Annotated in this window: 54 protein-coding genes and 1 other RNA gene (2 of these 55 cut by a window edge); 16 read left to right on the top strand and 39 right to left on the bottom strand. The window is 36.6% G+C overall.

The genetic code is table 11. The features are described 5' to 3' along the window. From AC3B5B_RS07840 to AC3B5B_RS07830, 3 genes are all read left to right on the top strand, one after another. Nucleotides 1-444, top strand: partial view of an SDR family oxidoreductase gene (locus AC3B5B_RS07840; protein ID WP_489758009.1) — the 3' portion only. 309 nt of this gene lie to the left of the window's left edge; the window shows 444 of its 753 coding nt (coding positions 310-753); its start codon lies beyond the left edge, outside the window; its stop codon occupies nucleotides 442-444. A 99-nt stretch (nucleotides 445-543) separates the two neighbouring features. After that, nucleotides 544-1,656: an acyltransferase family protein gene (locus tag AC3B5B_RS07835; protein WP_489769805.1), complete on the top strand. Its 1,113-nt coding sequence runs from the start codon at nucleotides 544-546 to the stop codon at nucleotides 1,654-1,656. Between the two features lie 488 nt (nucleotides 1,657-2,144). Next, a complete protein-coding gene (locus tag AC3B5B_RS07830) occupies nucleotides 2,145-4,763 on the top strand; it encodes a hypothetical protein (RefSeq protein ID WP_489769804.1) in 2,619 nt (872 codons plus the stop codon). 180 nt (nucleotides 4,764-4,943) lie between these two features. Here AC3B5B_RS07830 and AC3B5B_RS07825 read toward each other — a convergent pair whose 3' ends face one another. The 5 genes from AC3B5B_RS07825 to AC3B5B_RS07805 all read right to left on the bottom strand — a co-directional run bounded on the left by AC3B5B_RS07825 (nucleotide 4,944) and on the right by AC3B5B_RS07805 (nucleotide 11,507). Then, nucleotides 4,944-6,320 (bottom strand): sugar porter family MFS transporter, encoded by a 1,377-nt coding sequence (locus tag AC3B5B_RS07825; RefSeq protein WP_489769803.1) that lies wholly within the window; start codon nucleotides 6,318-6,320, stop codon nucleotides 4,944-4,946. A gap of 44 nt (nucleotides 6,321-6,364) precedes the next feature. Then, the gene (araA, locus tag AC3B5B_RS07820; RefSeq protein WP_489758005.1) at nucleotides 6,365-7,786 is read right to left on the bottom strand and encodes an L-arabinose isomerase; all 1,422 of its coding nucleotides are present in this window, start codon (nucleotides 7,784-7,786) and stop codon (nucleotides 6,365-6,367) included. Nucleotides 7,787-7,802: 16 nt separating this feature from the next. Then, complete coding sequence (locus tag AC3B5B_RS07815) at nucleotides 7,803-8,534, bottom strand: L-ribulose-5-phosphate 4-epimerase (protein WP_489758004.1); 732 nt, start codon at nucleotides 8,532-8,534, stop codon at nucleotides 7,803-7,805. A 3-nt stretch (nucleotides 8,535-8,537) separates the two neighbouring features. Continuing rightward, nucleotides 8,538-10,142 (bottom strand): xylulokinase, encoded by a 1,605-nt coding sequence (locus AC3B5B_RS07810; RefSeq protein ID WP_489769802.1) that lies wholly within the window; start codon nucleotides 10,140-10,142, stop codon nucleotides 8,538-8,540. 276 nt (nucleotides 10,143-10,418) lie between these two features. Next, the gene (locus AC3B5B_RS07805) at nucleotides 10,419-11,507 is read right to left on the bottom strand and encodes a GntR family transcriptional regulator (protein ID WP_489769801.1); all 1,089 of its coding nucleotides are present in this window, start codon (nucleotides 11,505-11,507) and stop codon (nucleotides 10,419-10,421) included. 126 nt (nucleotides 11,508-11,633) lie between these two features. On the opposite strand from AC3B5B_RS07805, the gene AC3B5B_RS07800 reads away from it, so the two are divergent. Then, nucleotides 11,634-12,683 carry an aldose epimerase family protein gene (locus AC3B5B_RS07800; protein ID WP_489769800.1) on the top strand — a complete coding sequence of 350 codons (1,050 nt, stop codon included), beginning with the start codon at nucleotides 11,634-11,636 and terminating at the stop codon, nucleotides 12,681-12,683. Between the two features lie 170 nt (nucleotides 12,684-12,853). On the opposite strand, the gene AC3B5B_RS07795 is transcribed toward AC3B5B_RS07800, so the two are convergent. Further along, nucleotides 12,854-14,383 (bottom strand): gluconokinase, encoded by a 1,530-nt coding sequence (locus tag AC3B5B_RS07795; RefSeq protein ID WP_489769799.1) that lies wholly within the window; start codon nucleotides 14,381-14,383, stop codon nucleotides 12,854-12,856. Nucleotides 14,384-14,530: 147 nt separating this feature from the next. On the opposite strand from AC3B5B_RS07795, the gene AC3B5B_RS07790 reads away from it, so the two are divergent. Continuing rightward, nucleotides 14,531-15,013, top strand: coding sequence for a hypothetical protein (locus AC3B5B_RS07790; RefSeq protein ID WP_489757999.1), 483 nt, complete (start codon nucleotides 14,531-14,533; stop codon nucleotides 15,011-15,013). 107 nt (nucleotides 15,014-15,120) lie between these two features. Here AC3B5B_RS07790 and AC3B5B_RS07785 read toward each other — a convergent pair whose 3' ends face one another. The 3 genes from AC3B5B_RS07785 to AC3B5B_RS07775 all read right to left on the bottom strand — a co-directional run bounded on the left by AC3B5B_RS07785 (nucleotide 15,121) and on the right by AC3B5B_RS07775 (nucleotide 17,354). Then, entirely contained in the window at nucleotides 15,121-15,510 is a 390-nt protein-coding gene (locus tag AC3B5B_RS07785; protein ID WP_489769798.1) for a MerR family transcriptional regulator, read from the bottom strand. Nucleotides 15,511-15,589: 79 nt separating this feature from the next. After that, the gene (locus AC3B5B_RS07780) at nucleotides 15,590-16,552 is read right to left on the bottom strand and encodes an aldo/keto reductase (protein WP_489757997.1); all 963 of its coding nucleotides are present in this window, start codon (nucleotides 16,550-16,552) and stop codon (nucleotides 15,590-15,592) included. Nucleotides 16,553-16,583: 31 nt separating this feature from the next. Then, nucleotides 16,584-17,354, bottom strand: a complete 771-nt coding sequence (locus AC3B5B_RS07775) for an SDR family oxidoreductase (protein ID WP_489769797.1) — start codon at nucleotides 17,352-17,354, stop codon at nucleotides 16,584-16,586. A 169-nt stretch (nucleotides 17,355-17,523) separates the two neighbouring features. Between AC3B5B_RS07775 and AC3B5B_RS07770 the strand changes: the two genes are divergently transcribed. After that, nucleotides 17,524-18,018: a cupin domain-containing protein gene (locus AC3B5B_RS07770; protein ID WP_489769796.1), complete on the top strand. Its 495-nt coding sequence runs from the start codon at nucleotides 17,524-17,526 to the stop codon at nucleotides 18,016-18,018. 124 nt (nucleotides 18,019-18,142) lie between these two features. Here AC3B5B_RS07770 and AC3B5B_RS07765 read toward each other — a convergent pair whose 3' ends face one another. Both AC3B5B_RS07765 and AC3B5B_RS07760 read right to left on the bottom strand, forming a co-directional pair. After that, nucleotides 18,143-19,234, bottom strand: coding sequence for a CAP domain-containing protein (locus AC3B5B_RS07765; protein WP_489769795.1), 1,092 nt, complete (start codon nucleotides 19,232-19,234; stop codon nucleotides 18,143-18,145). A gap of 37 nt (nucleotides 19,235-19,271) precedes the next feature. Next, nucleotides 19,272-19,670 (bottom strand): MerR family transcriptional regulator, encoded by a 399-nt coding sequence (locus AC3B5B_RS07760; RefSeq protein ID WP_489757993.1) that lies wholly within the window; start codon nucleotides 19,668-19,670, stop codon nucleotides 19,272-19,274. An 85-nt stretch (nucleotides 19,671-19,755) separates the two neighbouring features. Here AC3B5B_RS07760 and AC3B5B_RS07755 point away from each other — a divergent pair, with 85 nt between their 5' ends. Next, a complete protein-coding gene (locus AC3B5B_RS07755) occupies nucleotides 19,756-20,607 on the top strand; it encodes an aldo/keto reductase (RefSeq protein WP_489769794.1) in 852 nt (283 codons plus the stop codon). Nucleotides 20,608-20,702: 95 nt separating this feature from the next. Here the strand turns inward: AC3B5B_RS07755 and coaBC are convergent, their stop codons facing one another. Together coaBC and AC3B5B_RS07745 are read right to left on the bottom strand one after the other, a co-directional pair. Beyond that, nucleotides 20,703-21,914, bottom strand: a complete 1,212-nt coding sequence (coaBC, locus tag AC3B5B_RS07750) for a bifunctional phosphopantothenoylcysteine decarboxylase/phosphopantothenate--cysteine ligase CoaBC (RefSeq protein ID WP_489769793.1) — start codon at nucleotides 21,912-21,914, stop codon at nucleotides 20,703-20,705. A gap of 21 nt (nucleotides 21,915-21,935) precedes the next feature. Continuing rightward, nucleotides 21,936-22,643 (bottom strand): hypothetical protein, encoded by a 708-nt coding sequence (locus tag AC3B5B_RS07745; RefSeq protein WP_489769792.1) that lies wholly within the window; start codon nucleotides 22,641-22,643, stop codon nucleotides 21,936-21,938. 294 nt (nucleotides 22,644-22,937) lie between these two features. Here AC3B5B_RS07745 and guaB point away from each other — a divergent pair, with 294 nt between their 5' ends. Continuing rightward, nucleotides 22,938-24,077 (top strand): IMP dehydrogenase, encoded by a 1,140-nt coding sequence (guaB, locus tag AC3B5B_RS07740; RefSeq protein ID WP_489769791.1) that lies wholly within the window; start codon nucleotides 22,938-22,940, stop codon nucleotides 24,075-24,077. Between the two features lie 228 nt (nucleotides 24,078-24,305). Here guaB and rpiB read toward each other — a convergent pair whose 3' ends face one another. The 6 genes from rpiB to AC3B5B_RS07710 all read right to left on the bottom strand — a co-directional run bounded on the left by rpiB (nucleotide 24,306) and on the right by AC3B5B_RS07710 (nucleotide 31,222). After that, complete coding sequence (gene rpiB, locus AC3B5B_RS07735) at nucleotides 24,306-24,791, bottom strand: ribose 5-phosphate isomerase B (protein WP_489769790.1); 486 nt, start codon at nucleotides 24,789-24,791, stop codon at nucleotides 24,306-24,308. Nucleotides 24,792-24,845: 54 nt separating this feature from the next. Next, complete coding sequence (gndA, locus tag AC3B5B_RS07730) at nucleotides 24,846-26,240, bottom strand: NADP-dependent phosphogluconate dehydrogenase (RefSeq protein WP_489769789.1); 1,395 nt, start codon at nucleotides 26,238-26,240, stop codon at nucleotides 24,846-24,848. Nucleotides 26,241-26,408: 168 nt separating this feature from the next. Beyond that, nucleotides 26,409-27,737, bottom strand: coding sequence for a GntP family permease (locus tag AC3B5B_RS07725; RefSeq protein ID WP_489769788.1), 1,329 nt, complete (start codon nucleotides 27,735-27,737; stop codon nucleotides 26,409-26,411). Next, nucleotides 27,734-29,050 (bottom strand): four-carbon acid sugar kinase family protein, encoded by a 1,317-nt coding sequence (locus tag AC3B5B_RS07720; RefSeq protein ID WP_489769787.1) that lies wholly within the window; start codon nucleotides 29,048-29,050, stop codon nucleotides 27,734-27,736. Before AC3B5B_RS07720 ends, AC3B5B_RS07725 begins: the two co-directional genes overlap by 4 nt. A gap of 371 nt (nucleotides 29,051-29,421) precedes the next feature. Then, nucleotides 29,422-30,435: a 4-hydroxythreonine-4-phosphate dehydrogenase PdxA gene (gene pdxA, locus AC3B5B_RS07715; RefSeq protein ID WP_489769786.1), complete on the bottom strand. Its 1,014-nt coding sequence runs from the start codon at nucleotides 30,433-30,435 to the stop codon at nucleotides 29,422-29,424. A gap of 28 nt (nucleotides 30,436-30,463) precedes the next feature. Continuing rightward, a complete protein-coding gene (locus AC3B5B_RS07710) occupies nucleotides 30,464-31,222 on the bottom strand; it encodes a DeoR/GlpR family DNA-binding transcription regulator (protein WP_489757983.1) in 759 nt (252 codons plus the stop codon). A gap of 484 nt (nucleotides 31,223-31,706) precedes the next feature. Between AC3B5B_RS07710 and AC3B5B_RS07705 the strand changes: the two genes are divergently transcribed. Beyond that, on the top strand, nucleotides 31,707-33,104 hold the full coding sequence (locus tag AC3B5B_RS07705; protein WP_489769785.1) for an MFS transporter: 1,398 nt from the start codon (nucleotides 31,707-31,709) through the stop codon (nucleotides 33,102-33,104). 447 nt (nucleotides 33,105-33,551) lie between these two features. Here AC3B5B_RS07705 and AC3B5B_RS07700 read toward each other — a convergent pair whose 3' ends face one another. Next, the gene (locus tag AC3B5B_RS07700; protein ID WP_489769784.1) at nucleotides 33,552-33,668 is read right to left on the bottom strand and encodes a type II toxin-antitoxin system PemK/MazF family toxin; all 117 of its coding nucleotides are present in this window, start codon (nucleotides 33,666-33,668) and stop codon (nucleotides 33,552-33,554) included. Continuing rightward, a complete protein-coding gene (locus AC3B5B_RS07695) occupies nucleotides 33,665-33,841 on the bottom strand; it encodes a type II toxin-antitoxin system PemI/MazE family antitoxin (protein WP_489769783.1) in 177 nt (58 codons plus the stop codon). The genes AC3B5B_RS07700 and AC3B5B_RS07695 overlap by 4 nt, the downstream gene beginning before the upstream one ends. 329 nt (nucleotides 33,842-34,170) lie before the next feature. Between AC3B5B_RS07695 and AC3B5B_RS07690 the strand changes: the two genes are divergently transcribed. Both AC3B5B_RS07690 and AC3B5B_RS07685 read left to right on the top strand, forming a co-directional pair. After that, nucleotides 34,171-35,346, top strand: a complete 1,176-nt coding sequence (locus AC3B5B_RS07690) for a CAP domain-containing protein (protein WP_489769782.1) — start codon at nucleotides 34,171-34,173, stop codon at nucleotides 35,344-35,346. Nucleotides 35,347-35,423: 77 nt separating this feature from the next. Continuing rightward, complete coding sequence (locus AC3B5B_RS07685) at nucleotides 35,424-36,608, top strand: CAP domain-containing protein (RefSeq protein WP_489769781.1); 1,185 nt, start codon at nucleotides 35,424-35,426, stop codon at nucleotides 36,606-36,608. 129 nt (nucleotides 36,609-36,737) lie between these two features. On the opposite strand, the gene AC3B5B_RS07680 is transcribed toward AC3B5B_RS07685, so the two are convergent. The 6 genes from AC3B5B_RS07680 to AC3B5B_RS07655 form a co-directional block, all read right to left on the bottom strand. Continuing rightward, a complete protein-coding gene (locus AC3B5B_RS07680; RefSeq protein WP_489757978.1) occupies nucleotides 36,738-37,004 on the bottom strand; it encodes a helix-turn-helix domain-containing protein in 267 nt (88 codons plus the stop codon). Continuing rightward, on the bottom strand, nucleotides 36,994-37,359 hold the full coding sequence (locus AC3B5B_RS07675) for a type II toxin-antitoxin system RelE/ParE family toxin (protein ID WP_489757977.1): 366 nt from the start codon (nucleotides 37,357-37,359) through the stop codon (nucleotides 36,994-36,996). Before AC3B5B_RS07675 ends, AC3B5B_RS07680 begins: the two co-directional genes overlap by 11 nt. A 252-nt stretch (nucleotides 37,360-37,611) precedes the next feature. After that, nucleotides 37,612-37,770 (bottom strand): hypothetical protein, encoded by a 159-nt coding sequence (locus AC3B5B_RS07670; RefSeq protein WP_489757976.1) that lies wholly within the window; start codon nucleotides 37,768-37,770, stop codon nucleotides 37,612-37,614. A gap of 263 nt (nucleotides 37,771-38,033) precedes the next feature. Then, on the bottom strand, nucleotides 38,034-38,198 hold the full coding sequence (locus AC3B5B_RS07665) for a hypothetical protein (RefSeq protein WP_489769780.1): 165 nt from the start codon (nucleotides 38,196-38,198) through the stop codon (nucleotides 38,034-38,036). 315 nt (nucleotides 38,199-38,513) lie between these two features. After that, the gene (locus AC3B5B_RS07660; RefSeq protein WP_489769779.1) at nucleotides 38,514-38,885 is read right to left on the bottom strand and encodes a hypothetical protein; all 372 of its coding nucleotides are present in this window, start codon (nucleotides 38,883-38,885) and stop codon (nucleotides 38,514-38,516) included. Between the two features lie 183 nt (nucleotides 38,886-39,068). Then, nucleotides 39,069-39,938, bottom strand: a complete 870-nt coding sequence (locus tag AC3B5B_RS07655; protein WP_489769778.1) for a DegV family protein — start codon at nucleotides 39,936-39,938, stop codon at nucleotides 39,069-39,071. 127 nt (nucleotides 39,939-40,065) lie between these two features. Here AC3B5B_RS07655 and AC3B5B_RS07650 point away from each other — a divergent pair, with 127 nt between their 5' ends. After that, nucleotides 40,066-41,787, top strand: a complete 1,722-nt coding sequence (locus AC3B5B_RS07650) for an Rqc2 family fibronectin-binding protein (RefSeq protein WP_489769777.1) — start codon at nucleotides 40,066-40,068, stop codon at nucleotides 41,785-41,787. A 211-nt stretch (nucleotides 41,788-41,998) separates the two neighbouring features. Further along, nucleotides 41,999-43,243 (top strand): MFS transporter, encoded by a 1,245-nt coding sequence (locus AC3B5B_RS07645; protein ID WP_489769776.1) that lies wholly within the window; start codon nucleotides 41,999-42,001, stop codon nucleotides 43,241-43,243. Between the two features lie 370 nt (nucleotides 43,244-43,613). Here the strand turns inward: AC3B5B_RS07645 and AC3B5B_RS07640 are convergent, their stop codons facing one another. The 8 genes from AC3B5B_RS07640 to AC3B5B_RS07605 all read right to left on the bottom strand — a co-directional run bounded on the left by AC3B5B_RS07640 (nucleotide 43,614) and on the right by AC3B5B_RS07605 (nucleotide 52,234). Continuing rightward, nucleotides 43,614-44,135 (bottom strand): GNAT family N-acetyltransferase, encoded by a 522-nt coding sequence (locus AC3B5B_RS07640; protein WP_489769775.1) that lies wholly within the window; start codon nucleotides 44,133-44,135, stop codon nucleotides 43,614-43,616. A gap of 460 nt (nucleotides 44,136-44,595) precedes the next feature. Next, nucleotides 44,596-46,968, bottom strand: coding sequence for an ATP-binding protein (locus AC3B5B_RS07635; protein WP_489757970.1), 2,373 nt, complete (start codon nucleotides 46,966-46,968; stop codon nucleotides 44,596-44,598). Continuing rightward, nucleotides 46,965-48,056 (bottom strand): carbamoyl phosphate synthase small subunit, encoded by a 1,092-nt coding sequence (locus tag AC3B5B_RS07630; RefSeq protein WP_489757969.1) that lies wholly within the window; start codon nucleotides 48,054-48,056, stop codon nucleotides 46,965-46,967. The genes AC3B5B_RS07635 and AC3B5B_RS07630 overlap by 4 nt, the downstream gene beginning before the upstream one ends. Continuing rightward, the gene (gene pyrR, locus AC3B5B_RS07625; RefSeq protein ID WP_489757968.1) at nucleotides 48,037-48,570 is read right to left on the bottom strand and encodes a bifunctional pyr operon transcriptional regulator/uracil phosphoribosyltransferase PyrR; all 534 of its coding nucleotides are present in this window, start codon (nucleotides 48,568-48,570) and stop codon (nucleotides 48,037-48,039) included. Before pyrR ends, AC3B5B_RS07630 begins: the two co-directional genes overlap by 20 nt. 36 nt (nucleotides 48,571-48,606) lie before the next feature. Then, nucleotides 48,607-49,527: an RluA family pseudouridine synthase gene (locus AC3B5B_RS07620; protein ID WP_489769774.1), complete on the bottom strand. Its 921-nt coding sequence runs from the start codon at nucleotides 49,525-49,527 to the stop codon at nucleotides 48,607-48,609. A gap of 1 nt (nucleotide 49,528) precedes the next feature. Continuing rightward, complete coding sequence (gene lspA, locus AC3B5B_RS07615; RefSeq protein ID WP_489757966.1) at nucleotides 49,529-49,993, bottom strand: signal peptidase II; 465 nt, start codon at nucleotides 49,991-49,993, stop codon at nucleotides 49,529-49,531. 166 nt (nucleotides 49,994-50,159) lie between these two features. Beyond that, nucleotides 50,160-51,833 carry a formate--tetrahydrofolate ligase gene (locus AC3B5B_RS07610; protein ID WP_489769773.1) on the bottom strand — a complete coding sequence of 558 codons (1,674 nt, stop codon included), beginning with the start codon at nucleotides 51,831-51,833 and terminating at the stop codon, nucleotides 50,160-50,162. Further along, the gene (locus tag AC3B5B_RS07605) at nucleotides 51,833-52,234 is read right to left on the bottom strand and encodes an EbsA family protein (RefSeq protein WP_489757964.1); all 402 of its coding nucleotides are present in this window, start codon (nucleotides 52,232-52,234) and stop codon (nucleotides 51,833-51,835) included. The genes AC3B5B_RS07610 and AC3B5B_RS07605 overlap by 1 nt, the downstream gene beginning before the upstream one ends. A 131-nt stretch (nucleotides 52,235-52,365) precedes the next feature. Here AC3B5B_RS07605 and AC3B5B_RS07600 point away from each other — a divergent pair, with 131 nt between their 5' ends. After that, nucleotides 52,366-53,289: a magnesium transporter CorA family protein gene (locus AC3B5B_RS07600; RefSeq protein ID WP_489757963.1), complete on the top strand. Its 924-nt coding sequence runs from the start codon at nucleotides 52,366-52,368 to the stop codon at nucleotides 53,287-53,289. Here the strand turns inward: AC3B5B_RS07600 and AC3B5B_RS07595 are convergent. The 4 genes from AC3B5B_RS07595 to AC3B5B_RS07580 form a co-directional block, all read right to left on the bottom strand. Beyond that, the gene (locus AC3B5B_RS07595) at nucleotides 53,277-54,413 is read right to left on the bottom strand and encodes a THUMP domain-containing class I SAM-dependent RNA methyltransferase (protein ID WP_489758055.1); all 1,137 of its coding nucleotides are present in this window, start codon (nucleotides 54,411-54,413) and stop codon (nucleotides 53,277-53,279) included. The two genes, AC3B5B_RS07600 and AC3B5B_RS07595, sit on opposite strands and share 13 nt — an antisense overlap. A gap of 283 nt (nucleotides 54,414-54,696) precedes the next feature. Beyond that, nucleotides 54,697-55,058, bottom strand: an RNA gene (gene rnpB / locus AC3B5B_RS07590) — RNase P RNA component class B. A gap of 49 nt (nucleotides 55,059-55,107) precedes the next feature. After that, on the bottom strand, nucleotides 55,108-55,551 hold the full coding sequence (gene gpsB / locus AC3B5B_RS07585; RefSeq protein WP_489757962.1) for a cell division regulator GpsB: 444 nt from the start codon (nucleotides 55,549-55,551) through the stop codon (nucleotides 55,108-55,110). An 84-nt stretch (nucleotides 55,552-55,635) separates the two neighbouring features. After that, nucleotides 55,636-56,190: an SLOG family protein gene (locus AC3B5B_RS07580; protein ID WP_489757961.1), complete on the bottom strand. Its 555-nt coding sequence runs from the start codon at nucleotides 56,188-56,190 to the stop codon at nucleotides 55,636-55,638. A 69-nt stretch (nucleotides 56,191-56,259) separates the two neighbouring features. Here AC3B5B_RS07580 and recU point away from each other — a divergent pair, with 69 nt between their 5' ends. Both recU and AC3B5B_RS07570 read left to right on the top strand, forming a co-directional pair. After that, the gene (recU, locus tag AC3B5B_RS07575) at nucleotides 56,260-56,862 is read left to right on the top strand and encodes a Holliday junction resolvase RecU (protein ID WP_489757960.1); all 603 of its coding nucleotides are present in this window, start codon (nucleotides 56,260-56,262) and stop codon (nucleotides 56,860-56,862) included. Nucleotides 56,863-56,866: 4 nt separating this feature from the next. Beyond that, a protein-coding gene (locus AC3B5B_RS07570; RefSeq protein ID WP_489769772.1) for a transglycosylase domain-containing protein crosses the window boundary here: on the top strand, nucleotides 56,867-57,671 show its 5' end (the start). It continues 1,514 nt past the right edge of the window; 805 of the gene's 2,319 nt are visible here — the first part of the coding sequence; the start codon lies at nucleotides 56,867-56,869; its stop codon lies beyond the right edge, outside the window.

The following is a 57,671-nucleotide window of genomic DNA, read 5'->3' as shown; positions in this document are numbered from 1 at the left end:
ACCTGGCAAAAGATGATCAATACCAATATTATGGGTGTTTTAAACGGAATTGGTAGCGTTTTACCAATTATGAAACAACAACACTCCGGCTTAATAATTAGTACCGATTCTGTGGCTGGACACGTGATTTATCCCGGATCGGCAGTTTACAATAGTACTAAATATGCTGTGCGTGCCATTATGGAAGGCTTACGCCAAGAAGAATACGCTAACGGAATTCGTTCGACGATCATTTCTCCAGGAGCAGTGTCCACAGAATTAATCAATACCGTAGGTAATGAGCAAATCAAAGCTAGTCTAACCCCCACATTTAATTCTGCTGCCAGCGATGGTTTATCCCTAAGTCCCCAAGATATTGCTCAAGCGGTTAAATATGTGATTGACCAACCCGAACACGTTACCATTAATGAAATGCTAATTCGTCCAACTAAGCAAAGTGTTTAATTAAAGACTATTACTTCCTAAAGAAAAAACTCTATAATAATTGTATTATAGGGTTTTTTGTTGTTTTAATTTAACAATTTAAATATAGAAGGAATAATGATGACTCAAACCACTTCCACCGATACTGATATGGGTGACTATCTGAAGACTTTTGCCTGTACAGCAGTCATGTTACAGTCAATTTTGGCACAAGTTTTACAAACTTACTGTACCAAACCGCAACAAGTTGGCATTGGTATCACCTACGATTTAATTAAATTTACTGCTCCAGCATTTATTTTTGGTATTATTTTTTCAACCGTTAAAAATACACCGTCTCAGATTGGGCACCAATATCCGACGTATTTAAAACAACAATGGCGTGCGTTATTCATCCCCAGTATTTGTTGGACTATGATTTATTTAGTAGTATTTCCCAATGAACAGCAGGTTGAAAAATATCATAATTTCGCAACTGTTTTGTGGCAAATGATCAATGGCAATGCCGCACCGCATTTATGGTACAACACAATGATGCTGCAATTTATCATTTTAATGCCCGTCTTTTGGTGGTTACAAAACTTTACTCAACAAAATAAACAGCGCTCACTTTGGGTATTGATTATTAGCAGTTTATTGTATGGTGGCTGGCTAGTTTTTTATCAGCTAACTGTTTTTCGTGGCTCACACCAACATGATTGGTACTTATTAGATCGCCTTTGCTTAAGTTTTTTTATCTATGCAGTGTTGGGCGTCTTAACTTGGAATTGGCAAAAACAGCTTGCTAAATTTTTACATAGATCATGGCCCTTATTAGTGCTACTGTTTCTTCTCATTTGGAGCTGGACTAATCGAGAATTATTAAGTTATGGCTATCCAATAGTTTTAACCAATGCGCCATATTATAAACTATCAATGACTCTCTATTGTATTGTTATCATCAGCCTCATTGCCACTTTGGCGCTTCATAATCTCCGGCACCAAGCCAAAGTTTTACCTGTAATCCACTTTTTAGCACAGTACGCTTACCGCGCTTACCTAGCAAATGTTGTTTGGTTGCAAATTATTTGGCATTTATTTGGTTCGTGGCTACGTTATCACATTAATCTAGCACTAGCCATTATGATTATTTATCTATTAACTTGGTGCTTATCATTCTTGTCAGCAATCCTTTTGCACTTGCTGTGGTACAAAACAAAAACTATTCGCTTTTTCTATAAGATCAAAATTTAATATTATATTGCACTAGTTAGTAAAAATTATTTAATTCAATAAAATCTTCGCACAAATTGCAGAATAAACTTACTTGTAGTACTTGGCGCTGAATATTATTAATTGAGTTTCGAATCGTCATACTACTAGTTGATTGAAATAAATTATGACTTAATTTATGTCCATAATTGTTCCTGTACTAAGTAATTTTCTAAATTGCGTAACTAATCACCATACCATTAGATAATAATTGATTAATATACTTGTTTGATATGACAAAACCAAAAGTCTGACCTCAGCATGGCTCAATTTCTAGATAGTTCATTGAGAAATATATACTACTTTAGTAAGTTGAAAAATCAATAGTTAATGTTTAGCAGTCTTATTTACAAAGTTAAAAATAAGCTTATACTAATAATTGCAGTAATTAAATTATCGAATAATTAGTCCAATTGTGTGTTAGCGTTTTTTCAACTGATAGAATATTAATTAATTTATGAGGTTGTACAATGAGACATCGCCGAAAAAGAGCTTTGAATTTACTTTTGATAATTACTTTATCAGTATTAGGTGTTTTGGGGACAATTAATTCTAGTCAAGCAGATGATAGTATTTCAAGCTTTTTATCTCCAGTAATTCCTACTCCTTCTCAAGAATTTCTAGCCAAGCCAAAAGATTTTTTAAAATTCCGTCCAAAAAAAGCGCTTACTATTTCTAATTGGTCTAATAAATCTGACTTATTACGTGGTGCCAATCCAATTGCTGGTACCGAAGTCGCTAGTGCTAATTCTAACCTTGACTTTACATTAAACACTAGTGGCGGTTTTGACTCAAATAACAATCCATATGTTTCTTTGAATTGGAAAGATATGTCTAATGCAACTAATGGTGGCTATAGTGGTGGTTATCAAGTCACACGAACTACTGATGATCCGAGTAATTCTTTCGTGAATTGGGAGCCAGTTGGTACTAACTATGGTAAAAAAATTAAAATTCTCAATGTCTACCCAACTGATGGTAATCATTTAAAAGATTGGATGAACATTATTCCAAACAGACAAATTGCAACGGTTTCAAATGATCTAATTGCTGTTACACCAGTAGCAGAAACAGATTTTAATGCCAATCCCAATCATTATTTATTTAAAGATGCTAACGATCAATATAACTATGACGGCTTATTCTTTGGTTCAGCGGATGGCGGTAAAAATGTCGATTTAAGTGTCGCTAGTGCTAATGCTACTAATGCTTTTGGAAATACAGGGCGTTCATTGATTTTTGGTCATGATACTTTAACTGGTAACTTATCTCATTATAATAGCTTTGCTGATAAATTAGGACTAAAAATTATGCCAATGAGCTATGATGCAGGAGCGAATGATGACCGCATTGGCTCAAAAACGGTCGAATTAATGTCAGATATGCGAACAGGATCTCTAGCTTCTTATCCTAATAAACTGTTGCAATATAACAGTACTAACAAATTTACAATCCAACCTTCTCATACCGGAGGGCAATTCTATCTTTATAGTGATGGTGCACAAAGATGGATGGATTTTGCAATGGATCCAGGACAAAATTCGTTCCACTTTTTAGGAAGTAATGCCCAGCCTGCTACTTCTGTTCACTATTTAGATAGTAATGGTAACCGCACGTCCAATCCTAACGGTGCTATCGGTGATGATAACTGGTATTTAATTACTAAAAACAATTATGCAATGACCCAAACTGGCCACACAACCGGAGCATGTTCCGTTGAAGAAGCTATGATTCTAGCTAATATGATGTATTATACTAGCACATTAAACACCACCACGCATGGCGAAGATCGAACCGTCAAAGACACTGCCGCTCCAGATGCACCAATAATTGATAATATCGCACCCACAGTTAGCGATAAAGTAACGGCTAACTGCAAAAGTACAGATAATGCTACCAATTACTATTACCGGGTCCAAGCTAAACGTGGTAGTAACAGTACTAATTCACAATGTATCAAACAACCTATTAAAAGTGACATTAAGGGTTATATTTATCAAATTGATAACAATGCTAATACGACTATTAATCCAAATAAGGATACTCAAGGTAATATCGATAGCTCTAATAACACCAATTTCATCGGTGTATCTGATCCAACATCTAAAGCTTCCATTAATAATATTAATCGTTTTTCTCATCAATATTTACACGTGGTTGCGATTGATAACGCTAATAACGTATCCGCAACTAGTTCTAAGAAAATTTCGAGTTTAATTAACAAAAGTAACAGTTATTATATTTATCAGATCTGGGATGATGCTAATCATAACGGCTTAAAGGAAGCTACTGAAAAAATTATTCCACACCAAACGGTTTCATTCTTTTATCGTAAACAAGATGGCACATATGAACCAATTTTAACAAAGATTAATTCTTGCGGAAACGAAAGCTATGGTAGTGGTTGGTTGCAACTGAACTCTACAGTACAAGCAGGAATTGATATTGATACCGCAGCTTTCAAAGGACTAACGCCCACAGTAACTGGCGGTGACAGTTGTCTTCAAACCAGTCCCCCCAAAACCATTAATGGCCAGCGCTATGTTCTTTCTGATCCTCTGAAGATTACCGATACCATTCCTAGAATCGAGATGGGGTTAACCAAACAACTAAAATTTTTAAGTTTAACTAATCTGCCAAAGATGGATTTTGGTGACAATAATAATGTTATTGGATATCAAAATACTAAGACTTTAACTAATAACAATTCTACTGATGTAGATAATGAGTTACAGATTGATGACCAACGAGGCAGTCAACCAATTCTTAATTATTCTGCCATTCCTTATGAAGTTACAGTTAAGTTATCACCATTTAAAAACGGTAACAAAACTGGTTTACAACAAGCCCAATTGTTTTTTCAAGAACGCAACAATCCACAATCGATCACTGTTAATCCAGATAATGCTGAGGTATCACTTTATAATTCAGGAACTGCCATTGTAAACGGAATTAATACTCGTTACTATAATGATATTAATGGTCATTCACAAATTAAATTGACAGTACCACCTAAGAATCTCAATAACGACATTACCGCTGGTACTTATAGTGCCACATTAACCTATTCTATTAAAAATGCTCCATAAAGTTTTTGAATTGACAAAGAATCCTGCTAAATTTAGCCTTCAATTTAGTGGGATTTTTTTATACTAATTATTTGGCCACATAAAAAATCTCACTTCAATCACAAATTGAAATGAGATTAAAAATAATGATTAACCTTACACCAACTAAACGCTAATTCCAGTTTAATCTATTGATTCATATTACTTATGAGCATGAATTCTACCTTGCTCTTCGATTTCTTCTAAACTGTGACCAGCAGTTTCAGGAACGCGCAAAGTAACAAACAAAACACCTAATAGGCAAATAACACCAAAGATTGCAAACACCGCTGCCTGAGGCATAGAGGCAGTCATTATTGGAAAGAGTAATCCTACTAGGAAGGAACCAATCCAGTTAAACGATGAAGCCAAGCCTGAAGCACGTCCACGAATTGCAAGTGGAAAAATTTCACCGACAATAACCCAAGTTAAGGGTGCCCAAGTAAAGGAATAAAAAGCAACATAAATACATAAAAACACGACAATTAGCATGGAATTTGCATGTGGTAATAAAACATTAATCAAAGCTGGCAAGATAAACGACAAGCCCATAATTGTTCCACCTAAAATTAATAAGGAACGCCGCTTAAAATGATCAGCGATGGCTAAAAAGACTAGCGAACCAATGACTAGAATAATTCCTTGAACAATTGGCCATAAAAGTTGTGAGCTAGCAGCTTGGCCCGTTGCTTTTTGAATAATTAAAGGAATGTAGTAAAAAATAGCATTAGCTCCTTGAAATTGTTGAAAAGCAGCTACCCCTACACCTGCATATACTAAATAACGATATTTAGAATCTAATAAGGTTTTCCAAGTAGTACTTTGTTGAGTTTGCTCTTCTTCTTGAACTGTTGATTGAATTTGATCCAGCTCAGATTGAACGTCTACTGCTGGCCGAATAATTTTTAAGACTTGTTCGGCTGAATCTTTTTGACCATTTTTCACCAAAAAACGGGGCGATTCTGGCAAACGTAATACTCCCAAATACAAGATAATTGCTGGAACTGCTGCCAAACCTAACATTAATCGCCAAGCAAAATTATCCGGTAGATTTCTCAACAAATAATCCATAATATAAGAGATCAACATTCCTGAAACAATCATTGTTTGATTAATTCCAGACAAACGTCCTCGCAACCGCGCAGGCGCCATCTCAGCCATATAAGCCGGAACTAGTGCCGAAGCAGCTCCAACAGCTAAACCTAATAAGACACGCACAATAATCAAATAATATTGTCCATTATTAGGAGACAAGCCGGATAAAATTGACCCCAGCGCAAAAACCAAAGAAGAAATCAAAATCATTTTGCGGCGTCCCAACCGGTCCGACAATTGCCCCGCTAAAGCACCGCCAAAAATCGCACCAAACATCACTGCTGAGGTAATACACCCAACAATAACTGCATTATTTAAATTCCAGTCATGCTGCAAAAATGGTAAAGCCCCTGTCATGACACCAATATCATAACCAAATAAAATTCCGCCAAAAGAGCCAAAGAAATAAATAAAACCACTCGAAATTTTGGATGATGACTGCATCAAATCACCTTGTTTTCTATTGTTTTTAGATCAACAAAATTTCTCTAAATCAAAACTGCCTTAATACCATAAAGGGTAGCCAAATCTTCAACTTGTTGTGCCGTGGCGGAAAAACTAAAGACCGTATGGTGTCCACCACCATTTTGAATCCATTGTGTAGCACCATTCTTTAATCCCGCTTTGGGTGTCCACATTTGCTTAGCAACTGGTAAATGTGGTGTTTCTTTTTCTGGTTTTTGACCAGTAACTGGATAACCAATCAACTTAAAGCCATCGCGAAAATCAGCTAAAGTAATATCAATTGCATCACCCTGCGAACCGGTGAAGACCAAACGAGCAGGATCATCTTTGCCACCAATATCCAATGGATGAACTTCCACCCGCACTTGATCGGAAGCGATTGAAGGATCAACTTCGAGCATATGCGAACCCAGAATTGCTTCATGACCCGGACGCAAATCCAAAGTGTAATCTTCCATAAAGGCCGTCTTTTGGTTATGTGTCATAATCTTAAAGACTCGAAGTAAGGCAGCTGTCTTCCAATCACCTTCACCAGCAAAACCATAACCATCTCGCATTAACAATTGGGCGGATAATCCTGGTAACTCTTCTAATCCCCATAAATCTTCAAAGTTTGAAGTAAAGGCACTGTAACCACCTTGTTCTAAGAACTTCTTTAGAGCCAAATATTGCTTTAATTGATAACGAACAGCATGCTCATAAGTCTTCTGATCATTAGCGCCGACTACTAATTGATAATCCTTTTGCAATTGTTGATATTGTTGTTCAACATCATCATCGCTGACTTCCTTCATCGCAGCTACTAAATCACCAACGCCATAATAATCAACCGTCCAACCTAATTGAATTTGCGCCTGAATTTTATCGCCTTCAGTTACCGCAACATTACGCATATTGTCACCAAAACGCGCTACCTTTAAGTTGAAGGATTCATCATATGCTACAGCCACATCTTGCCAATCAGCAATTTCTTGTTGAACTTTCTCATCCGCCCAATGTCCGTAAATAACTTTATTATGCTTTTGTAAACGTGCATTAATATAACCATATTCCCGATCGCCGTGGGCACTTTGATTCAAATTCATATAGTCAAAGTCAATGTCATCATACGGAATATAATTTAAATATTGAGTAGCAAAGTGCAATAGTGGTTTTTGTAATAACTTTGTACCCCGAATCCAATTCTTAGCTGGTGAGAAAGTATGCATCCAAGTAATCACACCAGCAACTCGGTCTTCATAATTAGCTTTTTTCATAAACTGTGTAATTTCATCAGCTGTGGTTAAAACTTCTTTGAAGACAATCGGATAAGGAAGTTTACCGTTTTCATTTAAAGCCTGCACAATTTTTTTAGCATCCACAGCCACACTCTTCAAAGTTTCTTCACCATATAAATGCTGACTGCCGGCTGCAAACCAAAATTCATATTTAGGTAATTCTAACATCTTCATCAACTCCTAATTAATTTTCCCGTACAGCATGATCATGAGAATGTTGACTATTTTGACCATAATAGGCATCTTGACCATGTTTACGATAATAATGTTTATCTAACAAATACTGTGGCACATGACTGTCATTGCGGGTCAATTGCAATGTATGATAATCTTCTTCGGCAACCACCTCCAAAACTTTGGCATTATAAACAGCTTGCTTAGCGTCAGCTCCCCAACTAAAAGGACCATGCTGACTGACTAACGCCGCAGGAATTGCTTGATAATCCAGCTTACGCTGTTTAAAGGTTTCAACAATTGCTTTTCCAGTATTACCTTCGTAATCTTCTGTGATTTCTTGTTTAGTCAGGGCTTTAGCTGCAGGTACATCACCATAAAAAGTATCGGCATGCGTGGTATTCAACGCAGGAATATCCATTTTTGCGGCTGCAAATGCCACTGCCCAAGGTGAATGCGTATGAACAATGCCGCCAATTTTGGGAAAAGCATTATACAAAACTGTATGTGTCGGTGTATCACTAGAAGGATTCATCTTACCTTCCACTACTTCGCCTTTTAAATTAACAACTACCAAATCCTGCGGTGTTAAATCTTCATAGGCAACACCAGAAGGCTTAATGACAAATAAGCCTTGTTGGCGATCAATTCCTGAAACATTTCCCCAAGTAAAAGTTACTAAATCTAACTTGGGTAATTGCATATTGGCTTCATAAACTTCTTGCTTTAATTGTTCTAACATGTTCTACTCCTTTAAATTTTTGCCTGCTAAGCGTTCGACATCCAAGCCGGCTTGATAATTATTTAAAAACTTTTGATAACCTTGAACTCCCAGCGATTCAGGACTTAGAGTCATGCTTTCTGGTTTATCAAATACTTGTTGATCCAAAAAATCCGCTAACGTTAATTGCTTGGGATTATCTGCTACATAACTAGCCAAGATTGCCATTCCCCATGGTCCACCATCTTGTGCCGTTTGCATCGTGGTAATTGGCAGATTTAGAGCATTAGCCAACACTTGCTGCGCAATAATTGGGGTCTTAAACAAACCACCTTGAGCAATCATCACATCTAACGAAATATGTTCTTCTTGTGTTAAAATATCCATTCCCATCTTTAATGGGGCAAAGGCTGCGTATAACTGTGCCAAAATAAAATTAGCCAAGTTCAATTTAGCTGCCGGCGTCCGGACAAATAATGGGCGGCCCGCAATGGTTTGTGTAATATTTTCACCCGACAAATAACTATAATTAATTAAACCGCCAGCATCAGCTTGCGCATGGGTGGTCATTAATAATAAACGTTCATATAATTGATCATTCGTTAAACTGACGCCTAATTGTTGCGCAAATTCGCCAAATAACGAAAGCCACGCATTAATATCAGACGAACAGTTATTAATGTGCACCATTGCTACAGCTGCACCACTAGGAGTAGTAACGACATCAATGTCACGATGAACTTGCTTTAACGGCTGGTCTAACACCACCATGGAAAAAGCCGAAGTTCCTACCGAAATATTACCTGTATGTTGGCGTACACTATTGGTTGCTACCATGCCTGTTCCTGCATCACCTTCAGGAGGTGCCATCAAACTACCAGCTTGTAGCTTACCACTAGGATCTAAAAACTTGGCACCTTGCTTACTTAAAGTGCCCGCTTGTTGGCCCGCAGTCAAAACTTGTGGCAAAATATCATCCAAATGCCACTGATATTGTTGCTTTAAAGGTAATTGTTCAAACAAAGTTAAATAATGTTTGTCATATTGAAGGTTTGTACTATCAATAGGAAACATGCCTGATGCATCGCCAACTCCTAAAACTTTTTGACCAGACAATTGCCAATGAACATAGCCAGCAAGTGTTGTCACAAACGCGATTTGTGCCACATGCGGTTCTTGATTTAACATTGCTTGATACAAATGAGCAATACTATAACGCTGTGGAATATTAAAATTGAACAATTCGGTTAATTCATCAGCCGCTTGTTGGGTAGAATTGTTCCGCCAAGTGCGAAATGGTACCAGTAATTGACCAGATTGATCAAAAGCCAAGTAACCATGCATCATGGCACTAACACCAATGGCTTTAATCTTAGTCAACGGAATATGATATTGGCTTTGAACCTGCGCTACTAATTGAGCATAACTAGTCTGAATACCAGTTTTAACTTCTGCCAAAGAATAGGTCCAAAGATTATCAATTAATTGATTCTCCCAATCAAAACTACCCGAAGCAATCGTTTGAAACTGTTGATCAATTAGCACCGCTTTAATCCGTGTTGAGCCCAACTCAATTCCTAAGCTCACTTCACCTGTTTTTATAGCTTGCACAGTCTCCACTAACTTCATTCCTATTTGGCCCCCTACTCCAACTAATTAGCACATTTTAAAATAGCGTTTTCATATCAACGGCTTTATTTTAAAACTATTATCCCGATAAATCAATAGCATTTAAATTTATCCGTACCATTTTTTGATTTTAATATTTTTTTAGCAAAGTTAAATATAGTAAATGCTTAAAAATCAAAGCTTGATTTATCCGGAATAATATACTAACGTTTAGATAGCGCTTACCATGATGCTTTCAATAGCCAAAAACAAAATAAACAGTAAAGCCCGAAGACCTTACTGTTTATCAGATGCTATTGTTGTAACAGATTGCCGCTTGATTAAGCGTGGATGGTATTGAACAGATTGGACAGTTTTCTTTTGTAGTAATTGTAATAGCATTTTACCAGCATCTTCACCCATTTGTTCTTTTTCATGCTTGACAGTTGTTAGAGCCGGATTTAAGTATTCTGACATTTGATAATCATCAAAACCCACAACTGAGTAATCTTGTGGAACTCGTAAATGTTTGGTACGCAGATAATCAATTAGCTGAATTGCTAATTCATCATTGTAACAAGCAATAGCGGTCGGTGCATGTGCTAATGCTAAATTACTATCAATGCGTTGCAAAATTTTAGTAATCTCATCTTGTGATTGATACATAATGAGATTACTTTGATAAGCAAACTGGGGGTGCTTTTGGTAAGCACGAATAAAACCTTGCATCCGTTCGACACCTTGTTGATCATCAACTTTAAATACCCCTAAAATACTACGATGTCCTAACGACAACAAATACTCTACCAATTGCTCTTCTGCGGCACTATCCGCCATAGTTAAACTGGGAAATGTCATTTCTGGATAAGTAGCATTAATAAATAATGTCGGAATATGTTGAGCTTGGATTTTTTCATATAAATCCAAATTGGCATTCGGCAAAGCACTTTGCGTTGGCTCAATAATTAGTCCTGCAACCTGTGCATCCAACAATTTGATTAAACTTTGCCGTTCTTTGGTATAAGTATTGTGAGTATTGCCAATTAGTAGAGAATAGCCGGCTTGTGATAGAATCCGATCAATTCCAGAAATAATTCTGGGAAAAATATAATCTGCAATATGGGTGGTAATCACGCCAATCAATTTACTATCAGCACTAGTTCGCCAATTCTTTTGCCAATCTTGAACAAAGGTGCCACCACCTTGAACTTTATAAACTAAATGCTGTTGTTGTAACTCGGTCATTGCTCGGCGGATAGTGTAACGTGAAACTCGAAAAGTTTGCATCAATTGCGTTTCTGTTGGCAATTTTTCATCAACCGCATATTGACCGGTTAAAATAGCAGCTTTTAATTGATCATGCACCTGCTGGTACTTATTAGTCATTATTACCACCTCTTTTTTAATCTTCATTTTTGACAATCATAGCAAATTTTGGATTGCACTAATTAATCCGTTTTATTTTAAAATAACTAGTTGTAAATCTCAATTAAATTTTTCAGGAGGTTTCCCATGTCACAAAAGCAAACAAGTTTTCAAACGACACAAACTTTATTTGATTACTATCAAGATCAACCCGTTACTAAATTTTCATTAACTAATCAAAACGGCGTCCGTTTATCAGTTTTAGACTTTGGTGCTTTAGTTTATGAAATTACTTTACCAAACGGGCAAAATCTCATTTTAAATTATCCACACACTAAAGATTACTTAGCCAATCCCTTTTATCTGGGAATGGCCATTGGACGAACAGCAGGGCGCATCAAAGATGGTCTTTTACATTTAGCAGGCCAAACGGTGCAATTACCTACTAATGAAAAGACAACCACCTTACATGGCGGTCCCCACGGTTTCAATTCTCAGTTTTGGCACGGACAAATTCAAACTAATGCTTCCGAACCCCAAATTGTTTTGCAGCATCACCAATTAAGCCAAACTGATGGTTTCCCGGGTAATTTACAAGTTCAAATCACTTATAGCTTAACCAACACCAACCGAATTAACATTAACTTTCAAGCCCACAGTGACCAACTGAGTGTGTTCAATCCGACCATGCATCTTTATTTTAACCTAGGAAACACTAATTCTATTTTAGACCATACACTTCAAATCAATAGTCAGCATGTCCTGCAATTAGATTCCCAGAAAATTCCTACTGGTCGTCTCCAACCGACCGCTAAGACTCCCTTTGACTTTCAAACACCACACTTACTCAAAACAGCCATTGCGCAATTACAAACGACTGCTGAAAAAGGCTTCGACGATCTTTTTATTGTGCAGCCAGACGCTGAACAAAAAATCGCCGAATTAACAGCCCCCAATAATCAATGTCAGATTCAATTATTTTCCCAAAGAAACGGTTTAGTTGTCTTTAGTGCCAACAGCTTTACCAAAGAGCACATGAATTTAACTCGCACCCATGGTGTCGGCATTCCCTATTTAGGATTAGCACTGGAACCCGAAACCCTACCTAGCAGCCAAAACGAGCACGTCGAAGATGCAATATTAATTCAACCCAATGAAACAAAAAATTACCAAATCGGTTATCAATTAATCTTTTAATTTTTAATTGAGTATAAACTACTAAACTACCAGTTACATTAAATTGTAACGGTAGTTTTTTTAGTCAAAAGGACGTGACCAAAAAATTTTTTTCAATTTAAGCGAACATGTTCTACTTGTAATGCGCCAAAAGTTGCTTAGAAATTAAATACTCACCATTTTTTCAAGACTTAATCTGAAGTAAGAGCGTGTCTAATTTGAAATTGTGCAAGATCAGCACATTCTGATTGTAATTGAGCACTTACTCGTTGATAAATTGGAAAGAGCTCTTGATAAACAGCAACATGATCCTTAATTGGCCTATAAGTTTTCATGGGACCAACAAACTGGGTTACCGCTGAAAAATCAGGCACCCATCCTAATGACTTCATTGCCATAACAGCGGCTCCTAAGCATGAAGATTCAAAAGCCAACGGTACAGCAACTGGTTGATCAAAGACGTCCGCCACAATTTGACAACCTAAGTTAGACTGAACAAAGCCCCCTGTGAGAATGATTTGTTGCGAAGTAACACCGACTTCACTCACTGCCTGATAAACACTATACAAATTATAAACAATGCCTTCTAAAACTGCTCGAATCATATCAGATCGCGTATGCAAAGCATTTAATCCGACAAAAGAACCTCGTGCTTGCGCGTTCCAAAGCGGAGCTCGTTCACCATTTAAAAAAGGCAGAAATAATAAACCGTTCGCTCCCACTGGTACTGTAGCAGCAATCTGCATCAATAAAGCATAGGAATCCAACTTTTCGTCAGCCTTCATATCCAATAAGTTATCCCGGGCCCACTGCCAGATATTGCCACCGTTATTTACCGGACCGCCAACTACATAATGGCTCGCATCCAATAAATAACAAAATAATCGTTGCTGAGAATCAATGACGGGGTGGTTGGTTAATATGCGAACCGCTCCTGAAGTCCCAATAGTCATGGCGACACTGTGTTCATCTAAGGCGCCCACTCCCAAATTAGATAACGCCCCATCAAAAGCCCCTTGCACAAAGATTACATCAGCTGGACAGCCAATAATTTGCGCATATTGTTGCTTTAAACCGGCAAACTGCGTTTCTGCAGCAACGATTGGTGGCAACTGATTTTGCCTAATCCCCGCTAAGTGTAATGCTGTTTGGTCCCATTGTTGTTGTTGAATGTTAAATAAACCAGTACAACTCGCAACAGAAAGATCCATTTGCCAAACACCACACAAACGATACAAAACATATTCTTTAATGCCGCAATAATAGCGGGCCTGCTGAAAAATGTGCGGTTGTTCTTCTTTCAACCACAAAATTTTACATAATAAAGACATCGGATGCAGCGGCGTTCCCGTTCGTTCATAAATTTTAGTACCCTGTAAAGACGTTTTGAGTTGTTGGGCATATTTACTAGCGCGCGTGTCATTCCATGTCATAATTCGCGTTAATGGTTGATGATATTGATCTAAAGCTATGAGACTCTGATTAGCACTCGAGAAAGCGATCGCTTGAATGTCTTGCTTATTGTTCACTGCTGCAAAAATGGTCTGTAAAACTGTCACTACTGCCTGAAAGATAATTTCAGGATCTTCTTCAGCTAAACCATTAGCTTCACGATATAAAGGATAGCCCTGATGAGCTTGACTAACTATTAGTCCTGTCCTGTCATATAAAACACCTTTAGTACTTGTAGTTCCAATATCTAACCCCACGATATAATCCATGATGATTGCTCCTTTATTTAACAATACTCCTATTTTAGTTTGACACTCCGTCTTTCAAATGCAATGACAGCAACGATTGCATTTCCTATATGCAAAGTTTAAGATACTAACCAGTAATCGTAGTAAATTATCGTTGGGGAGATTAATATGCATTTATTAACAACTTGTTTAGCTTTTGTAGGTGATTGGTTTCTGTTTATTTACCCGGTTTATCAAGCCGGCTTGGAATTACAAGATTATCGTAAATTTTTGGCAAATTACCGTGAAATTTCCATTAATGTTAAGAAAATATCGCCTTTATGGTGGTTAATTCCACCTTACAAAATTTGGTTAGAAAAAAAACGGGGCACTACTATTTTACGTCAAGCAGTTCATGATGAAAATGAATTTCATGAAGCTATGAATTTTTTAAATAAAGCTACTGCTTGGTGGTATGTAGCGTTGGCTGGTTTATTAAATAGTATCCAATCCAGTTATGAATTATGGGAATTATTTGAAATTAAATTAAATTGGATCTTTTTCTGGTTATTAATTTTACTGCTCTTCTTAGGTGGGATTATGCAAGTTTTATACCGGCTGAGTGATTGGCGCTTTCAACACATGCTTAATGTTTTTCATGCTAAAAAATAAAAAGACTAGCACCGAAGCTGGGACAAATGTGAGCATTAATTTATTGTCCGGACTTCATGGTTCTAGTCTTTTTAAATCCATCAATTTAAGTTTTTCGACACTAACTATTACTTTTTAGGAGTTCGTAGTTTATCATTTTCATACTTTAATAAACGTTGCTCATAGCCATCAATCTTTTGATCGAGTCGTTGATAAGTGGCCTGCATCCGTTGAATCTTTTGGCCCAATTCATCGCGTTGCTTGATTAAAATTTGTTTACGTTGAGGAATGGTTTGCTTCCCCTGAAAAAACAAATCAACATATTCAATGAGCGCTTTCAAGGATATTCCCGCAGCGCGAAACTGTTTAGCCAAATAAATCCAATTAACATCTTCGGTTTGATAATCACGGTAGTGATTATTCTTTCTAGTAACTGGCGGAATAGCCCCCACTTTTTCCCAATAACGAATTGTATCAATATTGACGCCAGTTTTTTGACTGACTTGTTTTATGTTCATTTGACTAACCACCAATCATTAATATATCTAGCATAACACAAGCAACTAATGATCTAGGGCTCCCTTTACTCATTATCCTCTAAAAATGCGCTTCATTAATATTCATTTGATCTAATTCATGATTAATTTGTTGCATTTCACTAGTTGATAATTCCACTTCACTTGCACCTAAGTTTTCTGCCAAACGTTTCATTTTGGTGGTACCAGGAATGGGAACAATATAATCTTTTTGCGCAATTTCCCAAGCTAAAACTATTTGCGCAGAAGTCGCATGTTTTTGTGCCGCTAATTGTTGTAACAAGTCTAAAACGACTTGATTTTGTTTCATGACTTCTGGTTTAAAGCGACTCATCGTATTTCGAAAATCACCTGCGGCATATTTTTCACCTGGTTGATACTTGCCACTTAAAAAACCGTTGCCTAACGGACTGTAAGCCACAAAGCCAATACCTAATTGTTCACACAAAGCAAACAATTCTGTTTCTGGCTTACGATAAACCATTGAATACTGATTTTCCATGGCAGTTAAAGGTGAAACTTGATGTGCTCGCTTAATATAATCTATCGGTGCATTGGACACACCCCAATGTAAAATCTTACCTTCTTTAATTAAGTCATTCATAACTTCCGCCACTGTTTCTGGAGCAACGTTAGGATCAACACGATGTTGGTACAACAAATCAATATGGTCTGTTTGTAAGCGTTTAAGTGATTGTTCCACTTGCTGATGAATTGAGTCCGGTTGACTGTCCAAAACATTCGTTGGCTGACCATCAATGACTTTTTGTCCCGTGATGCCAAACTTCGTGGCAATGATGGCTTGATTGCGAATCGGCTTTAGAGCCGCTCCCAATAATTTTTCATTACCTGGGCCATAAACTGGCGCTGTATCAAAGAAATTACCCCCTAGCTCAACTGAACGCCGAATTAATTCGATCATTTGTTGGCGATCTGCTTGCGGACCGTAAGCATGATCCATGCCCATAATTCCCAAGCCAATTGCTGGAACGCGTAAATCTCGTCCTAAAATGCGTGTTTTCATAGTTGAAACTCCTCTTTTTATTGATTAAAATTTATAATTCATTGGCAAATACAGCTGATAAACCGCCATCAACCGTGATTTCTGTACCAGTAATAAAGGCACTTTGATCACTAGCTAAAAAGAGCACTGCTTGACTAATATCTTCAACTTGGCCTACGCGCTTTAAGGGCGTTAACTGGGCGCGGTGTTGTTGTTTAGCCTGTTCTTGTTGCGGTGAGCGTCCCAATTCTCCGGTCGCTGCTGGTGTGGAGACTACCCCTGGACTAACAGCATTAACGCGAATTTGTCGGTCTTGTAAATCAGCCGTCCAACTATGAATAAAAGAACGCACTGCAGCTTTAGAAGCGGCATATAAACTAAAATTCGGAATTCCTAAATTAGCGGTAACTGACGTATTTAAAATAATTGAAGCGCCTGTCGTCAATAATGGTAAGACGGCTTGCACTGTTAAAATCGTTCCTTTGACGTTCGTGTTTAAAACTTGATCAATTTGCTTGGAAGTCATTTTTCCTAAAGCAATATATTGACCTACACCCGCATTGGCGAAAACAATGTCTAATTGGCCTGCTTGTTCTTGAATAGTTTGCGCAACTCGTTGCATATCGTCAAATACACTAACATCCGCCCGAACATAAGCACTGTTTTTACCAAGTTGTTGCACAGCTTGTTGGAGAACTGGTTCTCTTCTACCTGTAATATAAACGAAGGCTCCTGCTTCAACTAAAGCTTGTGCTGTTGCTAAACCAATGCCAGAATTACCTCCAGTCACCAACGCGACTTTATTAGCTAATAATTTGGTCATTACTTAATTGTTCTCCTCTCCTGTAGATTGTTATTGATTGTAAACCCTGAAGTTTACTTCAGAGCAAGTCTTTCACATTCGATTACTAATAATTATTTTTCACGGCTTTGATTTCTTGTTAGAATGTTCTTATTACTACTCATTAAATTTCAGAAGGGACGTTTGTCACTTGTCATTAAACATTTCTACAATTAAAACTGCTTTAAATTTAAATCCCCATCCTGAAGGAGGTTACTTTAAAGAAACTCAAAGAAGCTCACAATTAATCTCCACTACCCAGGGTCAACGCGCCTTATATACTTCGATTTTATTTTTATTAACGGCCAATAATCCTTCGCATTTGCACCGATTAAAATCCGATGAAACTTGGTACTATCATCTAGGTGATGCTTTAGATGTCCATTGCTTATTCCCTGATGGGAGTTACCAATTGCTTAAGATTGGTCCGGACATTCAACACGGCCAACAATTATCATATACAGTACCTAAAAATACGATTTTTGGTTCCAGTGTCGAGCAAGGATTCAGTTTGGTTAGTTGTGTCGTCGCTCCTGGTTATGATGAGCGAGATTTCGAATTATTTACTCAACAAGAATTAATTAAACAATATCCCCAGCACGCTACTTTAATTAAAAAAATGGCCTACGAACAGTTAGATTCATAGGCCTTTTGTTTATATTATAAAGTTGTGAAATTGCATTTTGTTACAACAAGTGGTTCAACTAAATCCCCCTCTTTAATTGCTGGAGATCTGAACACAACTTGGGAAAATAATTTATCGTAAACATTTAATGATCATATTTTCCTTGTGGAGCAGGAGCATTATTATAGTTATTAACTGCTGTCACTTCCGTATAATCAAAATCTGTTTGTGGCGTGGCAAATGTTTGTACGGTATACATCAGTCCCGTCGAATCGATAGCCACACCAATACCGACTTGCGTATAAAATGGGCTCAGCATATTTTTGCGGTGACCATCATTAGTGCTGTAATACTCATGAAAGAAATCGCTAGTTGCTAAAATGGCATCTTGTTGTGGCGTAGCCTGCAGTTCATTTTGATCAAGATTTTCACCCATTAAAGCATAGGAATTTTGCGGATAAACATTTTCATACCATCCATCATGGTCATCTAATTGCCCCTTAGCTGCTAAAGTTTGGGCCCGCTGCATAGAAAACTGTGTTAATGCGGTATTTTCCTGTAAACTGGCTAAATTATTTAGAGATCGTAAACGATTTAACTCTTGTAGCATGGCCTCCTTAACCACACTAGCGTCAAAATCTTGTTGGGCTTCTTGGTTAGCCGTTGGCGTGGAATGAGCCTGTGAATTATCAGTCACCACGGTGATGGGCGACATATTATTAGTAGTTGCAAAGTTCACATAGACATCCTGCGCATTGAGCCATTCGTTAGCAGCAATTTGATAGTAAGTTTGATTACGGATAGTTTTAATATGGCCTACTTTCCAATCAGAAAAATTGGCCACGGTTTGCCGTAATACTTTTTGTCCTTGGTTGTCATATAAAGCAGCTACTTTTTTCTTAGGCGTAATGACACGCGCAACATGATAGGCATACTGACTAGGAACAAAGTTATTGGTACTACTGGAACTTGGTAACCACAGATTAGGACCAATCAAATACATTTTCTGACCATTAATGACTTGAATATCACCCACGCGCCAAGAGGTCTGGGCAGCAACGGTTTTACTTAACTTATCGCCTTTACGATCAAACAATGGTGTCGTCGGTTGTTGAGTGGCAGTCGCGACTGGATAATTAAAATCAGCAGCTTGGACTGGCTGTTGGTCATGATTAAAGGCAATGATCATAAAGACCAGGCTGCTCAATAGTACTGTTAAAATCTTTTGGTGTTTCATATTAATTCTTCTTCCCAATTTAAATATTCAATCTTAATTAAGCCCATGTTTTTGGATTTAATTGATCTTGCTGCGGATTTTTTAAAGACTGTGCATAAATTTCTTTTTTGTGCTCTAAATACTGTAGCCGTTGCTTCGTTTCAACTAATTGTTCTTGGGTCTTCAGATATTGTTGTTGAATCAATTCGTAACGTTGCGGTATGGTTTGCGAACCTTGTAGACATAAATCAACATACTGTTTAACTGTCGCTACACTCAGTCCGGATTGTCTTAAATAATGGCAACCTTGTAACCAGTTTAATGAGGCTTGATCAAATAAACGTCGATTTAAATGATCACGTTGCACGGTCGGAACTAATCCCCGATCAGTGTAAAAACGGATGGTATATTCACTTAAGTTTAATTTTTTCGCGACTTGTTTAACTGTTAACAACATAGCTATTCCCCTTAATTAAAGTCTTGCATTCGTGTTACTCGAAGGTAGTAAGATAACTATACAACTAATTAAAGGAGGTTTCAAAATGACTGATATACCTAAAATTACTTTAAATAACGGTGTACAAATGCCACAGGAAGGTTTTGGGGTTTACCAAATTGCTAATGAAGCAACTCAACAAGCAGTCCTATCTGCTTTAGACATTGGCTATCGAGCAATCGACACAGCGCAAGCCTACCACAATGAGCAGGCGGTGGGCCAAGCTATTAAAGACAGTCCCATTAATCGCCAAGATCTTTTTTTAACAACTAAGGTTTGGGTTTCGAATTACGGTTATGATAAGACCAAGTCTTCCGTGGAAGAGTCATTAAACAAATTACAAACCGACTATTTAGACTTGGTATTATTACATCAAGCTTATAATGATTATTATGGTGCTTACCGCGCCCTGGAAGACTTATATCAAGCCGGTAAGATCCGGGCAATTGGCGTATCTAATTTTTACGCTGATCGTTACGTGGATTTAGTTAAATTTAATCAAGTCGTACCAGCCGTCAATCAATTGGAAACCCATGTCTTTTATCAGCGTCAGGCGGAACGACCTTATTTAAAACAACACGGTACTAAATTAGAGTCTTGGGGGCCCTTTGCTGAAGGCCGCAATAACTTCTTTCACAATGAAACTTTAATTCAAATTGGATCTAACCACCATAAAACTGCAGCGCAAGTGGCTTTACGTTATTTAACTCAAATGGGAGTCATTATTATTCCTAAATCTACCCATCCAGAACGGATGCAAGAAAACTTAGATATTTGGGACTTTGAACTAACTGCTACCGAATTCCAACAAATTCAACAACTTGACATCAATCAAAGCTTATTTTTCAATCATCGCGATCCTGAAGTGGTAGACTCCATCACGGATTTTAAACTCTAGGTACCAACTATCTGTATAGAAATTAAAAAAGCAGGACTGACTGGATCCAAGAACTGCCAATGGATTCAGAGTAGTCCTGCTTTTTTATTTTTTAACTAATTGTGCTGTTTATCATGAAACAAATGGGCTAACTGATCGACAATCAAGTCCGCAATGGCTGTTTTAGATAACAACTCCGTTGTAATCGGGGCGTGATTTTTTTGCAGCATGGTCACTTGATTGGTATCCCCGTTAAAACCCACTCCCGGTTGAGAAACATCATTAGCTACCACTAAATCTAAGTGTTTACTCTCTAATTTATGTTGCGCATTAGCCTGCAAATTCTGCGTTTCTGCCGCAAAGCCGACCGTTACTTGCTGTGGTTGTTTAATTTGAGCGACAGCTTGTAAAATATCGGAAGTTTTTTTTAATTCTAATGTCCAAGTTTGCGCGGCAGTTTTTTTAATTTTTTGTTTAGCAGTGTTAACTGGACGAAAATCAGTCACCGCCGCCGCCATCACCAGGCCATCACTTACGGGAAAATGCTTTAACACTGCTGCTTGCATTTGCGCACTGGTTTGCACTGCCACCATATCGACGCCAGCAACAGGAGCTAGTTTAGTTGGACCGCTAATTAAAGTTAACGTGGCTCCTCGTTGTCTTAAAGCTTGCGCAATCGCATAACCCATTTTACCGGATGAATCATTGGCTAAAAAGCGCACTGGATCAATCCGTTCGCGCGTACCGCCAGCTGTTACTACAATGTGTTTACCAGCTAACGCAGTTGAACGCGTTAATAAAGTTTGAATTTGAGCCATAATCTGCTCAGGTTCAGCCAGGTGTCCCTTGCCTTGATAGCCTTCTGCTAAAAAACCCACCGTGGGTTCCACTATTTGTACACCATCAGCCTGTAAGGTTTGTAAATTACGCTGAGTAGCTGGATTGAACCACATTTGATCATTCATGGCTGGTACTACCAATTTAGGTGCTTTAGTCGCTAGTAAGGTCAAACTAGCCAGATCATCTGCTAAACCGATAGCCATTTTCGCAATCAAATCTGCGCTCGCTGGGACCACTACTGCCAAGTCCGTCCATTGGGCTAATTGAACGTGTAAAACTTTATCGGCTGTAGTATCAAACATATCTGTGTAAACCGGACGCTGCGCTAAAACTTGAAAACTTAATGGGGTAACAAATTTCTCCGCAGCTTTAGTTAACACTACTTGGACTTGTGCTTGTTGTTTAATCAGCAGACGGGTCAACTCTAAGGCCCGATAAGCCGCAATACTACCTGTCACAAACAATGTAATATGTTGATTTTTTAACATTGACTTTTTCCTCAATAATCTTTAAGCAATAACCTTGGCTTGTAAGCCAAATACCACAGCCATCATAATGGCTAATTCGTAATCAATACATAACTCGCTTTGCCGCCAAGCACTAATTAACGGCGCTACTGGCGGCCAAGTTTGATGGGTTCGCTGTTCAAAAAACTTTTTGGTAATTTCGATTTGTCGCGGATCTGGCCAAATATACATGAGTTCTTCAAATGGTGACATAGCTGTCGGTGCAATTTGAACTAAAGCTTTGATCCGCTGTTGAATTACCGTTGGTAATTGACTTTTGGGACACATCAACGCTTGTTGTGGAGTTTGTTGCCAAGAAATAATCGATTGCCACAGCCGGTTTTGAGCTGCAGTTTGTGGCACAAACTTATTTTCTCGCAAGGTGACATAATGAGCAATTACTGCAACCAACACTGCGTGTTCATATTGATAACTATCAGCACTATTTTTCATTTGCCAGACAGCTTCGTCTACTTCTAACCATGGTTGGTGAAATTTGCGTTCAAAACTGGCTTTAATATCCGTAATTTGTTCTTGCTCTGGAAAAATATAAGTCATCAAAGTAAACGGCTGCAACTGTGCAAATCGTGTAAAATATTGTTTTCTTTTTTGTAATTCTAACGGTAAAGCTTGTTGTGGTGCTTGAATTTGTCCTTGATCATTAAATTGCCAATTATAGATAGCTTTATGTAAACGTGTTTTTTGATCCAAACTAACCACCTTCTTTTCTTTAAGTTTGTCCTAGGTAAAATTTTATAATCTTTTAAACTAAATAACAATCCTTTTTTACGCTGTCCAGCTGACTCAGAGCTGAGCAATTAGAACTTATTATTCATATTCAAGATAGCATTTATAACTATTTTGCAAAATCAATGAACTTTTTTTAAAAATCAAGTCATTTAAACAAGACGATTTCATCTCAAATTAAGAAGCAACAATTGACAAAGCCTTAATTTATGGTAAATTAATATCAATTTACATAATCAAATTCTTATAGGAGGGATTTTGTTGCAAGCACAGGAAAAATTCTTAAAACAAGGCTTAACTTTTGATGATGTTTTATTGGTTCCAGCAGCTAGTGATATTTTACCACGTGAAGTTAAGTTGGAAACTCAATTGGGAAATAATCTCAAATTACACTTACCAATCTTAAGTGCTGGAATGGATACTGTCACAGAAGAACCCATGGCCAAAGCCATAGCTTTACAAGGTGGTCTAGGTGTTATTCATAAAAATATGAGTATTCCAAGCCAAGCTCAGCAAGTACAAGCAGTTAAGGCTGAACTAGCCACCAGTAAAACTGCAGCTGTTGATGAAAGCGGACACTTATTAGTCGCCGCTGCAGTGGGAATCACCAATGATACTTTTGACAGAACACAGGCGTTGTTAACTGCAGGAGTCGATGCCATTGTGATCGATACCGCCCATGGACACTCAAAAAGCGTCTTAGAAAAAATTGCCGAAATTAAAAATCATTTTCCAGATCTAACTATCATTGCGGGTAATGTCGCCACTGCTAGTGGTACCCAAGCTTTATTTGATGCTGGCGTTGATGTAGTTAAAGTGGGGATTGGTCCGGGATCTATCTGTACGACTCGTGTGGTCGCTGGTGTCGGTGTACCGCAAATTACCGCTATTTTTGATGCGGCACAAGTTGCACAAAAAATGGGTAAACAAATTATTGCTGACGGTGGCATTAAATACTCTGGTGATGTTGTGAAAGCTTTAGCCGCGGGTGGTAATGCTGTAATGTTAGGGAGTATGTTAGCTGGCACTACAGAAGCTCCGGGAGAAATTTTTAGCGATGCTGCTGGGCAACAATATAAGGCGTATCGTGGTATGGGCTCCTTAGCTGCTATGCAAAAAGGCTCATCTGATCGCTATTTTCAAGGTAATGTTCACGAAACTAAAAAATTAGTTCCGGAAGGTATTGAAGGCAAAACCAAATATAAAGGTGATGTTGCAGATATCTTATTTCAAATTGCTGGTGGTTTGCGTTCTGGTATGGGTTATGTGGGGGCACATACCATTCAAGATTTAATTGATCATGCACAATTTATTCAAATTACTAACGCGGGCTTAATTGAATCACATCCTCATAATGTAACTATTACTCATGAAGCCCCTAATTATAGTGGTAAATAATGATAAATGACTTTTATGGATAATTAACCTCTAAACAATATATCTCTGTGAAAGTATTATTATTTTAATAATCACACTCAAAATTTAGATAAGCAACAATTAAGCGAAGTTAAACATTATTACATGTTTAGCTTCGCTTAATTTTATAGCAAATATAATTACAATTATTTTTAAGTTTTCATGACTTATTTGCATATTTTTCAGGGTTATATCATATATCTCAGAACCCTAATTTTCTTTCAATAGTCTCTCAAATTCAATCTCATCATTCTGATCTTCAGCATTCAATTCTGCAACCCTTCTAGCATGCCTCTCACCTTCAAAATCTGTTTCAAGCCACATCTTAACAATTAATTTGGCTAACTCTTCTCCGACTACTCTTGAGCCAAAGGTTAAAACATTGGCATTATTATGTTTTCTTGACATTATTGCACTATAAGGTTCACTACATGTACATACTCGAATTCCTTTAACTTTGCCTGCTGCAATGCCAATACCAACACCTGTACCACATATTGCAATGCCAAAATCATATTCGCCAGAAGCGACTTTATCACCAACTAGCTTACCATACCTAGGATAATCAGTACTTTCTAAGCTATAGGTACCAACATCATCAATAATTAATCCTAAACCTTTTACGTAATCTAAAATACTATTTTTCAATTTAAATCCTGCATGATCTGAACCAATTACAATTTTTCTAATTTTCATAAATATTTTGTTACCTTCTTATAAGTTACGTTTAAATATCAGTGTAGTAAAATACTAAATTTCTTCGTACCATTCGTTATGAAATGTTCCAGATTCATCATTACGCTGAAAAGTATGTGCCCCAAAGTAATCCCTCTGAGCTTGAATCATATTAGCAGGTAAATCATTTCTAGAAATTGCATCCAAATAACTTAAAGCGGCAGTTAAACTAGGAACTGGTAAATGATTTTTAATGGCTAATTCAACTACTTCTCTCAAAGCATCAATATATTTAACAACTTTTGTATTAAAATATGAATCTAACAGGATATTATCAATTTCTGAATCTTTTTCATATGCTTTTTCAATATCTTTTAAGATATCTGCTTGAATAATACAACCTGCTTCAAAGACCTGCGCAATATTTTTTAACTTTAAATTCCATCGATATTTTTGGCTTGCCTTACTCATTTGTTCAAAGCCTTGTGCATAGCTAACAATAGTTGCTAAATACAAACTTTGCTCTAATTTCAGAATCAAATCATCGCTTATTCTACAACTATCAAGATTACTTTGTTTTAATTTTAACGTATATTCTTTATCTGAAATAAAACGTGCAAAAACAGCAGACGTTATCAAAGATATTGGAGCTCCAACCTGCATGGCTTCTTCAACCATCCAATTACCTGTCCCTTTATAACTTGCTTTGTTTAAAATAACATCAAGCATGTATTTACCAGTTTTCGAGTCTTTTGCTTCTAAAATATCTTTTGTTATCGAAATTAGATAACTTTTTAATTCACCATCGTTCCATTCACCAAAAATTTCACTCATTTCACTATTTTTCATATTGAAAACATTTCTCATTAAATAATAAACTTCTGAAATACTCTCCATAATTCCATATTCTATTCCGTTATGAATCATTTTTACATAATGGCCTGAACCTTCTGGGCCAATATACGTAACACAAGGTTTATTATCTTCTGTTTTGGCAGATATTTTTTCTAAAATACTCTTAACTTTTTTATAGGCCTCTTTATCACCGCCCGGCATAATAGAAGGACCATGTAACGCACCTAATTCACCTCCAGAAACACCCATACCAATGTAATTAATTCCGCTTTTAGTTAAATATTTACTCCGTCGATTTGTATCTCTAAAATTAGAATTTCCCCCATCAATTAATATATCTCCCTTGCTCAGTAAACCTTTAATATTTTCAATAACTTCATCAACTGGTTTACCTGCTTTGATCATTAAAATAATTTTTCTAGGTTTTTCTAAAGAATTGACAAATTCTTGTAAGTCATAAGTCCCGACAATTTTTTTACCTTTAAACTGTGAGACTAAATCATCAGTTTCTTTTCTTGTAATATTATAAACAGAGACTGAATAACCATTTTTACTAATATTAACAGCTAAATTTCTTCCCATAACTGCCATTCCCATTACGCCAATATTTTGCATTGTAAGTTCCTCCCATTTTTTAGTTACACTACACAATAGATATTATAAACTTTCATGATAATTTAAACGTTTGACACAAAACGATAAATCCTAAAAATAAAATGTAAAAAATACAAATTAGCATAATGTTTATCACATTAATTTGTAATTTTCTACATTTTTATTTTGCTATATAAATATATTTAAAATTAATATTTCAATTCCACCGATAAACCAACAAACAGTAGTAGGAATGGACCATGTCCATATTTGTTCTTTTGTATCTTTAGCACCAATGGAATCATTAATTGCCCAGAAATAACTATCATTAAAATAAGAAAACACCATCGCGCCCATACAAGCGGCTATATTAGCAAGTACAGGATTAATACCCAAAGTTGCTACCATTGGAGCTGTAATTGAAGCTGTTGTAAATATTGAAACTGCTCCAGAACCTTGAATAATACGAAGTAAACTTGCAATTATAAATGGAACTAAGATTGCAGGTATCCCAGTATGAGCAACACCTTCTGCAATAACTTTACCAGCACCGCTTTGATTAACAACATTTCCTAAAGCTCCGCCAGCAGCAATCAGAACCAACGTCTTGCCGCCGCTGACAATTCCGTCATCTAGAGCTGCAGAAACTTTCTTTCTATCTACACCACGAAGCAAAGTAAATACTCCGATCAATAAACCTAATCCCAATGAAACCACTGGAGCTCCAATAAATTGAATTACTGAACTTAAGGCTTTATTCATAGCCACTCCCTTAAGTGCCCCAGCAAGTAAAATAAGTACAACCGGAATTAAGATAGGCATAATTGCTATAGTAAAAGACGGTTCCTTTGCAGTATTGGATTCTTCCAATTCGCCTTCTTCATCATCTTCAGCGATTCTATGATATTTTTTACCAATCCATTTAGCATAAAAATTAAAAAAGATCGCTAACGGAATACCTACAAGGAAGCCTAAAATCATATTTTCTGAAATACTAGCATGAAACAGCGCTGCTCCTCCTAAAGGACCAGATGCAGGCGGAACTAATTCATGACTCCAAAGCAATCCGCCAGCAAGTCCAACACCTAAAGAAGTTAAGCTCGTGCCAGTTCTTTTAGATACATCTTTAGCCAATGGAAAAAGCATTAAAAATGCGGGAACACAAAAGATAGCCAACGACGTTATAAAACCAGTAATTATCATGGCCATCACTTCGTGTCCTTTGCCCAAAACTTTAACAAGTTTCTTGCCCATTACAGCTGTAGCACCAGAAACTTCCAAGATTTTGCCAATCATCACACCAAAAGCAATTAAAATACCCAGACTTGCCATAGTATTTCCAAAGCCATTTTTTAAAGCTTCAACTGTTTTTAATGGATTCAATCCACCTAAAACACCTGTTAAAAGTCCGCCAATGATTAAAGACGTAAAAGCATTCAACTTGGATTTAACAAGTAATAGTACTAGTACTATAATGGATATAATTAAAGCAATTACCATTTGTGTTGTGCTACTCATGCTAATCCCTCCCCATAAAACGAATTTGAAATTTTAGTGGAAAGATAGTTTGAACACTTATTGAGGGTGGTTTTATCTCCAATTAAACCACCTTTAGTAATAATAGGCATTTTGTCAAGAGTTCCGCCAATAACTCTTCCATACACAGCCAATGGAACGATCTCATCTTTAATTTCAATTCCTTGTGCTCCATTTTCTTGTAAAAACGCTTTAGTCACATCACCACCAGAAGTATACACACCACCAATTTGGCCGCCACATTTTTTAATAATATTGAAACCTATCGCAGCCATAGAGTTACAAATTTTTTGTGAAGCTGTTGAAATTGTTAGACCAGCTTTCCTTGATTCTTCTTTTAGATCAATCTTGTCTTTCTTCTCCACCATTGTAGCTACCAAAAACTGTGAATTTTCATTTAGATGAGATACTACCTCTTTCACTGCCTTTAAAATTTCTTCTTCTCTCTTATCTTCATACAGAAAATTACGTGCATTCGGTTTTACAATAAAAGGTGCATATTCCGCGCGAAATTGGGCTATTTGATCTTCTACAACACCGCTAACGCTTCCAATTAGATATAACGCTTTCTTTTTTTCCTTATAAGATTTCTTGGGACTAATTTCTTTTAGTAATGAGCACGTAAACGGACCCGGGTCTACAGAAATAAAAGGAACTTTAGAATCAATAACAGCCTTAGCAATTGTATCAATATCTTCACTAGTACAAGAATCAAACATTATAATTCTTGCGCCATTAGAAATTAAATCTATAATGGTATTTTTTATAGTATCAACTCCTTCCAGAACACATTCCATTGAAATAACGCCAATTGGCTTATTTGACTGTTGTTGTAAAATACCCGCTACTCTGGAACTCAATACTGGACTAGTTGGATCATTTCTTACATCAGTATTTTCCAACATTACTCCATCAACTAGCTCATAGTTACCAATAACTATTTTACCTGAGCTGGGAAAAGCGGGAACAACCATGGCAGTTACATCATCACCCAACGCATCCAACATTCCGTCTATTTCTGCACCTATATTACCTCTTAAAGTAGAGTCAATACGTTTATTGTAAAAAACAACTTCATCATTTTTTACTTTTTTTGTATATTTATATACTTTGCTGTAAGCATCTTTAAAATCATCACCACGACTATCCGTATGCAACCCCAGTGCATCATAGTCTTCAAAATTTTCAATACTATCTATCGTATCAATCGTGCCAACTTTCAAACCATTTTTTGCTAAAAGTGAATTTGAAACGTTAGAACCAGTCAAGTCATCTGCTATTATTATTGATTTCATCAGCTTGTCCTCATTTCTTATTATTTTGAATTTAAAATATAATCAATTTCCTGAAAAATTAACTATCTATTCTTAAATATTAATAAATAAAAAAATCTCTTTGACTCACCAAAATTATATCCATAAAGGTAAATTATTATTTTTAACGTTCAACAATGCTGTAATTAGCAACTAAACTTAGCATTTTACATAACCGAACTATATAACAATTCAACGTATAAACTAAGATGATCAACTTCATACAGCTGAATTTATTTACAAACATTAATAATCAAGTGAAAAAGTTAACGCTTACAAAAAACGGTTAATATTTAGGCAATAACCTTAGCTATTACCTAAATAAAAATTACTCAATTTTCCCTAAGCAAAAACTACTTTGCTTCTTTGGACTTTCTAAAGTTTCCAGCATAAAGTGAAGCCAATCTGATTGCCTCGTCTAAGCTCTTTTCCCGGGCGATACCTTTCCCTGCTATATCAAAGGCTGTTCCATGATCAACTGACGTTCTTAAATACGGCAAATTATGAGTAAATGAAACTGTTAAATCTGGATCCAGGGTTTTCGTTGCAATATGACCTTGATCATGATACAGAGACAAAACACCGTCATATTTTCCCATGTTAGCTTGATAAAATACCGAATCCGCTCCAACAGGACCATCTACATTAATATTTTCACTTTTTAACTCTTTGATGGCTGGTATAATATAGTCAATTTCTTCATTGCCAAATAAACCACCATCTCCAGAATGCGGATTTAAACCAGCCACTGCAACGTGCGGATTACTAATACCTAAGGTTTTAAGAGCATTAACTGTTAACTTAACATATTTTTTAATACCCTCTTTTGTGATCAGGTCACAAGCTTTACGTAAAGGAACATGCTTCGAATAGAAAAATACTCGCAAATTTTGAACTTGAAACATCGTTAATGGATCTTTAACACCTGTTAAATCAGAAAGAATATCTGTGTGCCCAAGTGTCTTAATTCCAGCTTCTTGTAGTGCTTCTTTATTCAATGTTGTCGTTACCATCGCTGAAACACCATCATTAACACATAAGTCGTTAGCTTTCTTTATATAATCATAAGCAGCTTGTCCACATTGTGCCTGAACTTCTCCATATTTAAAGGTTGTCATATCAACATTATTCAAATCAATTAAATCAATAACACCTGCTTCAAATTTACCTTCTGATAAATTATCAATTACATTTATTTCAATGTCAGATTTAACAATTTTCTTAACATTTTCTAAAACATTTTTGTCCCCGACAACTACAATCTTAGCTTTTTGATGGATTTCAGGTTTACTAAGCGATTTAACCACTTCCTCGGGTCCAATACCCGCAGGGTCTCCCATAGTGATTACAATATACTCTCTTTTCATAGTAATCTTTTCCTTCTTTACACAATCTTCATACAATTAAAAACTTATTTACAAATTTTTTTGGAATTTCGTGAGCAAAATCTCCTAAATCATCATCAGTTATAACGTAATCTATATCTAAAAAATCTGCAAAATTGATAAAAGTTGATTTTTCAAACTTTGAACTATCTGCCAGAATAATGTTTAGCGAAGAATTTTTTATTGCATTGGACTTGAGCTGCGATCTTGCTTCAGAACCTGTTTGGAAACCTAATCTAGAAATCGAATCACATCCGATAAATGATAAATCAAAATTAAATTTTCTGATTTTTTCAACTGTATCAACACTACTAGACGAATAGGTCTTTTGTGAAAGACTTCCTCCCACAAAATATACGTTTTCTAAACCTGCATCTAACAACAAAATAGCTGTATTTAAGTCAACAGTTACAATAAACAATCCTTTAATTTCACTTATATAAGGAATCAAACACTTAACTGTAGTTCCTGCATCCAAAAAAATGGTTGAATTATCATTAACAAATAAAGCTGCCCGATGAGCTATTCTCTCTTTTTGTTCTATAAGTTCACCTTTTTTAATACTATACGGTTTATCACTGATAGAAAGTTCTAAATCAATAGCTCCACCAAATGTTCTCTTGAGTAACCCTTTTTCCTCCATCTCGGAAAGGTCTTTTCTTATAGTAACTTGAGAAACATTCAATCTTTTTGCTAAATCTAAAACCGTTACCTTCTTTTCCTTCTTTATTAATCGGTTAATAAAATTTTTTCTTTCTTCACTGTACATTTTTTCTCACTTTCGTTCATGAACAATTTTAATATATCATAGCTTTCATTTAGTTTCAATATATTTCTTTACCTTTTGAAAGGTTACGAATTAATTCTTGCCTAAGCCAACCCTTTTTCTATTGAAATAAATAAATCCACTATTGATATTAGCAACAAAACAATACTCCCAATGATTACTAAATGATTTTTACTTTTTAACTTCAAGATCATTTTATAATCAAGGTAAAACTCACCGTCGTTACGCAAGTAACTTATAATATTCAGATTAGATTATACACTTTTATAACCTTTTAATTATGCTTATTGTTGGCTAATAGTCGTATTCTTAAAGTTTTTGCTCTAAAAAGACTTAATAGTAGTAAAAATAAAAAATAATTTAAAGTTAGGCTTACGAATACTTTCGAGTTTGAACTGAACTCATCCAAAAATAGGCTTCGTGTTAAAATGATATGGTATCTAATTTTTAAAGTGAGGATTTTTCAATGAAACAAAATGTTTCCTGGTCTACCAAACTGGCAATTCTATCAGCTGGTTTGTTAACTTTTATCGGTATCTTAGTCGAAACTTCGATGAACGTTACTTTTCCAACACTTATGAAGGAATTTCATGTTAATTTAGCCATCATTCAATGGGTCACCACCGGTTATTTACTCTTAGTGACTATTGTGATGAGTACCACTTCTTATCTAATTAAACGATTTAATGCTCGCAAATTATTTATGACGGCCACTGTTATGTGTTTGGTCGGAACTTTAATTTGTGCCAGTTCTACTAATTTTACGTTTTTAATGATTGGTCGTTTACTTGAAGCAGTAGCTACAGGCTTATCAACACCAACTTTGTTTCATATCATTATGTCCTGTGTCCCGCCTTACAAAATGGGAACCTATACCGGTTTTGCAACAATGATTACTTCTTTTGCACCAGCATTGGGACCTACATACGGGGGAATTGTCAACAACTACACCTCTTGGCGCTGGATTTTCATTGGTGTCCTACCAATTATTATTCTTATCATGATTACTGGTTGGCTAACTATTAAAGTGAAAGCGCAACACAATCAACCGCCGTTTGATTGGCTGGGATTAATTAGTTTAGCAATGACAATGGTCACTCTAATTATTAGTTTTGATCAAGCAGGAGCACACAGCTTTACTAGTTGGCAATTTCTTGTTAGTTTAGTGATCACTTTCATCTTTGGCGGTTGTTTTGGCTGGCATCTCAAAACTAGTCACAATCAACTTTTAAATTTTAAAATTTTAAAAGATCCAATTATCGCCAATCGTGCCATTAATTTCTTTATTTTGCAATTTATTAATATTGGCATTTCCTTTGTGATTCCTATTTTATCTGAGCAAGTTTTAGGAACTAATTCCATGTTAGCGGGACTAATTTTATTACCCGGTTCTTTATTAGGCGCTTTTATCGCCCCTATTGCCGGTAATTTATATGATCATTTTGGTGCTAGTTTACCGCTAACTATTTCTAACTTAACTATTATTGTAGGTGCCTTAGCCTTTACCATTTGGACAGGTCAATTAAATATTGCTCTAATTGTTTTCTTCTACTGCTTCATGCGTGGAGGATTCAATTTAGGCTATGGCAATACGATGTCAGACGCTAGCAAACACGTTGAGCTCACTGCTAAGCCAGATGTGAACTCGCTTTTTAATACATTGCAACAATATGCTGGATCATTAGGAACAGGGATATTATCCGCCATTATTTCGACCAAACAATTAACAGCTGCTGCTCCACAATTAAAGGCAGTGACAGCTCAAGGTTGTCAACTAGACTTTGGCTTGTTAGTAGTCTTAGCAATAATTGCCTTACTATCTACTTTAATTAGCCAACATTATCCACACTCAACCACAGCTTAAATCTCAATTATCATGTTAAAACTCTATAATAATATTTCTCCGCACCAAACGGTGTATGCACCATTAACAACCAATTAACCTTGCACGATAACTTGCAAGGTTTTTGTTTACATAAAAATATCCTAACTGTTGTTTTCAGTCAGGATATTTTAAGTTTTTTCTATTGCTAAAAACTTGAGAATACACCAACTCATGTGAACTACAATATTAATTAACTAATGGAAAGCTAAAGTTATATAGAAACAACTGTGAAATCTGGAAAAAATCAGCATCATCAATATGTTCAATGAATTCTATATTTCTGCCAGAATGTTCAGTAACATCAAATGAATGAACTTGTCTGACAACCACTTGTCCCTTAGTTTGATAACCGTTTAACTGATAATATCCGTGCTTGTTATTCCTAATAGTTGAGGTAATTGGGCTCACAATAATGAAACCAGTATCTTAATTGTAAGCATCTCGACTTAGAATTAAAGCTGGACGTCTTTTCTTGATCTCTCGTTCCCTCTGAGGATCAAAATTAATCCACACAATGTCTCCTTGACTTGGTTGATACATCATTCTTTGTCCTCATCGAATTCTAAGTCATCCCATTCGTCAGGTTCATATTGATTTTCAAAATCCGGATTTGAATATGGATCTTCAATTTTGGAAACTAACTCATAGCCACCATTATTCTTAGAGACGAGTAACCATTTTTGATCTAACTTAAAATCTTCTTTAGAAACAGGCAAGCACAGGGAGCTGCCTCTTCTAACAACGGTTAATAATTTTATAAGATTTCCCCTTAATTTAATATATTAAATACATTAAAAATGTTAAATCGTTACCTTCAAAATAGTTCGATATTAGTTTGTGAATTATCCTTAACGACTACTAATCAAAGGTCAAATCACTCAAAATTAAAGTCTTCATTTAAACTAAAATTAAGCTGAAAATTTGATTAAAACTTGCTATACTTATATTCGTTTAGGGGGATCAAAACCTAAATTCTAGCAAAAGACAGTTCACTTTTGCCAAAACAATCATGTACCAAAAAGAATATTGAGAGGAAGTATTTTTTATGAAGTTTAACAAATTTTATTCACTATCAGCTGCTGCTTTACTAGCTTTAGCTCTAGGTGGAACAGCACATGCCCAGAAGACTAACGCTGCTTCTTATAACTACCCTGTAGCTACTGCTACTCAAAAGCCTAATTCTCAGCTGTACGATTCAAAAGGTAAAGCTACTGCTCAAGTGGTTCCTGCTAATACTGATTGGCGTGTTAGTGATATTCAAACCATTAATGGTCAAAAGATGTATAAGATTGCACCTAACACTTGGCTACCTAGTTCGGAAAGCTATAATAACTTTGCACCAACTAACTATAATTACCATGTAGTACGAGCCATTGCTCCTAAAACTAAATATGCAGCACTTTACGACAACAACTTTAAAGTTATTCCTGAAAGAGTAGTTCCTAACTTCTCTGATTGGAAAGTTGGTAAGACTCAAGTTGTTAATGGTAAGACTTTCTACAAAATTGATGATCATGAATGGATAAGTTCTGACGATGGTGTTGCTAACTTCTCTGTCAATGGGGCTAATAGTTCAAGTTCTACTACTTCTAATAGTTCCACTCCAGACTATTCCACTAAACCAGAAGATAAAAATGGCTTACATTGGTACTGGGATCAATCTTTAAATAGTTGGGAAGCTGATCTGCCAACGACCGTTACAAATGGAGACTCCTCTAATTCGGGTCAGAACTACTCATTTGACGCCCAAGCCACTCAGCAAGCTATGATTAAAGAATTAAACCGTTTGCGTGCTATGAATGGCTTAAATCCGCTTCAAGAGAACCCTGAACTATCTAGTTTCTCAATGGCCAGAGCTCAACGCTTAGCTGATGCTGGTCAGTTAGATAACCATGAAGGATCTTATTCATCACAACACCCAGATCTATTTGCTGGCGAAAATTTAGGTGAGCAACCTATAGAATCAACGCCGGAGCAAAATGCCATCACAGCTACTAGTGGATTCTTCCACGATTATGGAGTACCAGGCGCCGGTCATAGACAAAATATGCTAAATCCGTACTTTAATCAGATTGGCATGGGAGTAGCAAAAAGCGCAAATGGGTACGTTTATATCGTTCAAACATTTTATACACCAAATTCGCAAATAAATAGTGATAATTACAATGATCTAATTAACTATTTGAATTCCCCAACGCCAACGGGGGTATACGACCACTAACAACCAACTAACCTTGTAAGAAGTTCTTACAAGGTTTTTATTTGTACCAAAAAGAATATTGAGAGGAAGTATTTTTTATGAAGTTTAACAAGTTTTATTCACTATCAGCTGCTGCTTTACTAGCTTTAGCTCTAGGTGGCACAGCACATGCCCAGAAGACTAACGCTGCTTCTTATAACTACCCTGTAGCTACTGCTACTCAAAAGCCTAATTCCCAGCTGTACGATTCAAAAGGTAAGGCTACTGCTCAAGTAGTTCCTGCTAACACCGATTGGCGTGTTAGTGATATTCAAACCATTAATGGTCAAAAGATGTATAAAATTGCACCTAACACTTGGTTACCTAGTTCAGAAAGCTACAATAACTTTGCCCCAACTAGTTATAATTACCACGTAGTACGGGCCATTGCTCCTAAAGCTAAATATGCGGCACTTTACGACAACAACTTTAAAGTGATTCCTGAACGAGTAGTGCCTAACTTCTCTGATTGGAAAGTTGGTAAGACTCAAGTTGTTAACGGTAAGACTTTCTACAAAATTGATGATCATGAATGGATAAGCTCTGATGACGGTGTTGCTAACTTCTCTGTCAATGGAGCTAATAGCTCAAGTTCTACTACTTCTAATAGTTCCACTCCAGACTATTCCACTAAACCAGAAGATGCCAATGGATTACATTGGTACTGGGATCCATCTTTAAATAGCTGGGAAGCTGACGTGCCAACAACCATTACAAATGGAGACTCCTCTAACTCGGGGCATAACTACTCATTTGATGCTCAAGCTACTCAACAGGCAATGATCAAAGAATTAAACCGTTTGCGTGCTATGAACGGATTAACTCCACTTCAAGAAAACTCTGAACTATCTAGTTTTTCAATGGCCAGAGCTCAACGTTTAGCTAATGCAGGACAATTAGATAACCATGCAGGATGGTATGACAATGCTGTTCCAAATAATAATTTTGGATTACTTGAAGAGAATCTGGATGAATCAGATTTACAAGCTACGCCACAAGAAAATGCTACCAATGTTACTAGCATTTTCTTCCATGATTACGGAGTTCCAGATGGTGGTCATAGACAAAATATGCTAAATCCCTACATTACAGAAATAGGTATAGGAGTCGCAACTGATAACAAAGGAAATCTATTTACTGTACAAACATTAGCTACGCCACAATCAGGCGTAACACAATCAAATATTGATGCTATTAATGCATATAATAATGGTCCAGCCCCAACAGGTGTTTATGATCACTAACAATCAAACAACCTTGCATGATAACTTGCAAGGTTTTTGTTTACATAAAAATATCCTAACTGTTGTTTTCAGTCAGGATATTTTTGAGGTTTTTCTATTGCTAAATCATTAAGGTTCAAAAATCTAATACTATTCGAATTTGACAACTAGTCTTTTACCCATAGCATGAGCTACTGTAGCTAATTTGTCAAAGGTTACATTATCACCGCGTTCTATACGTGCTATAGTTGGTTGTGGTACACCAGCACGTTCAGCAAGATCAGCTTGTGTTAATCCTGCTGCTTCACGGGCTTTATACAAAGCTATTGCACTGGCAGACCGTTCTTTTTCCAAACGATAAGATTCTGCAAATTCTGGATCTTTTAATTCTTCTTTTACGATATCATTAATTTTCATTGTTAGACTCAAACTCCTTTCTTAAAGATATTGCATGATTGATTTCTGACTTAGGTGTTTTAGCTGATTTTTTAGTAAATCCATGAGTAATTACATACCTAGACCCGTGAACGTGAAAATATAACACCCGTTGAATATTGGTAGATACTTTACTACGGATTTCATACAGATTCTTTTCACCTTGTATCTTTTTAACCCAATTAAGACGTTGGGCAATTAATAAGCCCTGATCTTGTGTATCAGTTATAACTCGCAAAATTTTAGCACGATCAGATATAGGTAGCTTTTTCAACCATTCCCCAAATTCGTCATGTCCATTTTGCAGTCTATATGACTCAAATACTGGTTTTTCCATATTCTTATTATATCATTAATGTTTTTATTTTACTATATATAATATTTATTAATTAAAGGTAAATTATGAAATTAAATGTTTCTACAATGGATTAAATTTTGAGACTTTTCTATTGCTAAAACGTTAAGGTTCAAAAACTTTATTGCCTGTGTTATCATTGATATTGAAAAAGAGATCGGTGTTAGAGCGCCAATCCTTTAGCGATCCGCTTTAAAGGCGGTGACAAGTTATTAAAAACAATATTAAATCATCCTATAACTGGTCAAAGTTATGATAGGACGATTTTTTTATTACTTTTTGTTGTTCATGATTGTGGCAACTAATGTGCCAAAAGCAATCATTAACATTAATACCTGATAGGTACCCAAGTAAGACTGGATGTCCTTTCTGTTGATTCTTCCGTATTCTCATACGCAAGCACCTCCTTGAGAACAAACAGTCACCGCCCATAAAACTTATCGCACTAACTATTTTAGCACATGAACTAGATTGAACCACTTCTCAATTTTGGGAAATGATTTTTTCTAAAGAATATGTTATATTGGTAATGAAAAAGGATCAGTGCTGTAACACCGATCCCTTAAGTAAAGTTGCCAAAGCGGTAGCTATTCAAATTTTAACTTTAAAAATTTAGAAGCCATCAGCTCCTGCACAGAGCTAAGACGGCTTCTTTTTTACTTTGAATTTTGATATTTTAGAATATCTATAACCGTATTCACAATTTCACGAACTGCTTTTACAGCCCAGCTTTTACAGCCAAATAGATAATTTCTAAAACAGCAATCATCAAAGACAATTGGTTTTGCATTTACAGTTTTTACACCATAAGCACCACCCATTTCTGAAATAGCCCCGCCTTAGCATTTAACTTTACTATTATGTATGTAGTTACTTATGCATCAAGGTTTAAAACATTCAGCAGTGATTTGATTGTAAGAATATTGATTTTGTTTTTTCATCGACAATTGAAAAAGGATCAGTGCTGCAAAACTGATCCCTTTGGTACAGTTACTAAATTAGCAACTAATCATATTTAAATTACAATAAGACTGTTGTTAACTTTAAGATAGTCTTATTTTTAATGATAAATTTTCTTAACATTAAATGTAGCAAAGCCTAGAATTAATTGTACAACGTTTAAAATAGACACTCTACTACGAATTTAATTTAGATTTTTTATGATTGTAGTAACCAATTAAGAGCATTAAGGTAACTATTAACAATAAGAAGATCCCGGCAATAATAAATAAATTCATTTTGAGAGTAAAATCACTTTGAAAAACAATTGTCACAATACTGACGATCATTAATGTAGACACCACAATATTCCATATTGGGGTATTACTTGGACGAATTAATAAGAAGGTCAAAATCAAGACCACAACTATCATTACAATAAGATTGAGCCAAATTAGCTTTTGAGCAAAAGCAGTTTCATTACGAAGTTGTAATAAATTAAAAATAGACAGCACCATTGATATCACGGCTAAAATCCAACTCAACCAATTTAATTTTTTAGTATTCACTAGCTAATCCTTCCTTTCATCCCGGTTACAATGAAATTATATCACAATCAACTATATTTATTCCTACCTTTAAATAAAATATCAGTAAAAAAGACCAGCACAAAAAACGACTCAGACAAATTTTAACAATTTGCGAATCGTTTTTTTAATTGAAAGTTTATATCTGGTAACTGGACTTAATTATTATTTAATTTTTTCAGTATCTTTCATCCAGCCTAAGGCCATCGCCTTTTCACCCAAATGTGTTCCAATAACCGGACCAAAATAAGTTTGCTCAATGGTGACATTAGGAAATTTTTGTCGCAAATGCGCGGTCCAACGATCATTTTCTTGCGGATCATTCGCATCAATCACTAGTAAACGATACGGAAAATCAGCTTGTTTTAAAGCTGTTTCAAAACGTTCCTCACTCTTTAAATACGCCTTTTTTTCCGAACGAACTTTGCCATAAGCCACAATTTCATCTGATTGATTATCAAATGTTAACAACGGTTTAATATTCAACATTGTCCCAATCACAGCTGAGGCATTGGATAAGCGCCCACCCTTAACTAAATTGTTTAAATCCTTAACAACAATATTCTCATCAATCGTTGCGCGTAAAGCATCTAATTGTGCCAAAATTTCTGTAAGACTAGCACCGGCTTGAGCCAATCTCCCAGCTTCCATAGCCAAGTAGCCCATTAATTTAACAGTAATCCGTGAATCGTAAGGAATGACTTTAATATTTGTTTTAGTAGCCGCTAAAGTCTTTAAACTATTAATAAAGCCCGAAATTGTAGCGGCTAAATGAATCGAAATCACTGCTTCATAACCTTGATCAGCTAAATTATCATATAATTGATCCATCTCACCCAAACTTGGTTGTGAAGTCTTAGGTAGTTCTTTTAAATTACGAACTTGGTCATAAAATTCCTGGTTCGTGATATCAATACCTTCCCGATATACTTGCCCTTGAATAATGACCGGAATAGAAACAACTGTAATGTTATAGCGTGCCGCTTCTTCTGCAGTTAAATACGCAGTACTATCAGTTACGACGGCAATTTTCATGTACTACCTCACCCATTTCATTTGATTACTATCAGATAAGTCTAATAGCGAACATTCTACCATAATTAATATATTGGTGTAAAATGATAAGTTAGTATCTTTTATTTGTCAATCTAAAGGAGTTTTTATGTCATTTGATGGTTTATTTACCCATGCTTTGGTCCAAGAATTAAGCCCCATCCTTGTCGGTGGCCGCCTCAGTCGTATCCAACAACCTTTTGCCCAAGAATTAGTCTTAACTATCCGCAATCATCGACAAAATTATAGCCTACTATTATCTGCTAATCCGAACTATGCTCGGGTTCAACTAACGGAGCTCAAATTTCAAAGTCCCAAAACTCCCAGCAATTTTGTGATGACTTTACGCAAACAATTGGATAGCGCCATTTTACAAACAATTCAGCAAATTGAGAATGATCGCATTTTAACCTTAACCTTTCAGAATCGTAACGAACTAGGTGATTTACAAGAAATTACTTTTTACGTCGAAATCATGAATCGTCATAGTAATATTGTTGTTGTGAATGATCAATCGCAATTAATTATTGATGCGATTAAACACGTCGATCTTACTCAAGACCGTTATCGGCAACTATTGCCTAAAGAAACCTATCGCTTGCCACCTGCCCAAAATAAAATCAATCCGTTTGATGTCTTTGAGCGTGAAAAATGGCTCAAACAAAATGGCCAACAACTCTTGCAAAGTGATCTTGCACAAGCAGCACACAACATTCAAGTTAATTTTCAAGGCTTTGATAAAAATAGTGCTCAAGAATTAAGTACCCGTAGTCAAGCAAGTACTGACGATGCCCACTTAATTCAGGTGTGGCAGGATTTTTTGGCAAGTTTTAATCAACCACAAGCAACAATTGCAACGAAACAATACCGTCAGCTTTTTACTGCTCAGCCCTATGTGTCCTTGACTTCGGACGGTTTTCAGCAACAAACTTTCACTAATTTAAGTCAAATGTTAGATGACTTTTATCGTGACCGTGCCCGGCAAGATCGTGTGCGCCAACAAGCTAGCAATATTTTACAATTAATTAAACGATATTTAAAACGAAATCAGACCAAGCTCAAACGATTACAACAAGATTTAGCCAAAACCGAATCCGCTGAAGATTATCGCATTCAAGGTGAATTATTAACGACCTACTTAAACCAAGTCAAGCGGGGACAAAAAAGCGTCCAATTGCCAAACTATTATGATAACAACCAACTGTTAACTATCAAGTTAGATCCCGCTAAGTCCCCGGCAACGAATGCCCAGCAATATTTTAAAACTTACCAAAAGCTCAAAAACTCTATTCGCCATTTAAATGAGCAAATTGAGCAAACCAAAGTAGAAATTGCTTATTTAGAAGGTATTTTGGCGCAAATTAATTATGCTGATCCTCAGGATTTAGCCGATATCCAATTAGAATTAACTCAACAAGGTTACATTAAAAAACAAGCACGCAAAAAACAGCGCAAAACTAAAATCCAATCCGGAGCAGCCTTTCAGGCTAGTGATCAAACTATTATCCGGGTTGGCAAAAATAACTTACAAAATGATTACCTGACTAATAAATTAGCAGATAAACGCTACACCTGGTTGCATATCAAAAACTTACCAGGTTCACACGTCATTATTGAATCATTAGCTCCTAGTGAGCAAACCATTCTGGAAGCGGCTGAACTAGCAGCTTACTTTTCTAAAGCTGGGGCGAATGCTAGTAAAGTTCCCATTGATTATACATTGGTTAAACACGTGCACAAACCTAATGGCGCCAAACCAGGTTTTGTGATTTATACCGATCAAAAAACGCTCTTGGTGGATCCTCACTTACGCTTAAAGCAGTTAAAATAGCAGCCAAAGTAGAAAAATCAACACTTAATTAACGTTTAAACAAAAGATGATTATGCCTTTGATTATCTACATCTCATTAACCATTTTTGACCGCTATAAGTTTATGTGACTGGCAAATGGAAAACACTTTTTCTGTAATTAATAATAATTTTTTCAAAAATTGCAAATGTGATAGACTAAATATATAACTTTAATATGAAGGAAGATTTTCATGGCAGATTCAGTGCACTTTCCTGCTGGCTGGCACAAAGCGTTTTATACTTTGTGGCTAGGCAGCTTTATTACTGGGATGGGCTATTCGATGACTATGCCCTTTATCTCGTTGTTTATTGCTGATCTAGGGCACTACAGCAAATTACAAATCAATTTGTACTCCGGTTTAGCTTTTGCTGTCACTTTTATTGCCCAGGCAATTGTTTCTCCTTACTGGGGGAATTTAGCTGATCGCAAGGGTCGTAAATTAATGTGTATGCGGGCTTCGGGGGTCATGGCACTCACCATTTCAGCCATTGGCTTTGCCCCTAATGCCTTATACATCATCATCATGCGCTTAATTCAAGGGGCGTTTTCAGGTTATATTAATAACGCAACTGCTTTAATCGCTAGTGAAACACCACATCAAAAAAGTGGTCTTGTGATGAGTCAAATGATGACCGCCGGAACTGCGGGCAATTTAATCGGTCCGTTATTAGGCGGAGCGTTATCCAGTTTTTTTGGTCATTTATTTGGTAATATTTGGGGCTACCGCATACCATTTTTCATTACGGGCTTTTTAATGTTTGTCGTCTTTTTGGGAACAACGACTTTGGTTCACGAAGACTTCACACCCATTGCTCGTGAAAAAATGCAACCAATGAAAGAAATTATGCGGTCCTTGCCCAATTTAAAATTAATTATCATCATGTTCATTACTACGATGTTAGTTCAATCAGCAACCATGTCGATTGACCCAATCGTTTCTCTATACGTTAAATCCATGGTGCCCCATAGTCATAGTATTGCTTTAATTGCGGGTATTGTTGCCGCTACACCCGGACTAGGAACATTATTGGCTGCTTCGAAAGTTGGTCACGAAATGGACAAAATTGGTCCGATCAAAGTTTTGCGTGTTGGCCTAATTGTCGGCGGACTTTTATTCATACCAATGGCCTTGACTAACTCGCCTTGGGTCTTAGCAGCCCTGCGCTTTTTACTAGGAATTGCTAGTGCGGCGATGTTACCAGCAGCCCAAACCGTTTTAACTTTGAATAGTCCGACTGCTAGTTTTGGGCGAATTTTTAGTTACAATCAGTCTTTTCAAGCTCTAGGTTCAGTGATTGGTTCTTTGATGGGGTCTACCTTATCTGGCGTTTACAATTACGCGACCGTTTTTTGGACCACCGGTTTCACTATCTTGTTAAATTTTATTTTAGTTTTAATCTTTGCGCGCAACGCCGCCAACCGGCAAAGCAAATAAGTTTTACTTAAGATTTGTGTGTAACATTATTCTCATCATTATTTACTAATTTGTTATTAGAAGTGTTAAGCATATTACTTTCAAAAAGTCCAAGCAAACTACAATTTTGAAAGTAATACGTGTAAACACTTCTTTTTTTGTTGACGTTCTTTACATCAAAAATTAATAAAATCTAAATCCTTTCATGATACTTTTATAAGGAGAGCTCAGAATAAAAGTAAAGTAATGAAACAAAAAAATGATACTGCAATTTGGAAGCCAAAGAAGCTGCTAAAATTTGGACAAAGCAAAAAATTACGTCCGTTTAAGATTTAAAGCAACTGTATGGAAACAATAACTAGTATTAAAGATCTGTCATTAATTACTAAATTTAGTTATAGTCCGCTTGAATCATCGAATAGATTCCCTCGTCACAAATTCCTTGATTATTTTTTCCTGCTCGGCGTGCCACTCCCTCAAACCGCATGCCACTTTTTTTCATCACAGCTCCCGAAGCTGAATTACACAAATCATAGCGACATTCAACCCGGTTAAAACTACGTTCTAATAATAAATATTGGTTAATCCTAGCCAGTGCTTCTGTCATAATCCCTTGATTCCACCATTTAGAACCTAAAACATAACCAACTTCGGCAATTTTCAAGGATTGATTTAGGTGGACCACGGAGATCTCACCCACTAATTGTTGGCTGGGCAATTCAATCCCCCAAATAAATTGATCATCGTTCTTTTTAATTGCCTGAATCCGTCTTAAGCTCTCTTGTTGCGATTGATGTGGTGTCCACGTTAAATACTTAGTCACCAAACTGTCACTTGCCCAATTAGTAAACATTTGCTGCGCATCAGAAACATTGAAGTGTCTTAGTTTAATACCATTATTTGCAATCAACATTAACATCAACTCTCTTTACTCTGAATTAAAACCTGAAGCACATATCTAAATATTGTTATTGATTAGATTAACTGTTTTTTTAGGAGCGTCAACTCCTAAAACTAGTCTAGAATACAGCTCATTCTGTAATTGAATCACAATCGGACAACTCGAACGCTTGACATTGAAAAAAACTTTTTCATTATTTTTTAAATAAGTACCGCCAGCATAATTAGGAAGGTTGGTTCCTGGACAGCGAAGTCCTTTAAATTCATTTAAGATACCTGAATCAATCGTTGCTCCCAATACATTTTTTAATGGAATAACTAGTTTCTTCTTTAAGCTAGCAACTTTATATTTTCCTTGCGAAACTTTAAAACACTTTTCTTTAAAAAAATAATCCTTCCAAAATTAAAAATTTTGAAAGGATTATTTGCAATAAAATCATACAAATTTCATGAAACTAGATTAAAGTACATGATTATTTATTGGGCAACGTAAAGTAACTCAAGCGACTGCTATATAAGCCGTTCTTTTGCTGAATTAAGGTGATTTTACTACCAAAATAATCTTGCTGTTTGTTAGCGTAATTCGAATTAATCCCTAATAAAACGTGGCCTAAATTGCTGACAAAATTCGAATTAATTTGTTGAATTAAACCAATATTAGTAGTGAATCCAGCCAAGGTTTGAATGACTTGTTGCTTTTGCAAAATTAACGTCCCATAACGAACATCTGGCAAAAAAGTTTTAATATAATGGTTAACTTGCTTAACTAAGTTGGGTCGGTGCTTGCCTGGAACCGACGTTAATTCTAAGCGCCGCGCACTTAAATGTTTAAAAATCGTGGTAATTGGTGACGACAGCCAAGTATGATGCTCTTGATCTTGAACAAAGACAACTTCTTGAATCGCATCACTTGGTAAAATTTTTAAATAATTACTAATATTAAAAATAGTCAATTGGTAACTTTGATGACTTAATTCTTGCGTATTAATTCGCAATTGCAGTTGATTTTGCTCACTATACAAATGTGACTGTAAACAGCGCGAATCAGAATAAAAATCCACGGTTGTTGCAGTGTCCACATTACTTAACAAATTACCAAAAATTGCCGTTGAAAAACCATCATCTTGAAACGAATGAACCAAATTATGAGTTAACAAAACTTGTTCATAATTAGACAACATATCGGAGTTTTGGTAACCATCAATTTCTACTTGATAATGTTGCATCACAGGTGGTGCATACAAAAAAGTACTGTAATGACCATTAATCTTACTAGTTGCCGCTAAATCCAATAAAGTTGCGGTCGGCTGTTCCACCGAGTTAATCGCTAATTGTTGCGTTAACTTCTGCGCTTGACTCAATGTTAAATGCCAAAACTTAGCCAACAAATAATCATCAAAACCATACAATTTACTATGAGCGTACAATTGCAAATTACCTTTTTGTTCTCTCAATGTTTGGGCTAAATTAATTAGATGTTGTAATGCCTGCAAAAATTCCCAGTTATAATGGGTAAAACTTTGCACTTCTTTTAAATCAAAGCCCCGTATTAAAGCTTCACAAATCACCAAAACTCGCCGCACCTTGGTTTGAAATAAATCAGCTTCAATCTGCTCATCACTATAATATTTGAGTGGACGCTTCAAAAAGATATCGTGCAGTAAGTCTAAACCAGCAAAAGCCTTCATAATCACAGTTTCCAAGTTATTACCATTAACTACAATGGCTCCATTGGAAGTTTGGTGCGGTCCTAACAAGACTTTCAATTGTTTACGATCTTGTGTTTGCCAAATAGGCACGCGCGCAGTTAAATGGTTCGGCGTTAGTTCGACGGCTGCGTTCATCTGATAATTGGTTAAAGTTGTCAGATTTTGCAGTCTTTGACCAACACTTACCTGACAAATCACTTCAAACAAAGGATAACCCGTACTAGCAATTAAGGGTAAGATTTTACTACGAAAAACGGGTGAAATTTCTAGAACATAAAATGATGCCGTCGTTTCATCGACAGCTAAATGAAAAGTGCATGTACCAATAATTTTTAAGAGTGAAGTTAATTTCAAAACGGCATTGCGTAAACGCTGAAATAGCGCATCATTAATGGAAAAAACGGGGGCAACACTGGTCGAATCATTCGAGTGCACTCCAATAGGATCCATATCCTCTGATGAAAAAATCAAAGCACTGTTATCAAATTTATCACGCAAAGTCACCAAAGTTAATTCTTTAAAGTTATTAATGCCCCGCTCCATTTCAAAGCCATCAGCCGTCATTCCCGTTTGAAAAAAGTCTACTAATTGTTTGGTATTGTTGACCGTATTCCAATGCATTTTTTGTTCAACTGTATTAGAACGAATAATCACAGGAAACGTCTGCTGTTGAGCAAATGCCAACGCTTCTTGGTAGGTTTGAACATTTTGATGTTCAATCAAGCGGAAACCGTGATCTTGCAAATATTTATTCAGGGAACGCTTGCTTAAACTGAGCGTTAAGTTTTGTTGATTAAAATTCAAAAGTTCCACAGTGCTAGCTTGAAAAGCTTCATCTTTTAATAGACTTCGAAAAACGTTCAGTGTATTAATTCCACTAAAGCCTGGAAAGATTAAATCAATCGCATATTCACTAATTAAGGTTTTGATTGTCGCGACATTAATTTCATCATAAACAATCACTGCTTCGTCCGCTAAAGAGTTCGCTAGTGATTCACGATTTTCAGTTAATAAAACTACTCGATAACTATCTTGCTTAAAACAGCGAATTGCTACACGTAAGGCTCGTTCACGTTCTAACTTTTCGTTAGTCATCAAGCCGGTAGTATTCCCAACAACTAAAATGGTTTTCATCATAATTTTTTACCTTGAACAAAGGAATTAATCATATCAATAAACTCATCAAAAATATAATCAGCATCATGAGGACCTGGAGCGGCTTCAGGTTGGAATTGAACGGTCATAGTCGGATCGCGGCGATGTCGTAAACCTTCAATGACATTATCCGTCAAACAACGGTATGTCACAAAGAAGTTTCGCCGCGCCGCCGGCGTTAATTTAACTTCATAATTATGATTATGATTTGAAAATTCAATATTCTCCGTAGCAATTTCGAGCGTTGGTAGGTTCGAACCATGATGCCCTAAACGCATTTTTTGCACCACGGCACCATTCGCCAACGCCACCACCAAATGGCCTAATCCCACTCCTAAAATCGGAATTTGGCCTTCTAATTCTTGGCAAGTGGCAATGGTATCCGGAATTTCTTGTGGATTACCAGGACCACTAGTAAATAACACCGCATCTGGCGCCAAATCCAATATTTCCGCTGCTGAAGTATTGTAAGGCAAAATTACCGAATCACACTTACGAATAGATAATTGACGTAACAACGAAAACTTCAATCCCAAATCAACGACTGCAATTTTAAATCCCACATTAGGATTAGGATAAGGTTGCTTAGTGGAGACCGTTTTGACCCGATCTCGGGGAATTACCAACGCGCGAATTTGATCACGAGCATGCTCATCAGCGGTGTCCATAATACTAGCTTTTAAGGAACCAGTTTGTTGTAGATGTTGCGTTAAACCTTGTACATCCAAATTGGTAATCCCCGGAATTCGTCTTTTTTTCAAAAAAGAATTTAGCGAATTAGGATCATTACTATCCAACTGTGGGTAAGCCACGCTACCAAAAATTACACCCTTACAACTAGGCGTAATCGATTCATAGTCATCCCGATTCATCCCCGATGTACTAACAATGGGACTAGCAAAGACAATAATTTGATCATTATACGTTTGATCAGTAATAGCATGCTCAAAACCATTCATATTATTGGTTAGAACCAACTCACCAGTAGAAATAATTGGCGCACCAATGGCTTCCCCCGCAAACGCTGTACCATCTTCTAAAATTAAATATCTAGTTTCGGTTGTCATCATGGATAATCTCCACGCCATCTGCATCATCAATTTCGGCCATTGAAACTTTGATTTCCTCTTGCCGAGAAGTTGGAATATTCTTGCCCACATAATCGGCCCGAATTGGTAATTCACGATGACCACGATCAATTAACACAGCCAAAGAAATTTTCCCAGGACGACCAATACTCATAATGGCATCTAACGCTGCCCGAATGGTCCGGCCTGTATACAAAACATCATCTACTAAAACCACATTTTTATTATCAATATCAGCAGCCGTAAACTGGGGTGGTGCACCATGTGTCTTTTTTTCATCATCACGAAACTCAGACACATCTAAATCAAATTGTGGAACTTCATATTCCTCTAATTGACGTAAACGATTTTGGATACGTTGTGCCAAAAAGGCGCCGCGCGTTTTAACACCTATTAAAACTAAATTTTGGTCACCTTTATTTTTTTCAATAATTTCATAGGTAATGCGCGTTAAAGTCCGTTTCATTGTCTTACTATCAACAATTTCTTTTTCCATTTTGATTCTCCCCTAGTCAACTGATCTGTACTTTAATTAAAGATGGTGCGACATCTGCGTCATTGCTCGTAATTGTTGCAGTTGTTGCTGAAATATCTGCGGTGGCTGTACTTCAAACTCTAACCACTGCTTCGTTCGGGGATGCGTAAAGCCTAAACATTGTGCATGTAAAAATTGTCCATTACCTGCTAAGGTATGCCGTGGTCCGTACAGTGGATCACCCGCTACTGGATGACCAATATACTGTAAATGCACCCGAATTTGATGCGTACGCCCCGTTTCTAATTGACACTCAATCAAAGCATAATCTGAAAAATTCTCTAACACTTTAAAATGAGTAACAGCTTTTTTTCCATTGGCTACTACCGCTTGTTGCTGACGTTTGTTGGGATCACGCCCGATTGGCGCTTCAATCGTCCCCTCCTGTTCTGTAAAAGGATGATGAACGATTGCTAAATAGCGGCGTAAATTAGTTTTATTTTGTAATTGTTGACTTAAGGAGTCTTGGGCTAACTGGGTTTTAGCCACCATTAATAGTCCTGACGTATCTTTATCAATTCGATGAACAATTCCCGGACGAATCGTATCTGAACTTTGAACCTTAGTGTGATACAAAATAGCATTAACTAAAGTCTGATCTGGATGACCAGCCGATGGATGGACGACCATCCCCTGTGGCTTGTTGACTACTAAAACATCGGCATCTTCATAAACCACATCTAAAGGCAAATCTTGTGCAAAAGCCTTTAAGGGCTTTAAAGCTAAGGGGGTAACTTGCACCGTCACATCAGCCTTAATTTTGGTCCCAGTTTTGGTAACAGCTTGACCATCAACTAACACTTGACCAGCTTTAATCCATCTTTGTAACTGCGAACGCGTTAAATCCGGTCTTTGCGCTAAAATGGCTTTATCTAAACGCTGATTAGCTTGTAAATTAATAAAAGTAAATGTTTGCAACTTAAGACTCTTCCTGTTCTGATTTAAATAGATAAATTACTAATAAAACTACGCCCACTGTAATAAGAATATCAGCAACATTACAAACAAAGTTCAATAACGGCCAATTACCCAAACTTAAGGCAATCATATCAACTACATAGCCCCGAAACAAACGATCACAGACATTGCCCAGACTACCAGCTATTAATAAGGACAAACTGGTTAATAACCAGGGGGAACGATCTTTGCCCTGAAACAGCATGTAACCCAAACAAACAACTACAATCAATGTTACTCCATAAAATAATAACATTTTTCCAGAAAAAAGATTATAGGCAGCACCGTGATTATTAATCCGCGTCAATCCCAAAATACCCGGGATAATTGTCCGCACGTGTTCAAACGGGATCTGCGTAATTGACCACCATTTAACTAATTGGTCAACCAGTAAACCCAGCAAAATTATTAAAATATAAATTATCATTAGTAATCCTCAAAGATAAATAAAATAGATTGATTGTCACCCTGATCGACATAATCAAGTTACAGCGATACGGCAAAAAATTGTACCAATTGCCACGAAGCGTTCATTATTATCATATTCCAAACACCAAAAACCCAGGTTAATTTTCAGCTTTGATCATAGCTTTTTAAAATAAGCCAGTAATCTGATCATGTTCATCAATATCCATATTTAAAGCAGCGGGCTGCTTCGGTAAACCAGGCATGGTCAAAACATTGCCAGTTAAAACTACTAAGAAGCCGGCACCCAATTTGGGTTGTAATTCTTGGACATGTAACACAAAATCACTGGGAGCTCCTAATTTTTTCGGATCATCACTAAAGGAGTATTGTGTTTTAGCAATACAAATTGGTAAATTAGCCCAGCCTTGCTGTTCAATTTGCCGAATTTGCTTTTGCGCTTTCGGACTTAAAACAATATCTTGCGCGCCATAGACCTGTTGGGCAATGGTTTTGATTTTCGTAACGATAGGCAATGAATTTTGATACAGACGTTGATAATGATTCACGGTAGTTTGATCAATTAAGGCTTGGGCTAAATTCAAAGCCCCAGCACCACCATCTTGATGCACTGTGACAGGATAAGCTTTGACTCCTAATTTTTGACATAATGTCTGCACTAACGCTAATTCGTCTGCACTGTCACTAGCAAATTGATTCAAAGCCACTAATACCGATACGCCCGCTTTTTGTAAATTCTGAATGTGCCGCTTTAAGTTACTAAAACCTTTTTCTAATGCAGCCAAATCGGGTGTGGTTAAATTCGCTTGAGCTTGGCCACCATTATATTTTAAAGCACGGACAGTCGCTACTACCACTGCTACATCGGGAGTTTTAGCCAAATGTGGCGTCACAATGTCTAAAAACTTCTCCGCACCTAAATCAGCACCAAAACCGGCTTCCGTTAAAGCATAATCGCCCAAATGTAAGGCTAAATTAGTAGCAATTAAACTATTACAGCCATGAGCGATATTAGCAAACGGACCGCCATGAATTAAAACCGGTGTATGCTCTAGTGTTTGCACCAAATTGGGTTTAATGGCATCTTTTAGTAATAACGCTAACGCTCCTTGTGCCTTTAAATCCCGTACAAATACTGGCTGTTGATCATAAGTATAGCCAATTAAAATTTGCCCCAAACGCTTTTTCAAATCTGTTAAATCAGTCGCCAGACATAAAATGGCCATTAATTCAGAAGCTACAGTGATTTGAAAGGATTCTTCGCGAACATAACCGGAAGTTTTACCACCTAGACCAATGACCGTGTGGCGTAAAGCCCGATCATTCACATCTAATGCCCGTTGCCAAGTAATCTGTCTTGGATCCAATTGTAACTGATTTCCTTGTTGTAAATGATTATCAATTAAAGCTGCTAACGTATTAATAGCCGCCGTTAAAGCATGCAAATCACCAGTAAAGTGTAAATTAATATCTTCCATGGGTACTACTTGCGCAAAACCACCGCCAGCTGCCCCACCTTTTAGTCCCATCACCGGTCCCAAAGAAGGCTCACGCATGGCTACCACAGCTGATTGTTGCAGTTGCTTTAACGCATCTGCTAAACCAATCAAAACCGTCGATTTGCCTTCACCCATCGGTGTCGGACTCATCGCTGTGACCAAAATCAGTTTACCTAAAGGTCTTTTTTGGGCCGCTTGTTGTGCTTGGACAGTGATCTTGGCCTTATCATTGCCATAAGGTTCCAAATCCGCAGCAGTTAAACCTAACTGGGCAGCAACCTTTTGAATTGGCCACATAGCTGTACGTTCGTTCTCCTGAGCAATTTCAATATCTGTTTTCATTAAATACCCCTCCTATCATTAATTAATTGTTGCAGTACATGATAAGCTTTCGGTAGAATTATTAATTTGAATAATCCGGATTGACGAGAATTAATCTTAATAGTACAAACACCATGATGATAACTAATCATTTGTACTTCTTTAACTAAAATTTGCCGTTGTTGTGAAGCTATTAAACCGGATAATTGGATTGTTTGTTGTTGGACATTAATCTGTAAGCGACTATGAATCAGAATCCAGCCGCCGACTAAAATAGTCCCAATTATGATGGCAAGTGCTCCGTAATTGAGTCTATCTGATTCTAATTGTAAAATACCGCCAATAAATAATAAAATCCAGAGCCAACACCATAACAAGGCGTTAATCTGATTAACTTTTTGATAATGAAATTTTTTAAGCATGTTAACCTCACAATTAACTTTGAATGATTTAAGCAAATTTTACCATATTGCAGTTTGATTCCCAATTTGCTGACAAAAAATTGTAAAAAGTTTATGATAAAACCAAAATTGTAATAATTGAGGACAAACCGATGATCACAAATTATTCTCACCAATTACCCATCCAAATTATCGACGCTCATAATATTAACGCGACTGAACAAAGTGACTTAATCCAAAACTACCATGTCACACGTGAAATCATCAATTACGCACTTGATAAATTTGAGCGCCCCCGTATTACCTATGATCAATTAACCCACAGCTTTTTAATGGTTTTATCTATTCCAAATCAAAAACAAACGCTCACCACTTCGGTTCAATCAGTCACCCTATTTGCTAACCGTAAACAAATAATTTGCTTTACCAATGACCAAAGTCAACACATCATCCAATACTTACGCGATTTTGTTAGCAATTATCCAGACGAGCAAAATTTAACTTTTCGTATCTTCGCTGATTTAATTCAGCAAATTTCTGATGACTTTTTAGATAAAGTTAAACAGTTTTATGATGAACAAGAACAGATTGAGATGGAATTTGAGCACCATCGCCATCGTTCAGCAACCATCAATCAATTAGCTAATTTACAAACTAAAATTACCTTTGGTGTCACTTCCACCACGGGCAATGCAGATTTAATTGATGAATTAACTGCTTTTTTTAATTCAAATGATAATCATTTGCAACTAGATCATGTCACTCATCAGCATTTTAATTCCGCACGCATCGAAGCTACTCAAGCTTTCAAAAACTTTCAATTAATCAATGAAATTGCCCAACAACTATCGGGAACTTATAACAATTTATTAAATAATGAAACCAATGATGTCATGCGTTATTTAACGGTTTATTCGTTAATATTAACAATTCCATCAATCGTGGTCGGCTTCTACGGAATGAATATGCATTTGCCTTTAGCTAGCAGTCCATGGTCTTGGATCATTTCCATTATTATTATGATTTTATTATCACTTTTACTAATTATCGACATGATTCGGCGTCATTTTTTATAAGTTGGATGACCCCAATATTGAAATAGATCGGTTCTCAAGGCACCATTATATAGTTTGCGTCGCTTAGTCGGTTTTTGACCGTAATATTTAGCAAATTCTAAATCACTAGTTAAATAATATTTACTCCACGTCGTCAACTGCCGAAAACTATTCCCCATCTGCTGGTATAATTGATGCACTTTTGTCTGATCCTGCATACGTTTACCGTAAGGCGGATTAGCAATTAAAATGCCGTCTTGTCGTTGCAAACGTAAATCTTTGACCGCTAATTGCTTAAAATTAATATCATGCAAAACACCCGCTTGATGCGCATTTAATTTAGCCACATCAATCATCGAGCCATCTATATCACTGGCCCCAATTTGTAACTGACCACTCGGCAAAATTTGATCAGTAGCTGCTTGTTTTGCTTGTACTAACAATTGATCATCAAACCAATCAAAATTTTCAAACGCAAAATGGCGCTGCAGTCCTGGAGCAATATGGCGCCCAATCAAGGCCGCTTCAATAGCAATTGTGCCCGAACCTGTCGTTGGATCATAAAAAGGATCAGTTGCTCGCCACGGCGTTAACAATATTAACGCGGCGGCAAAATTTTCTTTGAGTGGTGCACCACCGTGTTCGATCCGATAACCACGTTTAAACAAAGAATCGCCCGTGGTATCTAAGGTCAACTCCACTTGATCTTTGACAATGCGCACCTCAATTTGAAAAGTGCTCCCACTTTCAGGCAAACGCCCACGGCGGTGATAAACTGCAGCCATTTTATCAACAATTGCTTTTTTAGTGATGGCTTGAATATCTGGTTCCGAATGCAGTTTCGAGCGGACCGACCGACCCTTCACTGGAAAAGCAGCATCTAAGGGCAGCCATTGATCCCAAGCTAAGTTCTGAACTCCTGTAAATAATTCTTCAAAGGACGTTGCCGGAAATTCGGCCAAGACAATTTTAATCCGATCCGCACTGCGTAACCACAAATTCGTTTGTACAATGGCTGCTAAATCACTATCAAAATAAACTTTGCCTGTATCAACTTGCGAAATGGTAAAGCCTAGTTCTTGCAATTCTTTTTTAGTGACCGCTTCAAATCCGCTGGCCATGGTTGCTAATAACTTCATATGAATCTCCTTTTTACTTTCAATCTAAACAGTTCAATTTTTCATCAATGATTTACCAAAAATACTCTAAAAATATTAATTCAACCAAAACATTATGACTGGGTCATCCAGTTTAATTTTTAAAAATTAGGTTCGAACCCAAAATAATACTGACTACGTCAAGCTATTCTGCCATTTAACGCAATTACAGACCATTAAGACCAAAAAGTCATACACGTTGGCATAGGTTTTTATTTCAATTTCTAAAAAAAGAGGCGAACTTAACGTCCGCCTCTTTTGGCCTACAGGTTTCTATAAGCCACGTTTTGTTCCAGTCAGTGTGACCAAACTGACTTTCAGTAATCATCTATCTACACAAAATGTGTTTTTGACGTGAGTTTAATTTCCCGTGTCAAAACTCCCCTACCAAAGTTTGGGTTTCCTGCTCGCGGGGTTTACCCGTTCCATTTTTTTGTTTCCAAAAAATTGCGTTTCTGTGGCACTTTCAGATTACTTTGACTTAGCCATTGACCTTAGCCATTTCATCGCCGTTATTCAAATAAATGAATACTCCAGCTTATTGGGCTGAACACGAACACTACAGGCATTGCAGCCTGTGCCGGCGTGGACTTTCCTCAACTTGTTTCAAACAAGCAGCGATTACTCAAAACCTGCTCTTATTATCATACGCTATTTTAAATTTAATTACCAGACTAATTGTTTAATTATTTTGATCTCGTAATTGTTCACTAGAATGAATAATTGGTTGTTGCGCTGTTGTAGTGTTGGTTGAGGCATAATTATTAGTAGTTCGTGGCTCGACACTTTGTCCAAAAACGTGTCGTTCCAAATTAGATAAACGTTTTAAAATATCATAATTGGTAGTTCCCGGTGCAGAAGTTTCACTCGTGGCTTCTGGTGTAACTACTGACTCAGCTTCCACTGAGCGTTGCTGAACGACTTTGGGTTGTGCGGGAGCTTGCTCTAATTTTTCAGTTAATTCCCGATTTTTAGTTTTTAACTCTTCAATATTAGCAGCAAAAGCCTCATAATCTTGAATAACTTCATCCAAGAAAGCATCAACGTCTTTACCGTTGTAGCCATGAACTGCATTTTTGAATCTTTTTTCAACAATTTGTTTTGGATCTAGTTTGATTTCTTTCATTTGGCTTACACCCCTATCTTACTTAACAAGTATAGCAAAAAGTTTGGGAACCACACAAAAAAACTACATCACTTTTAGTTTTTCTTAAAATTCCTGTTGATCAGTTACAAAATCCTGTAAATCATAAAAACTAGCTAATTTTAACGAGTAGTCGTGCTGCTGTTGGTACTGTTGGATAGCTTGATATTCATATTGGCTTTTACCGGGATGCTCTAGATCATAAATTAAAAAACTGCCATCAGTATGTGTTAGCATAAATTGCTGCCAATTTTTAAATTGCTGTGGAGTGTGATATGATTGATGGCTCACACTATTGTGATAATCAGCTAAGTGTAAAGTTTGGGCATATACTTGCCGATTTTTTTCCTTCCAACGATCCGCTATGCCCTGAAATGGTAAGATGACCGCTACTTTTAATTGGTAAGCTTTTAAGCTAGGATCTTGCACCGCACGAACCGCTGCTTGCTCGACTCCCAAATAGCCGCCCGTCAAAACCCACTGCAAGCCTTGATCACAATAACTTAATAATTGTTTGACTAAAAAAGCTTCTAAAACTTTTTGCTTGGGATCATCGGCTTTAAAAATTTGTAATTCAAAAGCACGGTAGCCGCTAATCCATAAATTTTGAATTGTTTGCATTTTAATCCATTCTTCCTAACACAGAACTTTAAGCATGCTATAATATTCATCGACTAGGAGTGACTTAACTTGACTATCAATTATCCCAAAGGAATTTCTCCCCACAAGTCAGCCATTAATCAACCAACAATCTTTGGTGACCGGGGGATGACCTTAGAACAAGAAATTAACGAAAGTAATAATTATTATCGTCATCATAATTTAGCAGTCATTTATAAAAAACCTACTCCTATTCAAATTGTGAAAGTTGATTATCCTAAGCGCAGCCGCGCGGTCATCAAAGAAGCTTATTTTCGACAAGCTTCAACGACGGATTATAATGGCGTTTATCAAGGATACTATATTGATTTTGAAGCCAAAGAAACGCGCCACAAAACTTCTTTTCCACTAAGTAACTTTCATGAACATCAGATTCAGCACTTAGACCAATGTTTACAGCAAAAGGGGATCTGTTTTGTTATTATTAAATTTGTAACTCTAGGTCGCTATTTTATTTTACCCGCCCACAAATTAATTAAATTTTGGGCTCAGGCCAAACAGGGCGGCAAAAAATCTATGACGTTCACTTTTATTCAACAAAATTCTATTGAAATTCAAGCAGGCTATAATCCTATTCTACCTTATTTACAAGCCTGTCAACAATTAATTCAAGCAGCCCAGGAGGATTTATAATTATATGAATGATTCACGCCTAGCACGCTATCATCAAACTCCCAAACACAAGCATTCCATTATTAAACTGTTCGTTTCTTTAATTATTGCAATCATGGCAATTTTAATTGCCATTTTTATTTATTATGGTTTGAGTGCACCTAAAATTAATTCTGAAGTTTTACAAAGTGGTGGTTCCTCCAGTATTTACGACCAGCACGGGCACGAAATTACTACTTTAGGTAACCAAAATCGGACTTACGTCACTATTGATAAGGTGCCACAAAATATGCGTAATGCTGTGGTCTCCATTGAAGATCGGCACTTTTATAAAGAACATTTCGGCGTTAATCCGATTCGAATTTTGTTGGCGGCTGTTAACAATTTACGAGGCGGACAACTACAAGGTGGTAGTACTTTAACTCAACAATTAATCAAATTGTCAGTCTTCTCCACTAAAAAATCTGATCAAACGATTAAACGTAAAATGCAAGAAGTCTGGTTAGCCGCGAAAGTTGAACGTAATTTTTCTAAAGATCAAATTTTAGAATATTACATGAATAAAGTTTATTTAGCTAATGGCACCTATGGTTTTCAAACAGCGGCACAGTATTACTTTGGTCAGAAGTTAAATCAATTAACACTACCGCAAATTGCGTTACTAGCTGGCATGCCTCAGGCCCCTAATAACTACAATCCTTATGGCAATCCTCAGGCGGCGAAAAAAAGACGTGACAGTGTCTTACAAGCCATGTACGACAATCACAAAATTTCCGCTAGCCAATTACAATCAGCCCAACAAACTCCTATCACTACAGGTTTAAAACCTT

It is taken from the genome of Bombilactobacillus sp. ESL1187, from assembly GCF_058107155.1.
This window is presented reverse-complemented; position numbering and strand designations above follow the sequence as displayed.

Bases quoted from the DNA above. Each gene is read 5' to 3' on its own strand.
- AC3B5B_RS07605 (WP_489757964.1), bottom strand. From the start codon at position 52,234: ATGCTTAAAAAATTTCATTATCAAAAAGTTAATCAGATTAACGCCTTG.
- lspA (WP_489757966.1), bottom strand. From the start codon at position 49,993: ATGATAATTTATATTTTAATAATTTTGCTGGGTTTACTGGTTGACCAA.
- pdxA (WP_489769786.1), bottom strand. From the start codon at position 30,435: ATGAAAAGAGAGTATATTGTAATCACTATGGGAGACCCTGCGGGTATT.
- AC3B5B_RS07830 (WP_489769804.1), top strand. From the start codon at position 2,145: ATGAGACATCGCCGAAAAAGAGCTTTGAATTTACTTTTGATAATTACT.
- AC3B5B_RS07810 (WP_489769802.1), bottom strand. From the start codon at position 10,142: ATGAAGTTAGTGGAGACTGTGCAAGCTATAAAAACAGGTGAAGTGAGC.
- AC3B5B_RS07725 (WP_489769788.1), bottom strand. From the start codon at position 27,737: ATGAGTAGCACAACACAAATGGTAATTGCTTTAATTATATCCATTATA.
- AC3B5B_RS07690 (WP_489769782.1), top strand. From the start codon at position 34,171: ATGAAGTTTAACAAATTTTATTCACTATCAGCTGCTGCTTTACTAGCT.
- AC3B5B_RS07640 (WP_489769775.1), bottom strand. From the start codon at position 44,135: ATGTTGATTGCAAATAATGGTATTAAACTAAGACACTTCAATGTTTCT.
- AC3B5B_RS07775 (WP_489769797.1), bottom strand. From the start codon at position 17,354: ATGACCAAATTATTAGCTAATAAAGTCGCGTTGGTGACTGGAGGTAAT.
- AC3B5B_RS07610 (WP_489769773.1), bottom strand. From the start codon at position 51,833: ATGAAAACAGATATTGAAATTGCTCAGGAGAACGAACGTACAGCTATG.
- AC3B5B_RS07835 (WP_489769805.1), top strand. From the start codon at position 544: ATGACTCAAACCACTTCCACCGATACTGATATGGGTGACTATCTGAAG.
- AC3B5B_RS07655 (WP_489769778.1), bottom strand. From the start codon at position 39,938: ATGAAAATTGCCGTCGTAACTGATAGTACTGCGTATTTAACTGCAGAA.
- AC3B5B_RS07760 (WP_489757993.1), bottom strand. From the start codon at position 19,670: ATGTTGTTAACAGTTAAACAAGTCGCGAAAAAATTAAACTTAAGTGAA.
- AC3B5B_RS07720 (WP_489769787.1), bottom strand. From the start codon at position 29,050: ATGAAATCAATAATAATAGCAGATGACTTGACTGGTTCTAACGTTTCA.
- AC3B5B_RS07800 (WP_489769800.1), top strand. From the start codon at position 11,634: ATGTCACAAAAGCAAACAAGTTTTCAAACGACACAAACTTTATTTGAT.
- AC3B5B_RS07685 (WP_489769781.1), top strand. From the start codon at position 35,424: ATGAAGTTTAACAAGTTTTATTCACTATCAGCTGCTGCTTTACTAGCT.
- AC3B5B_RS07755 (WP_489769794.1), top strand. From the start codon at position 19,756: ATGACTGATATACCTAAAATTACTTTAAATAACGGTGTACAAATGCCA.
- coaBC (WP_489769793.1), bottom strand. From the start codon at position 21,914: ATGTTAAAAAATCAACATATTACATTGTTTGTGACAGGTAGTATTGCG.
- AC3B5B_RS07630 (WP_489757969.1), bottom strand. From the start codon at position 48,056: ATGATGACAACCGAAACTAGATATTTAATTTTAGAAGATGGTACAGCG.
- AC3B5B_RS07705 (WP_489769785.1), top strand. From the start codon at position 31,707: ATGAAACAAAATGTTTCCTGGTCTACCAAACTGGCAATTCTATCAGCT.
- AC3B5B_RS07665 (WP_489769780.1), bottom strand. From the start codon at position 38,198: ATGGGTGGTGCTTATGGTGTAAAAACTGTAAATGCAAAACCAATTGTC.
- AC3B5B_RS07825 (WP_489769803.1), bottom strand. From the start codon at position 6,320: ATGCAGTCATCATCCAAAATTTCGAGTGGTTTTATTTATTTCTTTGGC.
- AC3B5B_RS07700 (WP_489769784.1), bottom strand. From the start codon at position 33,668: ATGATGTATCAACCAAGTCAAGGAGACATTGTGTGGATTAATTTTGAT.
- AC3B5B_RS07765 (WP_489769795.1), bottom strand. From the start codon at position 19,234: ATGAAACACCAAAAGATTTTAACAGTACTATTGAGCAGCCTGGTCTTT.
- AC3B5B_RS07675 (WP_489757977.1), bottom strand. From the start codon at position 37,359: ATGGAAAAACCAGTATTTGAGTCATATAGACTGCAAAATGGACATGAC.
- AC3B5B_RS07670 (WP_489757976.1), bottom strand. From the start codon at position 37,770: ATGAGAATACGGAAGAATCAACAGAAAGGACATCCAGTCTTACTTGGG.
- AC3B5B_RS07785 (WP_489769798.1), bottom strand. From the start codon at position 15,510: ATGAACATAAAACAAGTCAGTCAAAAAACTGGCGTCAATATTGATACA.
- AC3B5B_RS07650 (WP_489769777.1), top strand. From the start codon at position 40,066: ATGTCATTTGATGGTTTATTTACCCATGCTTTGGTCCAAGAATTAAGC.
- AC3B5B_RS07600 (WP_489757963.1), top strand. From the start codon at position 52,366: ATGATCACAAATTATTCTCACCAATTACCCATCCAAATTATCGACGCT.
- gpsB (WP_489757962.1), bottom strand. From the start codon at position 55,551: ATGAAAGAAATCAAACTAGATCCAAAACAAATTGTTGAAAAAAGATTC.
- AC3B5B_RS07790 (WP_489757999.1), top strand. From the start codon at position 14,531: ATGCATTTATTAACAACTTGTTTAGCTTTTGTAGGTGATTGGTTTCTG.
- pyrR (WP_489757968.1), bottom strand. From the start codon at position 48,570: ATGGAAAAAGAAATTGTTGATAGTAAGACAATGAAACGGACTTTAACG.
- AC3B5B_RS07780 (WP_489757997.1), bottom strand. From the start codon at position 16,552: ATGAAAACACGCATTTTAGGACGAGATTTACGCGTTCCAGCAATTGGC.
- AC3B5B_RS07580 (WP_489757961.1), bottom strand. From the start codon at position 56,190: ATGCAAACAATTCAAAATTTATGGATTAGCGGCTACCGTGCTTTTGAA.
- AC3B5B_RS07710 (WP_489757983.1), bottom strand. From the start codon at position 31,222: ATGTACAGTGAAGAAAGAAAAAATTTTATTAACCGATTAATAAAGAAG.
- AC3B5B_RS07815 (WP_489758004.1), bottom strand. From the start codon at position 8,534: ATGTTAGAACAATTAAAGCAAGAAGTTTATGAAGCCAATATGCAATTA.
- AC3B5B_RS07635 (WP_489757970.1), bottom strand. From the start codon at position 46,968: ATGATGAAAACCATTTTAGTTGTTGGGAATACTACCGGCTTGATGACT.
- rpiB (WP_489769790.1), bottom strand. From the start codon at position 24,791: ATGAAAATTAGAAAAATTGTAATTGGTTCAGATCATGCAGGATTTAAA.
- AC3B5B_RS07795 (WP_489769799.1), bottom strand. From the start codon at position 14,383: ATGGATTATATCGTGGGGTTAGATATTGGAACTACAAGTACTAAAGGT.
- gndA (WP_489769789.1), bottom strand. From the start codon at position 26,240: ATGCAAAATATTGGCGTAATGGGAATGGCAGTTATGGGAAGAAATTTA.
- araA (WP_489758005.1), bottom strand. From the start codon at position 7,786: ATGTTAGAATTACCTAAATATGAATTTTGGTTTGCAGCCGGCAGTCAG.
- AC3B5B_RS07680 (WP_489757978.1), bottom strand. From the start codon at position 37,004: ATGAAAATTAATGATATCGTAAAAGAAGAATTAAAAGATCCAGAATTT.
- AC3B5B_RS07805 (WP_489769801.1), bottom strand. From the start codon at position 11,507: ATGACTAATAAGTACCAGCAGGTGCATGATCAATTAAAAGCTGCTATT.
- AC3B5B_RS07645 (WP_489769776.1), top strand. From the start codon at position 41,999: ATGGCAGATTCAGTGCACTTTCCTGCTGGCTGGCACAAAGCGTTTTAT.